This window comes from Ruegeria faecimaris (genome assembly GCF_900182615.1).
GTDB lineage: Bacteria > Pseudomonadota > Alphaproteobacteria > Rhodobacterales > Rhodobacteraceae > Ruegeria > Ruegeria faecimaris.
In genome coordinates, this window is sequence record NZ_FXTE01000001.1 from 284,335 (window position 1) to 338,763 (window position 54,429).

Sequence of the window (54,429 nt, forward strand, 5' to 3'; positions counted from 1 at the left end):
TGGGAAACCGCTCTGGACCGCAACGTGTCGTTCATCGTGAACCGCATGAACGAGCGTGTTCTGGCCGGTCAGTCTATCGAAACCCTTCTGGCGGTTTTGATGTTCGTGCTGATGGGCATCACGCTTGAACGGTCGAAGATCGCCAATGATCTGCTGACCACAATGGCGCGCGTCTTTGGACCGTTGCCGGGTGGTCTGGCCGTCTCGATTGTGGTCGTGGGGGCGTTTCTTGCGGCCTCAACCGGGATCGTGGGCGCGACCGTTGTAACCATGGGCTTGCTGGCGCTGCCAACCATGCTGCGCAACAACTATTCGCCTGAATTGGCGACGGGTGTCATTGCGGCTTCAGGTACGCTGGGGCAGATCATCCCGCCCTCGATCGTGATTGTTCTGCTGGGAACGCTGGCCGGTGACTTGTATTCGACGGCTCAAGAGACCCGCGCGGTTGACGCAGGATGCACGGACGCACTGACCTATCTGGGTGAGCCCGCGGTCGTATCGGTTGGTACTTTGTTCCAGGCCGCCTTGCTGCCAGGGATCATGCTGGCGCTGCTATATGCGCTTTATGCCTTTGGCTATGCGCTGCTCAACCCGCATAAGGCGCCTGCGGTGCCCATGACCGGCGGCAGCGGAGAGCCCATTACCCGTTCAGAAGGTTTCACCTGGTTGCTGGGTGCACCTGTCGCGTTGATCGTGGGTACGGTTCTGCTGGGCAATCTAGGGGTCATCGGCAGCCAGAACGTCTCGGTCTCGGCCTTCTCCGATATCGGGCAGGGCGCATCGCTGCGGACCAACGTTTCCGAAACCTGCAAAGCCTCGATGATCGAGCTGCATGGTCAATCCGCTTGGGATCAGGCCGTGGCCGAGCAAACGGCCATTGATGACGCAGGTGGTGCCGCAGAATCAACTCGTCTGACCGAGGAAGAGCTTGCCACCGCGCAGCAGGAGAAGATTGCCAACGCCGCTCCGATTGGAACGGGTGTTGCGGTGATGGTTCTGTTGCTGGGTCTGACCATTGTGATGGGTCGGGGCATCGCGCCGTCTCGGTCGCCACAGCCGCTGATCCTTGGGGCCATTGGTCTGATCCTGATGTTGCTTGTCGATATTCTGTTCGTGTCGCCAACAACCTCGTCAGGGTTGACCTTTGTGATGCTGGCGTTGCCCTTTGCCTTGGCCATCTATGGCTGCAAAGAGGCTGCGGCGCGCTGTGCCACCAATGATCTGATCCGGGTGGTCTTTCCACCGCTGGTTCTGATCATCGCGGTGCTGGGGTCGATCCTGGGCGGGGTGACCAACCCGACCCCGGCGGCGGCACTGGGCGCGGGTGGTGCGATCATGCTGGCGGCCTATCGAAAGCTGCAAGATCAGGAGCGGTCTGGCAAGGTCATCATCTGGGCCACCTTCGCCGTGGTCATTGCCCTGTTGATGGGGGTCAATTTTGATCTGCGCATCAATCAGAGCAGCGCCTCGGCCGAAACCTGGATTGCCTTCATCATAGCCTATGCGGCCTATCTGTATGCCCTGTTCGGTTTGCTGTTCGGCTGCTGGGTTCTGTATTCCAGCGGCGTGCTGACCCCGGTGGTGCGGGAGACCGCCAAGGTGACCTCAATGGTGTTTACCATCTTGATCGGGTCTCAGTTGCTGAACCTTGTGGTGATCTCGTTTGGCGGTGAGCACTATATCCAGCAGTTCCTCAAGAGCTTTGACAATGAATTCACAGTCTTCCTGATCGTGATGCTGGTGCTGTTCTTCCTTGGGTTCGTACTGGATTTCCTGGAAATCATCTACATCGTGATCCCGATTGTAGGCCCGGTAATCTACGGCGGGTCTTTTGATCCGAAATGGGTGACGATCATGGTGGCGGTGAACCTGCAGACCTCGTTCCTGACACCACCTTTTGGATTTGCGCTGTTCTATCTGCGCGGGGTCGCGCCGAAAGAAGTGACCACCGGCCACATCTATCGTGGGATTGTACCGTTTGTGCTGATCCAGGTGGTCGGTATCGGAATCCTTTGGTTCTTCCCTGCGATTGTGACCATCGTGCCGGATCTGATCCCGAATTGATCAAAGATCATGTGTTCAAATGAAAAGGGGGCCAGCTGGCCCCCTTTGCTTTGTTGGTAGGTAAAAGGGGCCAGCCCCTTCTTGGCCTGTGGCCAATTCAGCCCCGAGGTATTTTGGGCCAGATGAAGATGAGGATCAGGTGAATTGGATCAGATCCCAGCGGTTGCCGAATGGGTCCTGCCAGACCGCTACGGTCCCATAAGGTTCATGGCGCGGGGCTTCTTCGAAATGGACGCCTTTGGCCAGCATGGCCTTATAGTCGCGGTCGAAATTGTCTGTTTCCAGAAAGAAGCCGACCCGACCACCTGTCTGGTTGCCGATTGCGGTTCTTTGATCTGCATCGGCGGCCCTGGCGAGTAGAAGTGAGCCCCCGGTGGATCCGGGTGGGCTTACGCGGACCCATCTTTTTCCAGCGCCCAAGTCGATGTCCTGCGTCAGGGAAAAGCTGAGTGTATGCGTGAAAAAGGCGATGGCATCATCGTAATCCGGCACGACAAGCGTAACGGCGTGGAGGCTTTGTCGCATCAGGTTTCAGCCTTTGGTCGGGTGACGATCAGGCAGTTGGATGCTGGCAACCTGTTCGGCGATGGGGGCGGTGGACAGCGGGTGGTGGCCGTCATGTGCAATGTCACAGGGATCCTTGACCCGTTTCCATTCGCCCTGACTGTACACTTCCAGCCCTGCAAAGCGGGATTTGTATCCCATTTTCGGGCTGCCAGGCACCCAGTAGCCAAGATAAATATAGGGCAGACCCGCCTCGCGTGCGATGTCGATGTGATCCAAAATCATGTACGTGCCCAGTGAATTCTGAGGCTGTTCCGGGCTATAGAATGAATAGACCATGCTCAGCCCGTCATCCAAGACATCGGTCAAACTGACTGCGATCAGATTGCCGGATTCCGGGTCTGAATATTCGACCACTCGGCTGCGTATGGGGGTCTCTTCGATCATGGCTGCAAATTCGAAGACGTCCATATCCGCCATGCCGCCATCCGCATGTCGGGTATCAAGATAGGTGCGGAAAAGGTCATACTGTTCGTCGGTAGCCCATGGGGAATTCGCCCGGCGTCGCAGATATGAGTTCCGCCTGACCGCGCGTTTCTGGCTTTTGCTGGGTTGAAAGGCCGAAACGTCAATCCGCGCGGACAAACACGCGGCGCAATCGGTGCAGGAAGGGCGGTATAGGACGTTCTGAGACCGTCGAAACCCTTGCTGGGAAAGGGAGTCATTCAGTTGATTTGCGCCCTCGCCCTGCAGCGCTGTGAACAGCTTACGCTCCATCTTGCCCTCAAGATAAGGGCAAGGCTGAGGGGCCGTAACGTAGAATTGCGGCGCGATTGGCAGCGTGTGTCGCATGAATGTCCTATGGTTCCTGAAACGCGATGATAACAACCGTTCCCGGAGCCGCCAAGTGATTCACGCGACAGTCTTTTAAGCGCGACGGTTAATCATAACAGTTCCGAGAAGGGTGTCAGTCAGGCCCTGGCCGCGCGCGCCGGTCAGCATCATGATGACTGAAATGATTTGCAGCACCGGAAATGCCATGCTGACAAAATAACCGGCTGTGTGTGCGACCGCTTTACCTGTATCCATTCGTTCACCAAAAGCGTCGCGCAGTTCGACCCCCATGAAACGCATACCCAGAGTGGCCGAGCCGTTGGCGATTGTGACGACGCGATAGACAAAACTGACCACCGCATAAATCAGGGCGAGTATCAGTACGCCTAGCCCGAGGGTCAGGACGATGGCGACGGTACAAAGCAGCGAAATAAAGGCGATATCGAACAGCCAGGCCAGGAACCGTTTGGTCGTGACGGACTGGTAAAACTCGGGCTGTCGGTTCGGGTCTGGCAAGGAGTGCATACGGGTCATTCCGGTAGATGTTTCAAATACCCTGTCCCGATTGTCGGAACAGGGCAAGGTCGATCAGGCGTTATCGCCGGTTTCATCGCTTTCGCGGTTCTCGCGGACGCGTTCATCCATGAACTGGTCGAATTCGGCCTTGTCTTTCGCTTCGCGCAGGCGATGCAGGAACGCTTCGAATTCCTGTTGCTCACGCTCCAGCCGAGCCAGAGTGTCGGACTTGTAGGCGTCGAATGCGCTGTTGCCCGAGGGTTTCATTGCGCTCATGTGGCTGTGCCAGGATTTGCGACGGCTGCAGGATTTGTTGAACATACGTTTGCTCCAGATCATGTAGGCCAGAAGGGCCAGGCCGACGGGCCAGAAAAAGATAAAGCCAAGGACCATGGCAGCGATCCAGGCCCCTTTGCCTTTATCGTCAAGCCAGGCTTCTGCGCGGCTGAGCCATCCCGGGTTTTCAGGGACGGCGTGTTCGGTCAATGCGGTCATTGGTGCTCTCCGGGTTAGATGTAAATTGCTTTCACATTGAATAGATGGGGGCACCAAACCCAGTTACAAGAGGTCAATGTGAAAATGATTTACATTTCTGAATTTCGGATGGTTGACCTGAAATCTGAACAAGCGCAATTTCAGTCTAACGCACCACGGTTTCTTTCAAACATTGACTGGGTTGTCTGCTGCGGCGCTGTTTTGAGTTATGCGCCAGATTGTTGCAATGTCGGGTTAGAAATTTGGCCACAGAAATACTAAAACCACGTCTTCGGAGATGAAATGACAGGACTTCTTGCCGTCAACCGTGTACCGCGCGCCTTTGATCCTTCACTTGGTTCCGAAGCGCGCGAAGCAGTGGGTGGCATTACACCTGAGCAGGGGGAACTGATCGCAGGGGCTGCGGGCTCCAGCCCCTATCTCAAAGGCCTGATTGATCTGGAAGCCGACTGGCTACCGCAAGCTTTGGCACAACCGGACGCGATACTTGCATCCATTATGGAAACCGCAAGGACCTTGCCTTCGGATCAACTCAGGCCGGGGCTGAGGCAGGCCAAGAGGCGTTTGGCGCTGTTGACCGCCCTGGCGGATCTGGCAGGGGCGTGGCCGTTGGAAAAAGTTACAGGGGCACTAACCGATTTCGGGGCCATGGTAGCTGATGTTGCCGCCAAGGCCGAGATTGCAACCTTGATCCGGCGAGGTAAATTGCCGGGGATGACCGAAGATGATGTCGCCTCTGCCGCGGGAATGATCATATTGGCCATGGGCAAGATGGGTGCGCATGAGTTGAACTACAGCTCTGATATCGACCTGATCGTTTTGTTTGACGAAACGCGCTATGATCCGGACGATTTCTATGAAGCGCGGCAAGGGATGGTCCGGGCGACACGGAATTTCTGCGCCACACTCAGTGACAAGACAGCGGATGGATATGTATTTCGCACTGATCTAAGGCTGCGGCCTGACCCTGCGGTGACGCCAGTTTGTCTGGCTGCGGAAGCTGCCGAACGGTACTATGAAAGTCTGGGCCGCACTTGGGAGCGCGCCGCATATATCAAAGCGCGCCCCTGCGCTGGCGATATCGCTGCGGGGCAGCGTTTCCTGGATACGCTCCGCCCCTTCATCTGGCGAAGGCATCTGGACTTCGCCGCTATTCAGGATGCCCATGACATGCGCTTGCGTATCCGCGAAAACAAAGGGACAGGCGGTGCGCTCACCATTCCGGGTCATGATATGAAACTAGGGCAAGGCGGGATACGCGAGATTGAATTCTTCACTCAGACCCGACAGTTGATTGCCGGAGGTCGCGATACGGACCTGCGCGTGCGTGGCACTGTACCGGGTTTGGCGGCTTTGGCCGGCAAAGGGTGGGTGCCCGAGGACGTGGCTGAAAAGCTTACCGATCACTACCGCGCGCATCGCGAAGTCGAACACCGCATTCAGATGATCCATGATGCGCAGACCCATAAGATTCCGCAATCCTCGGACGGGATTGAGCGGATTGCATGCCTGATGGGGATTGATAGCGCCGATCTGACTGCGGATCTGAAACGGCGACTGACCGAGGTTCATGAGTTGACCGAAGGTTTTTTCGCCCCCGGCCCGACAGCCCGTGCACCTTTGCCAGAAGTTGAATTTGACGAAAGCATATTGGCGCGCTGGACGACCTACCCATCACTGCGTTCTCAGCGCGGGGCGCGGATTTTCGAACGGCTGAAACCCGAGCTGCTGACGCGTCTTGCCAAAACCGCCCAACCGGATGAGGCGCTGCTGGCACTGGACGGGTTCCTTCGCGGGTTGCCTGCGGGCGTGCAGCTGTTTTCTCTGTTCGAGGCCAACCCGCAGCTTATCGACCTGCTTGTCGATATAGTAGGCACGTCGCATGCATTGGCCGCGCATTTGTCGCACAACGCCTCGGTCTTTGATGCGGTGATTGGCGGCAGCTTCTTTGACGACTGGCCGGGCCAAGCCGTGCTCCAGGACGAACTGGAACAAGAGCTGTCGCAGGAACAAGACTACGAAAGCCAACTGGATCTGGCGCGGCGCTGGTGCAAGGAATGGCATTTCCGGATCGGCGTTCACCATCTGCGCGGGTTGATCGACGGCGTGCAGGCGGGGCAGCAATATGCCGAACTTGCAAGCGCGGTGATCGCTGCGATCCTGCCATGTGTTGTGGACCAGTTCACCAGCAAACACGGGCCCGCACCTGGTCGCGGTGCCGCTGTGTTGGGCATGGGATCCCTGGGGGCAGGGCGGATCAACTCGCAATCTGACCTTGATGTGATCGTGATCTACGACCCGCTGGATCAGGACATGTCCGAGGGCCCACGGCCTCTTGCCACGCGGACCTACTATGCCCGGTTCACGCAGGCACTGATCACGGCGCTGTCGGCCCCAATGTCGCAGGGGCGACTTTATGAGGTCGACATGCGGCTGCGCCCCTCGGGCAATCAGGGGCCGGTGGCAACCAGTTGGGCCAGCTTCACGAACTATCAGCAGAATGAGGCCTGGGTGTGGGAACACCTTGCTCTGACGCGCGCAAATCCCGTCGCCGGTGAGCCCTCACTGGCCGACGATATCGAGGGCTTTCGATCACAGCTTGTCTCGCGCCCCCGCGATCAGGCGCAGGTTTTGCGCGAAGTTGCCGAAATGCGCGCGCGTCTGGCAGCCGCGAAAACCCCCGCCGGTATTTGGGATGCCAAGAATGGGGCCGGACGCATGATGGACATAGAGCTGATGGCCGAAACAGGCGCTTTACTGTCCGGTGTTGCAAAGCGCGATGTACATGCCGGGTTGGACGGTGCAGTCGCAGCCGCGCTTTTGGATGTCGCTCAGGCGCAAACGTTGAAGGATTGCTACGATCTATGCTGGTCTGTGCAATGCGCAGCTCGACTGTTGTCAGGTAAGGTTATCGAGGCCGATAAAATCGGAGAGGGCGGTTCCGCCTTCCTGTGTCGGGCCACCGGGTATGAGCAGGTAGAACAGTTGCAGGCCGCGTTGCAGGAAAGCTACGATATCGCCGCCGAAATTATCGGCCGCGTGATTCAGGAGGATAAAGATGCCGCGCAATGACGATCCGAACGATCACAAAGGCCTGATCCGCGAGGCCTATCGCATCGATGGCATCACATTGCCCGAATGTCGCAGTATCTTTCTGGACTGGGCGTTAAGCCTTCCGGAGGGGCGTGATCAGAGGCAAGCCCTGTCTGACCTGCACGCCAGCTATGCCAAAGATGAGGTCGATCACCCAATGACACAGGTGCTGACCGAAGGGTTGCAATCAGCTCAGGCGCCGAAACGGCGCGGTGGTTGGCGGTCTCGCAACCGCTAGGGCTTTCCCCTCGGCGCGTTCGCGACTATGAGGTCGCCATGACCCAAACTGCAGACCGTCCCCGTATCCGCCTGAAACCCAAAGCCAATGCGCGCGGCCTGCGCCATGGCTTCCCGTGGGTCTATGCCAATGACATTGTCACCGACCGTCGCACGCGCAAAATCCCTGCTGGCGCGCTGGCCGTGCTCGAGGATGAAAATCGCGCGCCGATCGCGCTGGTGGCGGTCAATCCTGAATCGAAAATCATGTGCCGTGTGCTGGACCGCGATCCTGACGCCGAGCTGACGGCTGATTGGTTCGAAACCCGTCTGCGCCGCGCGCTTGATATGCGCGAACGCCTGTTTGACTCGCTCTTTTACCGCCTGATCCATGCCGAGGCCGATGGCTTTCCGGGTGTCATCATTGACCGGTTCGGTGAGGCGTGTGTGATCCAGCCCAACGCTGCCTGGGCCGAAGCGCATCTGGATATGTTGACCGATGCACTGACCGCCGTGACCGGCGTGACGACCGTGCTGAAAAACGCCTCGGGCCGGACACGCGGTCTGGAAGGGTTGGATGATGTCAACCTGACCTTGCGCGGCACTGTCCCAGATGCGCCTTTGCCCGTGTTGATGAACGGTGCAACCTATATGGCGGATTTGGCGGGCGGTCAGAAAACCGGCCTGTTCTATGACCAACGCCCCAATCACGCCTTTGCTGCGCAGCTGGTTCAACCCAAGGCACAGGTACTGGATGTCTTCAGCCATGTCGGAGGGTTCGGGTTGGCGATGCTGGCGGGTGGCGCCGGACAGGCGCTGTCGGTCGACGGGTCGGCCACGGCATTGGAGTTGGCCGCAAAAGGGGCCGAGGCTTCTGGCTTTGCCGATCAATTCGACACGCGCCAAGGCGATGCCTTTGATGTGTTGGCTCAGTTGAACGACGAAGGCGCTAAATTCGACGTCGTTATCTGTGATCCTCCCGCCTTTGCACCATCAAGGCAGGCGCTGGATGCAGGGCTGCGGGCCTATGAACGCATTGCGCGATTGGCCGCCACACTGGTCAAGCCGGGCGGATATCTGGGCTTATGCTCTTGCTCGCACGCTGCTGATCTGGGTCGCTTCCGCGACGCCTCATCCCGTGGCATCGGGCGCGCCGGGCGCTCAGCCCAACTGATCCATACGGGCTTTGCCGGGCCCGATCATCCGCAACTGCCGCAGCTGGCTGAAAGCGGTTACCTGAAGGCCGTGTTCTACCGGTTATGAAGGCTGTACTCGATACCTGCGTCATCTATCCAACGGTGATGCGTGAGATGCTGTTGGGCACCGCCCGACTAGGTCATTTCACCCCTATATGGTCGGCGCGCATCCTCGAGGAATGGGCCCGCGCTGCACGCAAGCTGGGCCCCGAGGGCGAGGCGCAGGCCCGTGCCGAGATTGCCCTGACGCAGGTCAAATGGCCCAAGGCAGAACGCCCAGCCAATGATGGCCTGCAGGCTCGGCTCTGGCTGCCGGACGCCGCTGATATCCACGTTTTGGCCACTGCAGTAGCCGCGTCAGCGGATACCATCGTCACGGTCAACGCCAAGGATTTCCCCAGAAATATTCTTGCAGAAGAAGGGCTTGAGCGGCGTGACCCTGACAGTCTGCTGTATGGTTTCTGGTATAACGACCCGCAAGGGCTGGACCAGCTTGCACAGCAGGTACTGGCCGAAGCAAACCGCCTGTCAGGCGATACATGGACTTTGCGTGGATTGATGAAAAAAGCCCGCCTGCCGCGTCTGGGCAAAGCGCTGACTACCTAGGCGCGATCCCTGTTTCATCTGGCCAAAAATACCTCGGAGAGCGCGAGAGGCTGGCCTCTCGCCGCCGAGCCTCAGCCACGCGCCCAACGCTGCTCAAGCACTTCCAGCGCCGCAATCCGCTCATCCGTTTTGGGATGGCTCATCAACCAGGCGGGTACAACGCCCGCGCGTTGCTGCGTCAAATCCTCAAGCTTGTGAAACAGAGACTTTTGCGGGCCGATGCCGATTCCGGCTTTGGTTAGCAGGGCGGCGGCATATTCATCTGCTTCATATTCATCCCCACGTGACAGGCGCGACGCCAAAAGCGCAGTCAGCGCGTTTGCAATCATCGCACCGATGAATGGGATGAACCGGCTCAGAAGCAGCATCAAGGCTGTCCGCAACGCATTCTGTCCAGAAAAATCAATCATCCGTCGCCGTGCATGACCCAAGGCCACATGCCCCAGTTCATGTGCGATGACGCTCGCCATCTCTTCGGCGGAAACCTCGCCATTGAGGAACTTGCGATAAAACCCGCGTGTGATGAATATTCGTCCATCCGGCGCCGCAAGCCCGTTCACCGGGTCGATTTCATATATATAGACCGGAACCCTCTCGATCCCCAGCGCCGCCGCCAGCCGGTCAGTCATACGCTTGAGGGCGGGATCGGCCAGTTCGGTCGATTTCAGGTCAAGCTCGCGATGGGTGCGCCAGACCGAGATCCGGTACATCACCACGGCATACAGAACCGCCAGAAGAATCGGAGTAATTCGGAGCATGGTTCTGATATGGGGATAAGCAGACACAAGGGCAAGGCATCAGCGTTTCCGTGGGCCTGAAAGGCTTCCTAGCTGCCATGACGCAGTGGAAACTGGGTTCTTTAGGATTCTAACTGTTGAAAAACGCCGCTTGCCGCCTTATCCGCACGGGAACTCGTCGGAGAACACACAATGTCCAACAATGACCACGAAGCCCGTCACCTGGAAACGCTTGACCGCGACCTTAGACGCTTTTCTCGGCTAGAAGTGGCAACCTCCCAGGTGGGTCGCCCATTTGTCGGGTCTGGCATCGCGCTTTCTTTTATCGTTGTCGCAGGTCTTGTGGCAGCCTTCCTGTTCGGACAAGGCAACAACACGCTGATCGTAGTACTTGCGGCAATGTTTGGGGCATATATGGCGCTGAATATCGGGGCCAATGATGTTGCCAACAATATGGGACCGGCGGTCGGGGCCAATGCGCTGACCATGGGGGGCGCCATCGCGATTGCTGCCATATTCGAAAGTGCAGGCGCGCTGATCGCTGGAGGTGACGTTGTTTCCACGATCGCGAAGGGCATTATCGCTCCTGAAAGCATGGGAACGCAGACTGTATTCATCTGGGCGATGATGGCGGCTTTGTTGTCTTCGGCGCTTTGGGTCAACCTGGCGACCTGGGTCGGAGCGCCCGTGTCCACGACCCACTCGGTTGTCGGAGGCGTCATGGGGGCGGGGATCGCCGCAGCCGGTTTTGGCGCAGTAAGCTGGGGGACGATGAGCAAGATCGCGGCCAGCTGGGTTATCTCGCCGATGCTTGGCGGTCTGGTGGCGGCTGGTTTTCTTTGGTTCATTAAGGCCAGGATCATCTATCAGGACGACAAGATCGCGGCGGCCCGGAAATGGGTTCCGATGCTGGTTGGTATCATGGCGGGGGCGTTTGCAAGCTACCTGGCGCTGAAGGGTATCAAGAAGATCGTCAAGATCGACCTGAGCACTGCTCTGCTGATCGGGGCAGTCTGCGGGGCGTTGGTCTGGGCCGTGATGATTCCGGTTATTCGGCGTCAATCCGAAGGGCTGGAGAACCGCAACAAGTCCCTCAAAATATTGTTTGGCATTCCGCTGATCGTGTCCGCTGCACTTCTCAGCTTTGCACATGGGGCCAATGATGTGGCCAATGCCGTTGGTCCTTTGGCGGCCATCGTGCAAGCCTCTGCCTCAGGTGATTTCACCCAGGCGATCAGTATTCCCTATTGGGTCATGATCATCGGCGCCTTTGGCATTTCGTTTGGCCTGTTCCTGTTTGGGCCAAAACTGATCCGAATGGTTGGCAGCCAAATAACCAAACTTAACCCGATGCGTGCCTATTGCGTTGCGCTGTCTGCAGCCATCACCGTTATCGTGGCCAGTTGGCTGGGTCTTCCCGTAAGCTCAACCCATATTGCAGTGGGTGCCGTCTTTGGCGTCGGCTTCTTCCGGGAATGGGATGCTGAAAGACGGCTGCGTAAAGCCCGCATTACAGTGCCTGAGCGGACGGTTCTGGCACCGGAAGAACGCCGCCGGCGCAAGCTGGTGCGCCGCTCGCACTTTATGACGATCATAGCAGCCTGGATTATTACCGTGCCCGCGGCGGCTGTGTTGTCGGGTGTTCTGTTTCTGGGCATTCAGGCCATCGCCGGGTAATCCCGGCCTCGGCAGAACCTGATCCGCGGGCTGGCGTTATCGCGTCAGCTCGCGCATTCCTTTTTCCAGCCCGGCCAGAGTCATCGGCACCATCCGATCCTGAAAAATCTCGCGGATCATTCCGATTGAGTGGGTATATTCCCAATACTTCTCAGACACTGGGTTGATCCACAGGTTCGATGCCCATTGGTCGCGTGCCCGCTGCAGCCAGATCTGGCCAGCCTCCTGGTTCCAATGTTCATTGGCACCGCCGGGATAGGCGACCTCGTAAGGGCTCATCGAGGCGTCGCCGACGAAGATGCATTTGTAATCTGGACCATAGGTGCGCAGCACCTCATGGGTCGGCGTCTGCTGGTCCCAGCGGCGGATGTTGTCACGCCAGACACCTTCGTACAGGCAGTTGTGGAAGTAGTAATATTCCAGATGCTTGAATTCGGTTCTTGCGGCCGAGAACAGCTCTTCAACCACTTTGATATGTGGGTCCATTGAGCCTCCGACGTCCAGAAACAACAGCACCTTGACGGCATTGTGCCGTTCGGGCCGGGTTTTGACGTCTAGATATCCATGCTCGGCTGTGGCGCGGATGGTGCCGTCCAGATCAAGCTCTTCCGCCGCACCCTCGCGGGCCCAGCGGCGCAGGCGCTTCAACGCGACCTTGATGTTGCGCGTGCCCAGCTCGATCGTGTCGTCCAGGTTCTTGAATTCGCGCTTGTCCCAAACCTTGACCGCACGCTGATGGCGGCTTTCCTTCTGGCCGATCCGCACACCTTCCGGGTTGTACCCGTAGGCTCCGAAGGGCGACGTTCCAGCCGTACCGATCCACTTGTTGCCACCTTGGTGGCGGCCTTGTTGATCCTTGAGCCGCTCTTTCAGCGTCTCCATCAGCTTGTCGAACCCGCCAAGGGCCTCGATCTCGGCTTTTTCCTCTTCGCTGAGGTGCTTTTCCGCCATCTTCGCCAGCCATTCGGCAGGGATGTCGACGGCTTCGAGGACCTGTTCGAACCCGATCTGTTCCAGCCCTTCAAAGCTGGCGGCAAAAGCGCGGTCGAACTTGTCGATATTGCGTTCATCCTTCACCATCGACACGCGGGCGAGGTAATAGAACGCCTCGACATCATAGGTTGCCAGTCCCTTTTTCATACCCTCCAGAAAGGTCAGATACTCCCGCAGAGATACGGGGATACCGGCTTTGCGAAGGTTTTCGAAAAAGGGAACAAACATGGGCTACACCACAAAGCGAACCAGAACCAAGGACAGAATGAGCCCGACCAGCGCAAAGGCGATTCCATATCCGGCTGCATATTGCGCGATATCGGCGCCGCTGCCGTTGCGTTTGCGCGCGGTCAGCGCCCCAAGGAGCGCACCCAGCACCGCCAGTCCCAGAACCACTATCATGCGTTAATCGCCCCCGTTAATTGACTGGTCCTTCTGCGACGTCCTGCATAAGCGACCGGGCCACTACATCCGAGCCAAAGCCGTATCGTGCCCATCTCAGACTGTCCAGTCTGACGGAACGTGCCTCTGCGGAACGGCCGACTTCATTCAGGACCTCGGCTTTCAGCAACAACAACGTTGCAAGCTGCGAGGCGTTCTCAGCCCGTGTCATCACGTTAATAGCGTCGTCGATTTTGGGCAGGAACTCTGGCCCATTGCCTTGCGAAAGCGCAAAGGCGCCCAGTTGGGTCGTGATGTAGGATCGATGCAATTCCGTGCCCGGTGTAGCGCGCAGAAACTGCAGGGCAATATCATATTGGCGCAACGCTTCATGCGGATCATCGAACTGTTCCATGCGGCCCATCAGGTAATGAGGGTAAGCGCGCCGGTGATCGGTCCAACCTTGTTCCTTGCCAATTCGGGCTGCCTTGCGGGCCTGCCTCATGCGCGATTGCTGGCTGCGACTGGATTGCAAGGATTTCTGAATTGCTGAAATCCAGGCTCGTGGAGTTTCCGACATGGGCTGTACCGGCACCGCATCACCGCGCGGATTCAGACGCGAGAGAATTTCGGGTATGGCCGTTTCGACCTGTTCACGTGTCATACCGCTGTGCAGTTGGGATGAATATGCGGCCTTCAGGATCAACATGTCGAACCCGGTCAGGACCGTGTGGATATTGTCATCGTTGAATACCGAGTCCGGAAGGCGATACAGGTCATTCAGCGGGCCAAGCGCCTGTGCGATCTCTTCGTGCAGGCAGTCACGTTTTTCCTGCGGACTTGCATCAGCGGGAATGAAGATGCCCAGTCGCTGACGGCTGCTCAGTTTGGTCCAGCTGCTTTTCTGTTTGAACCGGTCCCGGCGGTACTCCTCAAGGCTTGAGGCATTGGGCACCACGAAACATGCAGCCTGAGGCAGGATGGCCTGAATCTCTTTTTGACTGACCGCCGCGATCGTGATGTTGGCCTGACCGTCCCTGATCTGTTTGATTTCTATCCCGGCCTCGGTGCGCAGACGGGTCAGCAGGCGGCCCAGATCCTTTTGAAGCGAGGCCGTCGCAGCCCCGGTCAACCGCACCGTGATCGGGGTTTCGAACCGCGTAAAAACAGGCAGTTCCGTACCCCCTTCCAGTGCGAAATGCAGAGAGATGAAATCCGCTGCCATGTTTTCATTCGACCGCGCCGGAGGCGAGGGATATGCACGCGTAAAGGACTTGGCAGGGGGCAGGGGTGGTTCGATGTCCACAATCTCGGGTGGGCTTTCGGCAGGCTCAATCGTGGCACATGCGGTCAGGACAAAGCTGATCAAGATTGCGACCCATCGCGTCATGGGCGCTGATACTTGATGAAAGGTGTCTGTTTGCCAATCCTGTCATAGAGCTTTCGCGCGGTATGGTTGAAATCCTGCGTCAGCCAATAGACAGACGGTTCACCTTGCCGGTCCGCTTCTTCGTAAACGGCCTGAATCAAAGCGCGACCGACCCCCATGCCGCGCGCCTCGGGGCGGGCGAAAAGGTCCTGCAAGTAGCACACACTTTCTTCCTTCCAGGCATGGCGGTGGAACAGAAAGTGGGTCAAACCCACAAGCCCCCCGTCGGCCTGCGCGACGAAACAAGAAAAATCGTTCGGATCATCCCCCAGCAGTCGCGAGAATGTGCTGTCATAGACGGAATCCGGAACCGTCGTTTCATAATACGCCAGATAATCCCGCCACATATCCGCCCAGTCCTCGCGATCAGTCGGATGCAAGGCTCGAATTGTTACTGTTTCTGGCATTGCTGAGTCCCGTTGGGTCTGATGGTAAATTGCCCGGACAAGCCGGGCAACCTGAGACCAATGCTTGCATCCGAGACTTGCTAAGGCAAGCGGCGATCACCGAGGGTTTACCGGCTCAGCGTTTGTTGCGGGCCATGAATGCCAGGCGTTCGAACAGGTGCACGTCTTGTTCATTCTTAAGCAGCGCACCGTGCAGTTTGGGCAGGGCATTGGCGCCATCGCGCTTGAGGTCTTCGGCGGTCAGGTCCTCGGCCAGCAGCAGCTTGAGCCAGTCCAGCACCTCTGAGGTTGATGGCTTTTTCTTCAGGCCCTGAGTTTCGCGAATCTCATAGAACTGGGTCAGAGCCGTTGTCAAAAGTGCATCTTTGATGCCCGGATGATGGACCTCGACGATGCGGCGCATCGTGGCCTCATCAGGGAACCGGATATAGTGAAAGAAACACCGGCGCAGGAAGGCGTCGGGCAGTTCCTTTTCATTGTTCGATGTGATGATGACGATCGGACGGTTCTTGGCGCGGATCGTTTCGCTGGTCTCGTAGACGTGGAACTCCATCTTATCGAGCTCTTGCAGCAGATCGTTCGGAAACTCGATATCGGCCTTGTCGATCTCGTCGATCAACAACACAACCTTTTCATTGGTTTCAAAGGCCTGCCACAATTTACCCTTGCGGATATAGTTCGACACGTCGTGCACGCGCTCTTCACCCAACTGGCTGTCGCGCAGACGACTGACGGCATCGTATTCATACAGTCCCTGCTGCGCGCGGGTGGTGGATTTCACGTTCCACTCTATCATCCGCAGCCCCAACGCTCCGGCCACCTGCTTGGCCAACTCGGTCTTGCCAGTTCCCGGCTCACCTTTGACCAGCAAGGGACGTTCCAGCGTCACCGCGGCATTTACCGCAATGGTCAGATCGTCTGTGGCGACGTATTCGGCTGTTCCTTGGAAACGTGCGGTCATTGGCCCCTCATCAAGTGTCGCGCGAAATGCGCCCTTGGGGTTACCGCGCAGCAGAAATTTTGACAAGCCAGGTCGCTGCGTCGCATGAAGGGAAATTGCCGAGTAACTACAATGCTTTTGGTTGATTCGTGCGCTAACATCCGGTGCCGTCTTTTTGGCGTTGCCCTGAAATGGTCAGTTAATTTTCACAGAAAAACAAGGTTTTGTTGTTTGGTTGGACGTATTTAGATCACGCGCAATGGCGCGGCGCCGGGGCGACGTTTGCATAGTGACAATTACTGCGCTGTCAGATAAACGCTCCGCAGAAGGGGATTGCCGCATGTCAGGTAATGAGAGAGTGACCGGCGTTGCAGGCCACACCGAGGGAGCAAAAATGAAGCAGGAAGTTTTTCTGCCTGAAGATTACCGTCCAGCTGAAGACGAACCATTTATGAATGACAGGCAGCTAGAGTATTTTCGTCGCAAGCTGCTGGATTGGAAAAACGAACTAATGGCTGGCAGCCGCGATACGATCGAAGGGCTGCAGGACAACACCCGTAACATTCCGGATGTCGCTGACCGCGCAAGCGAAGAAACCGATCGCGCGCTGGAACTGCGCACCCGCGATCGTCAGCGCAAGCTGGTTGCCAAGATCGATTCTGCCATGCGCCGGATTGATGAAGGCGAGTACGGCTATTGCGAGATGACCGGTGATCCGATTTCGCTGAAACGTTTGGATGCGCGCCCAATCGCGACCATGACGCTTGAGGCGCAGGAACGGCATGAGCGTCGCGAAAAGGTCCACCGCGACGATTGATCGCTGGGAAAATCTGATAACATAGACGCCGGGGCCTTTTGCTCCGGCGTTTTTGCGTTAAGCCGGTGACATGAACATCAGCGGATCTAAATTCGGCATAGTCGGAGGTGGCATTGGCGGCCTCGCGGCTGCTTTGACCTTGCGACAGCGCGGCGCCGTGGTGACCGTGTTTGAGCAGGCACCAGAATTGACCGAGGTTGGCGCGGGCCTTCAGATCAGCGCCAACGGGATGGCTGTGCTGCGTGCGCTGAAGGTTGTTGCGGACACGCCCGAGGCTGGGCTTTTGTCCCATGGAACGGTCCTTCGTGATTACCGGGCAGGGCGGCTGGTCTGCAAAATCGTGCCACCCTCTGCCGGGCCTACCTATTATTACCATCGCGCTGACCTGCTTGATCTTCTCTACAAAGCGGCGGTTCAAAAAGGGGTAGAGTTTCACCTTGGTGCGCGTGTGGAACGGGTGCGAAAGCACCCGTCCGAGGCCGAAATTACCCTCGATACGGGGGCGAGATTTCGGGTTGATTGTGCAGTCGCCGCGGACGGCGGCCAAAGTGCAATTCGTGCTGACCTGACTGGCAGGGAAACACCGAAATTCACACATCAGGTTGCCTGGCGCGCGACGATTCCGTGGGACCGACGCAACAAGAACCCTTGCGCTGTGCTAACCATGGGGCCGGGACGGCATGTAGTGACGTATCCTTTGCGCGATCAGACCCTGATGAACATCGTGGCAATCGAAGAGAGGTCTGACTGGCAGGAAGAAGGCTGGCGTCTGCGCGGTGACCCCGAAGAGCTGAAGGCGCGATTTGCAGGTTTTGGCGGCTTGGTCAAAGAGATTTTGCAAGAGGTTAAGGACCCGAATATCTGGGCATTGTTCCTGCGCCCTGTTGCTGAATGCTGGCAGAATGGGCGTGTGGCGCTTTTGGGCGATGCAGCTCATCCAACGCTGCCTTTCATGGCCCAAGGTGCTTGCCTTGCACTAGAAGATGCCTGGACTCTGGGGCGGTCTTTCGAAGAACAATCCGGCGTTTCGCAAGCACTGGCCGCCTATGAAGCGACCCGTCGCCAGCGGGCAACTCGGGTGGTCGCTGCCGCTGGAGCCAACGCGCGCAACTTCCATCTACGTGGCCCTATGCGTGTCGGGGCGCAACTGGCGTTGATGGCAGTTGGATCGCGGTTGGGCCGAAAATATGATTGGATCTATGAGTTCGATGCCACGGCTTAGCCGATTACAGATCTAGATCTATCCAAACCGGAACATGATCTGAAGGTTTTTCGTGCCCCCGAATTTCGGAATCGATTTTGCAATCGCGCAAAAGGTCAGCGGCCTGAGGGGTCAGAAGGAAATGATCAATACGAATCCCGTCATTTCGGTTCCACGCACCCGCTTGATAATCCCAGAATGAATAATGTTCCGGACCTTGCGTGCCAGCGCGAAAGGCCTCGGTGAAGCCGAGATTCAGAATTTTCCGAAATGCGGCCCGGCTTTCAGGGCGAAACAATGCATCCTCGCGCCAGGCATCGGGACGCGCTGCGTCTTCGGCCTGGGGAATGATGTTGTAATCACCTGCCATCAGCGCGGGCTCTTCACCGTTCATCAGATCGCGGGCCCGATGATAGAGCCGTTCCATCCAGGCGAGTTTATACTCATATTTCGGCCCCGGGGTGGGGTTGCCGTTCGGCAGATAAAGCCCGCAGATACGCAGCGCCTGTTTGCCGACCACCGTTGCTTCGATCCAGCGGGCCTGTTCGTCCTCATTATCACCGGGCAACCCACGTGAGACATCCTCAAGCGGAAGCTTCGACAGAATGGCAACGCCGTTAAAACTTTTCTGCCCGTGGGTTTCCACGTTGTAACCGCGCGCCTCAAAGAGCTCTCTGGGGAAGTTTTCGTCGACTGACTTGATCTCTTGCAGTAGCACAACATCGGGCTGGGCATCATCCAGCCAACGCGGCAATGCTTCGGCCCGCGCCTTGATGCCGTTGATGTTGAATGTGGCGATTTTCATGCGCGACCCTCCGACAGTCCTTGGCAACCTATCGCCCAGAACGGGCCCAACGGCAAGGCGGAGAACAGGTTTGCGAGGCGCTGCCTCGCGCTCCGAGGTATTTTTGGCCAGATGAAGAAACGGACCGTTAACCAGAATCTCCGAAAATCAGCTGGCGGTACAGGCGGAGGCGCCGATGACCGCGCCAGGTGAAGCTCTCCGGTCTAGAAATCGGAGAGCGGATCCCTGCTTCATCTGGCTAGAAATAAATTGGAGGTGTGGGGGTGAAACCCCCACGGGTGATCACATTGAAAACGAAGTGCCGCAGCCGCAGGAGGAGGTGGCGTTTGGGTTTTCGATCACAAAGCGTGCGCCGATCAGTTCTTGCGTGAAATCAATCACCGCATTTTCAAGAAACGGCAGTGAGATTGCGTCGACAATGACTTTCTGCCCCTTACCCTCAAGAACCAAATCGTCGTCTTTGGGTTTGTCCAATGCAATTTCGTACTGAAAGCCCGAACACCCGCCGCCTTCGACAGCGACACGCAGGGCTTGACCCTGATCGGCCGCGCCGATCTCGGCAAGGCGGTCAAAGGCGCGTTCTGTAACTGTCGGGGGCAGATTCATGCCAAACTCCAAAGGTTTATTTCTTAACCACTCTACCATATAGAAAGCCCAAGGACAGGCGACAAGGACAAGACCGTTGGACAGAGCAGGTTTTGCCTCGGATCCCGACCGCGCAAGAGGGCGGTTGGTGCCAGAGGAAGAAAGCAGTTTCCGGTCATGCTTTCAGCGCGACCGGGACCGGATCATTCATGCCAGCGCCTTTCGGCGGCTCAAGCACAAGACCCAAGTTTTTGTTGAGCACGAAGGGGATAGCTATCGGACCCGGTTGACCCATTCGATTGAGGTCGCGCAGGTGGCGCGGACGATTGCCGGGGCCTTGGGTTTGAATCCAGAACTGACTGAAGCGGTTGCCCTGGCCCATGATCTTGGCCACACGCCGTTCGGACATACTGGCGAGGATGCCTTGCATGAGATCATGCAGCCGTATGGCGGGTTCGATCATAACGCGCAGGCCATTCGGATCGTCACCCGGCTCGAGCGTCATTATGCCGAGTTCGATGGGTGCAACCTTACGTGGGAAACCCTGGAAGGCATTGCAAAACACAATGGACCGGTAGAAGGGGCTTTGCCTTGGGCGCTGGCGGAATGCAATGCGGCTTTTGATCTGGAACTGTACACGCACGCAAGCGCAGAGGCGCAGGTGGCGGCCTTGTCTGACGACATCGCCTATAACAATCATGACCTGTTGGACGGGCTGAGGGCGGAGTTGTTCAGCGACGAGGACATTCAGCGACTGCCGATCGTGGGCGACTGTTATGCGGAGGTGGATCGCAAGTACCCGGGCCTCGACCCCTATCGCCGTCGGCATGAGGCATTGCGGCGGGTGTTTGGGGTTATGGTGTCGGACGTGATCGACACGTCTCGGGCTCTGATCGCAGGGTCCGGTGCCCAGAGCGTCGAAGAGATCCGGCATCTTGGCTATCCGGTCATTCAGTTCTCAACAGGCCTTTGGGCGCAACTGAAGGAAATTCGCGCTTTCCTGTTTTCGCGGATGTACAGGGCGCCGTCGGTGATGACGGTGCGCGCCGAGGTCAGCAAAGTGGTCGAGGATTTGTTTCCAATCTACCTTGGCGATCCGAAGCAAATGCCCGCGCGCTGGCACGCGGACATTGAAGAGGCTGAGGATGAGACTGCCTTAGCCCGGATCGTATCGGACTATATTGCTGGGATGACCGACAGGTTTGCGCTACAGGATCATGCCAGACTGACTGGCCGCCCGATACCGGCGGATCACTCGACCCCGATATAGGCCAAAGCCCAGACTTGTTGGCCCGTCTGATCCTGCGCCGCCTCAGCGTCGTCGGTGGGTGGGAAGACGATCATCGTTGGGCCATACCCTCCGATCCCCATGGGGGCGCCGTCGGCGTGGGTGGCGAGGATAGGCTGATAGGTCGAGATGCTTTGCCAGGGGATTTCAGCCTGATACCCGTCCATTGCCATCGGCTTGGCCGTCTTACCTTCGGCACCGGCTATGACCATCACATCCGACAAAAGCGGGCCGCTAAAGGTGATGTCGCGCTGGTTGTCCTCGGTGCCGTAGGGAATTGTGATCTCGACCTGATCCAAACTATCCAGCAATGTCGCGTCAAAGCCAGCTGCCCCGTCATGGGTGACCTCCAGATATCCCAGCAAGCCGCCGTCATTCTCGCCGCGCGCGGGCAGATTGGTTTCCTCAACCGCGCCGCCAAGGGTGACCAGCACATGGCCTTGCGGGGCGGGCATTTCTGCAAAAGCGGGCAGGGCGGTCGACAAGAGCAGGCACAGGGGCAGGGCAAGGCGCATAGGAATCTCCGTTTAGATAGATATGACCGACCTTAGCGGCGGCGGCTCTTATTCCAAGCGCATTCTGGCGCCGTCCATTGACCTTGCTGCACCGCGTGGTAAACCGCCGGGCAAGCAAAAGGACATTCGAAATGAACCTGTTTTCCGAGATCCGCAGCCTCGTGCTGGACGCGCTGGCACAGATGCAGTCCGAAGGCGCGCTGCCCGAAGGGCTGAGCTTTGACAACGTGGCCGTTGAACCGCCGCGCGATGCGGCGCATGGCGACATGGCGACGAATGCGGCTATGGTGCTGGCAAAGCCCACCAAGATGAAACCGCGCGACATTGCCGATGCGCTGGCCGGAAAGCTGGCCGAGGATAACCGGATCACCAGTGCCGAGGTTGCCGGGCCGGGGTTCTTGAACCTGCGGTTGGCGCCATCGGTCTGGCAGAGTGTACTGGCTGCGGTGCTGCAACAGGGCACGGACTATGGCCGCTCGACCATGGGGCATGGGCAGAAGGTCAACGTGGAATACGTCTCGGCCAACCCGACCGGCCCCTTGCATGTGGGTCATACGCGGGGCGCGGTGTTCGGAGATGCGCTGGCAAGCCTGTTGGCCTATTCCGGCCATAACGTGACCCGTGAATACTACATCAATGATGGCGGCGCGCAGGTGGATGTTCTGGCACGCTCGGCTTACGAACGGTATCGCGAGGCAAACGGGCTGAGCCCCGAGATTGCCGAAGGCCTGTATCCTGGCGACTATCTGATCCCGATTGGTGAGGCGCTGAAAGAGAAATACGGTGACAGCCTGATCGACAAACCGGAAAGCGACTGGCTGGAAGAACTGCGCGAGTTTTCGACAGACGCGATGATGGACCTGATCCGCGCCGACCTGAAGGCGCTGGGCGTTGAGATGGATGTGTTCTTCTCGGAAAAGTCGCTCTATGGCACGGGTCGGATTGAAGCTGCGTTGCAATCCCTGACCGACAAGGGCCTGATCTATGAGGGCGTGCTGGAGCCGCCCAAGGGCAAAAAGCCCGAAGATTGGGAACCACGTGAGCAGACCCTGTTCAAATCGACCGAGCATGGCGACGACGTGGATCGCCCGGTCAAGAAATCGGACGGGAGCTGGACCTATTTTGCCCCGGATATCGCCTATCACTATGACAAAGTGACCCGTGGGTTTGACGCGTTGATCGATGTGTTCGGCGCTGACCACGGTGGCTATGTCAAACGGATGAAGGCCGCAGTATCGGCTCTGTCCGATGGCAAGGTACCGCTGGATATCAAGCTAACCCAGTTGGTGAAACTGTGGAAGAACGGCGAGCCGTTCAAGATGTCCAAGCGGGCAGGGAACTTCGTCACATTGCGTGATGTGGTCGATCAGGTTGGCCCGGATGTGACCCGCTTCGTGATGCTGACCCGCAAGAATGACGCTGCCCTGGATTTTGACTTTGACAAGGTGTTGGAACAAAGCCGCGAGAACCCCGTTTTCTACGTCCAATATGCCCATGCCCGCGTGATGAGTGTTCTGCGCCGTGCAGCTGAGGCCGGGATCGACGCGCAGGACCCAACGCTGAAAAGCGCCGATCTAGGCAAGATCGACCATGCCTCTGAGCTGACTGTTGCCAAGAAGCTGGCCGAATGGCCGCGTCTGGTTGAGATCGCCGCGCGTACCAATGAACCCCACCGCGTTGCCTTCTATCTGTATGAACTTGCAGGGGATTTCCACGCGCTTTGGAACAAGGGCAACGATGAAACCCAGCTGCGGTTTATTCAAGATGGCGATGTTGCCACAAGCCAGTCAAAAATCGCACTGGCCCGGTCCGTTTCTGTTGTGATTTCAGCAGGCTTGGGTATTCTTGGCGTTACTCCGGCGCAGGAGATGCGGTGAACAACACCGTCCGAACCGCCGGTACGAGGTAGGCAAGAAATGACCCGCGCGCCTTATTTTCGGCGCTAAACGGGCGGTGAGGCGGACATGGCAAGTTACGATTACCCGGGGCAAATGCGCCCCGAGCAGATGCATTATACGAATCAAGCTCATCCTCAGGATGGGTATGACTTCCCTAATGACTTGCACGGATATGACGAAATGCCCCATCCCGCGGGTTTGGGTCGTATTGTTAGTGCTCTGGGTGCCGTTGCATCATTGGCGCTGGTCGCTGGCATCGGTGTTTGGGGTTACAATTTGGTAATGCGCGATGTGAGTGGCGTGCCGGTTGTTCGGGCCTTAGATGGACCAATGCGTATTCAGCCGGATAGCCCGGGTGGCACCCCTGCGGATCATCAGGGTTTGGCCGTGAACACGGTTGCGGCAGTGGGCACAGCAGCGCCGCCTGCTGATCGGCTGATCCTTGCACCGCGCCCGGTTTCCCTGACAGATGAAGATACTCCGGTGGCACCGTTGCAACCAATACCTGCCGTACATGTGATCCAGGAAAACGTCTCTGACCGGACGGCCACACAGATGCGCCAGGGCGCGGTTGATACACTGGTTGCTGAACTGGCGGGAGAGGCGGAAAATTCCGATCAGGTTGGCGAGCAAAGTTTTCAGTTGGCCTCTTTGACCATCCCCGAGGAAGAGCCTGCTATTGATCCGGCTGATCTGGCTGCATCGCAACCGGACCCAGAACTGGCGGCTTTGCCTGGTGTGCGCCGGTCGCTGCGCCCGGTCCTGCGTCCCGCTGGCGGTGTGCGCAGCGCAATTACGTCAAACAGCACTACCGAAGACGCGATCAACGCGGCGGTCAAAGCTGCGGTCGGCTTGGATGTGGATCCTGAAACTCTGACCAAGGGCACCCGTATGGCCCAGCTTGGCGCCTATGAAAATTCGGACGTCGCGCGCTCGGAATGGGATCGCATGAATGGACGATTCGGGGATTATATGGATGGAAAACAGCGTGTTATACAGAAAACCTCAAGCGGTGGGCGAACCTTCTATCGTCTTCGGGTTCTGGGGTTTGACGATCTGAGCGACTCGCGTCAATTCTGTGCCGCTTTGCAGGCCGAAGGCGCTGATTGCATACCGGTTGCCGCGCGGTGAATTTCGGCGCAGTCATTACGGACGCTGAAGGTCTGCGCCTGACGCCTGATGAGAAAAAACTGTTCCGAGAGATGAACCCATTCGGGTTCATTCTGTTTGCCCGTAATATCGAGTCTGCGGATCAGGTGCGCGCCCTATGCGACGATTTCCGCGAGGCTGTGGGGCGAAACTGCCCGATCACTGTTGATCAAGAGGGTGGACGCGTGCAACGACTGCGCACACCGCTGGCACGGGAATGGATGCCGCCGCTGGATCACGTGGCCCAGAGCGGAGAGCAGGCCGAACGTGCCATGTATCTGCGCTATCGTCTGATTGCGAATGAACTGTTCGAGCTTGGGATCGACAGCAACTGCGCCCCCATGGTGGATCTGGCCCGGAACGAGACGCATCCGTTCCTTAAAAACCGCTGCTATGGGTCTGATCCCAAAATGATTTCCCGGATCGGTCGTGCGGTTGCCGAGGGGCATTTGGATGGCGGTGTATTGCCGGTGCTCAAACACATGCCGGGTCATGGTTTGTCCACGCTGGACAGCCATCATGACCTGCCCCATGTCGATCTGACACAAGAGGAGCTGACCGAGGCAGATTTTGGCCCGTTTCGGGATTTGAACGATCTGCCAATGGGGATGACGGCGCATCTGGTCTATGACCGGATTGACCCTCAACCTGCTACGATTTCTCGGACCATGATCAGCCTGATCCGCAAAACGATCGGGTTTGGCGGGCTGATCATGACGGATGATATCTCGATGAAGGCCCTCAGCGGAAATCCAGAAGAGATTGCCAATCAGGCGCTAGCTGCAGGGTGCGATGTGGTTTTGTATTGCAACGGCTCTTTTGATGCCCGTGCTAAGGTGCTGAGCACCGCCGGAAAGATGTCCGAACAGGCACAGAAACGCGCTGAACGCGTGTTGGCGATGCGCAAAGCCCCGCAGGAACTTGACATCCAAGCCGCCGAAGCCGAACTTTCTCGCCTAATGGGCGGGCAGGTGTATGTCGGATAATCTTTTTAGCGAAGACCCCGTCTCGGTCGCGGATCGCCTTGCGGCAGAGGCATTGATCGTAGATGTCGACGGGTTCGAAGGCCCGCTCGATGTTCTGCTGATGCTGTCCCGCACGCAAAAGGTAGATCTGCGCAAAATATCGGTTCTGGCGCTGGCGCAGCAATACTTGTCCTTTGTTGAAAAGGCACGGGCGCTGCGGATCGAACTGGCCGCCGACTATCTGGTGATGGCGGCGTGGCTGGCCTTTCTGAAATCGCGCTTGCTGCTGCCTCCGGATCCGAATGACGAAGGCCCATCTGGCGAAGAACTGGCCGCGCATCTGGCATTTCAGCTCGAGCGGCTTCAGGCCATGCGTGATGCCGCCGCCCGTTTGATGGGGCGCGATCAGCTGGGGCGCGATTTCTTCAAACGCGGGCAGGGCGAGGATGTCACGCGCATCCGCACCGTGACCTATTCCGCCACTCTGCTGGACCTGATGCAGGGCTATGCCCGCATTCGTACCCGTGATGAATTCCGCCCCTTTGTCATGGACCGTGACGCCGTATTCACGATGGAACAGGCGCTGGAACGTATGCGCCCGCTGATCGGCTTTGCTGGGGCCTGGACGGATATGGAGACCTATCTGCCCGAGGGCTGGGATGCCGACCCGGTGCGCAGGCGGTCCGCGACGGCGGCTACTTTTGCGGCCTCACTTGAGTTGGTGAAAGAAGGACATATGGAAATACAGCAGAGCGAAACTTTTGCTCCGATACAGCTACGCAAGAGGACCCAATCCCGTGACTGATGCGCCTCAGGAAGAAGGTACCGGCACCCTGTTCGAAGCTCCGCCTATGGCCGAGCAGGAACGCATGGTTGAGGCCGTGTTATTCGCCAGCGCCGAGCCGGTGACGATCGCCGATCTAGAAGTGCGGATGCCCCATGGCAGCAACGCGTCACAGGCGGTGGATATGCTTAAGAAACGCTATGAAGGGCGTGGTGTTCGTGTGGTTCAGGTTGGTGAATCCTGGGCCATTCGCACTGCCCCAGACTTGGGTTTTCTGATGCAAAAAGAAACGGTTGAAACCCGCAAACTCAGCCGGGCCGCGATCGAAACGCTGGCGATCGTGGCATATCACCAACCCTGTACACGTGCCGAGATCGAAGAAATTCGCGGCGTATCGGTCTCGCGCGGGACCATCGACCAACTTTTGGAGATGGAGTGGATCAGACTGGGTCGTCGTCGCATGACGCCGGGCCGTCCGGTGACTTTCGTGGTGACTCCGCAGTTTCTGGATCACTTTGGGCTGGAGAACGCCAGGGATTTGCCGGGGTTGAAAGAATTGCGCGCTGCCGGTTTGCTGGAGAACAGACCGCCTCCGGGAACGATCCCACAGGGAGAGGGGCAGGAAGACGAAGATCAAACCGAACTGTTCGAGGAAGAGTGATCACGGGGCCCTTTTGTTGCCGCACAAATCGACTATTTAGAAGCCTGGAAATCGGAGTTGAGTAATGAATGCCAATCGTATCATTGACATGATTGTGCGACAGGTCATGCGGCGGCTTGTCACCAAAGGGGTGGACAAGGGGTTCGACATGGCCAGCCGCGTGGGCCAGAAGTCGGGGCAAGAGCAGCCGCCGCACGAGAGCTCAGGTGCCTCTGATCAGCTGCAGGCGGACGGAAACCGCCAGCGTCAAAACATGCGTCAAGCCCAGCGAGTGGCCAATCAGATGCGCCGGTTTATCCGGTTCTGATCAGGTTACCGCTTTGAAGTGCTTGGACAGTTTCAATCCTTGTCCCTGATAGTTCGAGGCGATGCCTGCACCATAAAGCTGCGTGGGCATTTCTGACATCCGCTCGTACACCAGCCGCCCGACGACTTGGCCGTGCTCCAACACAAATGGGGCCTCGTGACAGCGGACTTCCAACACTCCGCGTGATCCTTCGCCACCTGCGGCGGCATGGCCAAAACCGGGATCGAAGAAACCGGCATAATGCACCCGGAATTCCCCGACCATCGCCAGATAGGGGGCCATTTCAGCCGCATACATCGGCGGGATATGCACCGCCTCGCGGCTGACCAGAATGTAAAACGCACCGGGGTCGAGGATGATGCGCCCATCGGTGGTACGCACCTCTTCCCAATATTCCTGCGGGTCGTATTCGCCAATCCGGTCCAGATCAATGACACCGGTATGAGGTTTGGCGCGGTAGCCCACCAAATCGGTGTCGAGAAGCCGCAGGTCCACCGAGAACCCAAGCCCGTCCTGAATGACAGCGGGGCCATCGACCAGCGGGGATTCGGCGTGCAGGGCGCTTAGATCGGTATCGCTCAGCACGGCCTGTCCCTGCCGGAACCTGATTTGGTTCAGCCGCATTCCCGGACGCACCAGAACCGAGAATGAGCGGGGGCAGATCTCGGCATACAAGGGGCCGGTATAGCCTGCAGGCACCCGGTCAAACTCGGTCCCGCCATCGGTGATCGTGCGCGTCAGAAGGTCCAGCCGCCCAGTCGAGCTTTTTGCATTGGCGGCCGCGCTCAGCCCCTGGGGCAGGGCCAGCGATTCCATCAACGGCACTAGATAGACACAGCCCTTTTCCAGCACAGCACCTTCAGAGATATCGATGCGGTGCATCTCAAATTCCGACAAACGTTCGGCTACGGTGCGACCTTCGCCTGCCAGAAACGAGGCACGTACCCGGTAAGCAACTGTACCTAAACGCAAATCAAGGCTGGCGGGTTGAATCTGGGCGGGGATGACCTCTGGGCTTGCGGTAATCTCACCGCGCGCGATCATCGCCTCTATTTGCTGGTTCGGGCATACGCCGGTCATTCCGATCCCCCCTGATGCCAGAGCGGGATCTGGCCTGTGTGCCATAAACGTCGGTGTGATTTGGTCGGGCTAGCAGGACTCGAACCTGCGACCTTCCGTCCCCCAGACGGACGCGCTACCAGGCTGCGCCATAGCCCGACGTTGAGGTGTTCATAAAGACTTTCCCGGCGGGGGCAAGAGGAAATCATCGCCTTTTTTTCTTATCCCGCCGATCGGTTTTCTATTCGGTTCAACACGCTGCGCAGCTCTTGCGCGATGGGCGCTATCTGGCTGAGCAACTGGTCATCGAATGCGTCTCGGGTCCAGGCCAATGTCGCGATCCCACCCAACAAGGGCGAGGCGTCGGGATAAGACGGCTGGGCTTGGGCCGCAGGCTCAGCTTTTGGCGGAGCGGGGGCAGGGGTCGGTTCGGGTTTTTGCGCGTCGCCAAGATCTAGATGTATCTGCTCATGCGGGGGGGCTGGCTTGGCCGTGAATGGCACAACGACATTTGCATCGGGTGCGGGTTCTAGATTCGCCATTTCATCCAGGCCCTGGGACACTGAAGAAACATGCGCCACGCCCTGTTCACGCAAGATGCGCTGTACGCCTTTGATGGTAATCCCATCCTCATGCAAAAGCTTCTTGATGCCGCCCAGCAGGCGCATATCATTGGGGCGATAATATCGGCGCCCACCGGCCCGTTTTACCGGTTTCACCTGATTGAAGCGGCTTTCCCAGAATCGCAGAACATGCGGCTGCACACCCAACCAGTCCGCAACTTCACTGATGGTGCGAAAGGCGTCTGGGGACTTGCTCATATTCGTGCCGTCCTGATCTTATTTGCGGTTCCCTGCGGCGACGCGATCTTTCATCAGATGCGACGGGCGGAAGGTGAGAACACGGCGAGGCTGAATTGGAACTTCTTCGCCTGTCTTGGGATTGCGGCCGATACGAGCTGTCTTGTCCCGAACACTGAACGTTCCAAAAGACGAGATCTTCACCTGTTCACCGCGCACCAATGCGTCGGACATATGGTTCAGAACGCTCTCGACCAGTTGCGCGCTTTCATTGCGTGAAAGGCCAACTTCACGAAATACGGCCTCGCTCAGATCCATTCGGGTCAGTGTTTTGTCGCTCATGCCAATTCCCCTGTTGCTATCAGAGCATAGGGTCAGGGCAAATTCGCTGTCAATATCAATGAATTGCGGGCGAGTGTGTAAGCTGAATTGCGCTTGTTACCACCGCAAGAGGACTGAGCCCCAGGCCAATCCACCTCCGATTGCCTCCGTGACCAGCAGATCACCCTGTTTGAACTGCCCACGCTGTTTCGCAACAGACATTGCCAGGGGAATAGATGCGGCCGAGGTATTTCCGTGGTCCTGCAGGGTAACGACAACGTGTTCCATAGGAACGCCCAATTTCTTGGCTGTGCCCTGAATGATTCTAATGTTTGCCTGATGCGGTACGATCCAATCCACATCTTCATGGCTTAGCCCTGCCTTCTCTAGACAGGTTTCTGCGGTAGAGGTCAGACGTTCAACTGCCTGCCGAAACAGCTGGTTTCCTTTCATCCGCAGATAGCCTGTGGACTGGGTCGAGACGCCTCCATCGACATAGAGCAGGTCCTTATAGCGCCCGTCCGAGTTCAGGTCGGTTGCCAGAATGCCCCGATCGTCCGAGGTTCCCGCGCCCTCATGCTGTTCAAGGATTATCGCTCCGGCGCCGTCGCCGAACAACACGCAGGTCGACCGGTCGGTCCAGTCCATGATACGAGAGAACGTCTCGGCGCCGATGACCAGCACGCGTTTAGCTTGGCCTGACACGATCAGCGCATTGGCATTGGTCATGGCATAGACGAATCCGGCGCAAACCGCCTGTACGTCAAAGGCGAAGCCTTTGGTCATGCCAAGCTGCGATTGAACCATTGTTGCGGCAGAGGGAAACGTCAGGTCAGCGGTCGATGTTGCAAGAATAATCGCATCAATATCATCTGCCTCCAGACCCGCATCGACCAGTGCGGCACTGGCTGCTTTTGTAGCCATATTCGAAGTGGTTTCGTCTTCCGCTGCAAAATGCCGGCGTTCGATCCCGGAACGTGTCCGTATCCACTCATCAGACGTATCGAGCGTTTCTTCGAACTCGGAATTCGGGACGATGCGCTCTGGCAAATAGTGCCCGACACCAACTATAATTGAACGGCCTGCCATGCTGGGGTACTGCCTTTTTTGTTATTCACCGGCCTTCGACGGCGTGTCTGCGGCATCTTGTGCAAGCTCGGCTGTCGATGCAACCCGTGCTGCCAATTTTTCGGCGAAGCCGGACTCGGCCAGGGTAAAGGCCAGCTTTACAGCGGCTGACACGCCGGTCGAGTCTGCACCACCATGTGATTTGACGACGGTTCCGTTCAGGCCAAGGAAAACCCCACCATTCACGCGCCGAGGATCAATTCGTTTCTTCAACCGCTGCAAAGATGTGATTGCAAGGATCGAGGCCAGTCGTGAGAGCGGAGAATATTTGAACGCCTCGCGCAGAAGATCTCCGATCAGGCTGGCTGTGCCTTCTCCGGTCTTGATGGCGACGTTGCCTGTAAACCCGTCTGTTATAATGACATCGGCTTTGTCTCCCGGGATGTCGCTGCCTTCGACAAAACCCACAAAGTCAAAGCTGGCCTGATCCGCAAAATCCGAGATCATGCCATGCGCTTCTTTTAGCTCGGCGCGCCCTTTATGTTCCTCGGTGCCCACATTCAAAAGGCCGATCCGTGGACGTTCCAACGCCATGCCGTTTCGGGCATAAGAGGCACCCATCAAAGCATATTGCAGCAGGTCCTTGGCGTCCGCGCGCACATCGGCGCCTACGTCCAGCATTACATTGAAGCCCTGCGGATTGCGCGAGGGCCACAAAATAGCGATTGCCGGGCGGTTTACTCCCGGCAGCTTACGTAGACGCATCATCGACAGGGCCATCAATGCGCCGGTATTACCACAGGAGACCGCGCCATGGGCTTCACCCTGACGTACCGACTCGAGTGTGGACCACATCGAAGTTTGCTTGCCGTGCCGGACGACCTGGCTGGGCTTGTCCTCCATCGTGACCACATCGGGACAATCACGAAAAACGACGCGCCCGTTCAGGACACGCCGTTTTGCGACAAGTTTGCGCAACATGGCCTCAGGCCCGTGCAAGATGAACGCGATATCGGGATTCTTATCCGCCGATTTGGCGATCCCCGCCACAACAGCAGCGGGCCCCGAATCTCCGCCCATTGCGTCAACCGAGATGGTAATCCGTCCGGCGTGCGTGGGCTGTTCTGTCATGCTTGGCCTGCGCTTTTAGGGCTTAGGCCGCGTCTTCGTCCAGGTCGATTTCGTCGGCCTGAGCGACGACTTCGCGGTCATCATAGTGGCCGCAGGACGCGCAGACGTGGTGCGGGCGCTTCAGCTCACCACAGTTGGCGCATTCGTTCGGGTTTGCAGCAACCAGAGCGTCGTGCGCGCGGCGGTTGTTGCGACGCGACTTGGAAACTTTGTTCTGTTGGACAGCCATGGTCTCAACCTTTGTCTACTAAGGGCCGGCAGATTCGCTGCGGGCCAGGTTTCATTCTTCGTTTTTCTCGTGGTTTGACGCGCGTTTAGGGGACGGGCCCCGCGATGTCCAACCCAAATTCCGATGAGCGCGCGAAAATACTGCGATTCTCAGCATGTTCAAGCGATTTTTCTGAGCGCCTGCTATGACAGGATTTCAGGCCCGTGTCACTCGTCTTTTTTCAGTGCATCGCGCAGCCCGGCCAAGCCCGCAAAGGGTTTGACATCTTCATCCGTTATTGCCTGTTTGCCGGGTTCGGTAAAGCCCGCCTGTTCCAATTCGGCACCTTCTTTCCGGGGATACTGGGGCAGGGCAAGCGCCAGCGCTTCGGACATGACCTCGGTCAGAACGATTTCGGTCCCTAGCGGTTCAGATTCGTCACCCTCCGGGATTTCGAACTCTTCCTCGTCAGGGTTTGTCCAATCTGACAGAAACATCCGGGTCACCGGAATGTCGATCCGCGTGGTAACCGGTGTCAGCGTCACGACACAGGGTTGAATCACGGTTGCCCCCAGTTTTCCTGAAAGCGCCCAATCACGCTTTCCATGCGCACGCACCTCGCCGACAAAACTCAGCTTACGCAGCCCAAGCAGGCTCAACTCGTTCTTTAAGAGATCCAACTCCTGCGCGTCAGGGCGAATTTCAAAGGGCGTCGGTGCGTTCTGAGGCAGGTCGGCGACCCGTAAAGATGTCTGGTTGCTCATACGTGGCCCTTTCGTGTGTTGAACCGGGGTGGCGGTTTGATGTAATCGGATAGGGGCCGCACGGTCCCAAGGCAAGAGGGTGTGAATGTTGAAAGTTATGAGCAGGTTGAAACCAGCGTCCAGAACGCTCGTATTTGCGGCCTGTCTGACCGCTGCTGGTGCGTGTGCTCCGGTCTTCAAGAAACACGGATATGTCCCCACAGCCGAGGACCTGGCCGAAATTCAGGTGGGTGTCGATACACGTGAAAGCGTACTCGAATCCGTTGGCGCGCCCAGTACTTCAGGCGTTGTTCGCGATTCCGGCTTTTATTATGTGACATCACGCGTTCGTCATTATGGTCCGAAACGACCGAAAATCGTCTCGCGCGAGCTTGTGGCGATCAGCTTCGATGACCGGGGTGTCGTGCGCAATATTGAACGCTTTGGCCTTGAGGATGGAAACGTTGTGACGCTGGATCGTCGTATTACCGAATCCTCAGTTCAGAACCGTGGGTTCTTGCGGCAGCTGCTTGGCAATATCGGCAACTTCAACCCGGCAAACATTCCTGGCGCGACCAACTAATTCATAGTCACGTCTTGTCAACTTCACAGGGCGGTCACAAATCCTGTGTTATTGACCCTGCAAGACGAAACAGGTCAGCAACCCAGGAGGATGCGACCATGGCACTATTGCTCGGCAAGGGCCGGTACCGTGCGCGTCAGGCGCAAACACCGCAGGATGTTGCGGCGGCACAGTGTCTTCGAACACTGGCTTTCGGGACTGATCAGGTGGATCAGGATGAGTTCGACAGCCGTTGTACGCATATTCTGGTCGAGGATATGCGTGCCAACGGTAAACTCGTGTGCTGCTTTCGCATGTTGATGATGGAGCGCGGGGCCGAGATTGGCCAAAGCTATTCCGCCCAGTTCTATGACCTCTCGGCACTTGAAGGGTTTAAGGGGCGTATGGTCGAGATGGGGCGCTTTTGCGTGCATCCTGGTCGAAACGACCCAGACATTCTGCGTGTTGCCTGGGGGGCGATGACTGTATTTGTCGATCAGAATAATGTTGAGATGCTGTTTGGCTGCTCATCGTTTGCGGGTACAGAAACGGCGGAATATCTTGATGCTTTTGCGATGTTGAAACATCGCCATCTGGCCCCGAAACGCTGGTTGCCACGGGTCAAGGCCCCAGATGTTTTCCGGTTCGCCGCGAGATTGCGTCGGCGCCCGGATGCCAAAAAAGCCATGATGCGCATGCCCCCTTTGCTGCGTACTTACCTGATGATGGGCGGCTGGGTCAGTGACCACGCAGTCGTTGACCGTCACATGAACACTTTGCATGTCTTTACCGGCCTCGAAATCTGCGCGATTCCGCCCGCACGTAAACGTTTGCTGCGGACCGTTGCCGGGTAATCGCCGTTGACGGCTCGACGCTGCGGGGTTAGCTGGCGGGCATGGCAAGAATTCCTTTATTGCAGATGTCCGGCATTTCCCTGACTTTCGGGGGCGATCCGGTTTTTTCAGACCTTGATCTGGTGGTTCAACCAGGCGACCGCGTCGCTCTGGTTGGGCGGAACGGATCCGGCAAGTCAACCTTGATGAAGGTGATGGCCGGTTTGGTAGAACCGGACAAGGGCGAGATTGTAATTCCCCCGGGTAAGTCAGTCGGTTACATGGAGCAAGACCCCGGAATGGAAGGGTTTGCTACGCTCGGCGACTATGCCTCCAGCGGGTTAGAGCCGGGTGAGCTTTACAAAGTCGAACGCGCAGGCGAAGGGCTGAAATTCGACCCGGCACGCGCTGTTGAGACGGCCTCGGGCGGTGAACGCCGCCGTGCCGCGCTGGCCAAGCTGATGGGCGAAGCCCCGGATTTGATGCTGCTGGACGAGCCGACCAACCATCTTGACATCGAAGCCATCGCCTGGCTCGAGCGTGAGCTAGGATCGACACGGACGGCCTATGTGCTGATCTCACACGACCGTGCCTTTCTGCGCGCCTTGACCCGCGCGACGCTGTGGATCGATCGTGGGGCGGTCCGACGGCAGGAGCAGGGGTTTACGGCATTCGAGGCTTGGCGCGACAAGATCTGGGAGGAAGAGGACCAGCAACGCCATAAGCTGAACCGCCTCATCAAGTCCGAGGCGAGATGGGCCGTCGAAGGCATCAGCGCCCGTCGCAAGCGCAACCAGGGTCGGGTCCGCGCCTTGCAGGACCTTCGATCTGAAAAAGCCGCACAGATAAAACGTCAGGGTTCGGCCGCGATGACCCTTGAGGCTGGACCAAAATCAGGGCGAAAAGTGTTTGAAGCCAAAGGCCTATCCAAGTCTTTTGGTGATCATCAGATCGTGCGCAACTTTGACCTGTTGGTACAGCGGGGCGACCGCGTGGCCTTTGTTGGCCCAAACGGCGTCGGCAAGACAACATTGCTGAAAATGCTGTTGGGACAAGAGAACCCGGATGAGGGTTCGGTCACGCAGGGCACCAATCTTGAGATTGCGGTTTTCGACCAGACCCGCGCGCAGCTGGACCCCGAAATGAGCCTTTGGGACAGCCTGACCGGCGACCCCGAGATGCGTGTTTCCGGCAAGGCGGATCAGGTGATGGTCGGCGGCCAACCCAAGCATGTGGTCGGCTACCTCAAGGAGTTTCTTTTTGACGAGGGGCAGGCCAGAGCAGCCGTTAAATCACTGTCCGGTGGGGAAAAGGCCCGTTTGCTGCTGGCAAAGCTGATGGCCAAACAGTCGAACCTGCTGGTATTGGACGAACCGACCAACGATCTGGATGTGGAAACACTGGATCTGTTGCAGGAACTGCTGGACGATTATGACGGTACCGTTTTGCTGGTCAGCCACGACCGGGATTTCTTAGACCGTGTGGCCGCAACGACCATCGCGATGGAGGGTAACGGCCGTGCAACCGTCTATGCCGGGGGGTGGTCGGACTATCTCGCTCAGCGCGGCGAGGTGTCTGATAAGAAAGAAGTAAAAACAAAAGCTTCCAAGTCAAAGGTAAAGCAAGAGGCGCAGCCGAAACTGGGGCTATCATTTTCAGAGAAACACCGTCTTGAGAAATTGCCTGCCGAGATTGAGCGGCTTGAGGCGGAAATCGGAAAGCTTGAAGAGCTGATGTCCGATCCTGAGCTTTTCAGCCGTGAACCTGTTAAATTTCAGAAAGCGACCGAGGCTTTGGTCGAGCGGCAGGAAAAGCTGGCCGCAGCCGAGGAAGAGTGGCTGATCCTCGAGGAAAAGGCCGAGGGCGCCTAGATCAGCTTTCGCGCTGTGGCCGGCTATCCGACCACATTTCCTTTGAGCGAGCCGTTTTCATCGGTAGGTGATCAGTCACGCTCAGCGCATTCGCAGCGCGCCGTCGATACGGATGACCTCGCCGTTCAGATAACCCATTTCGACGATGAACCCGGCCAGTCGTCCGTATTCGCGGGGGTCGCCAAGGCGCACAGGGTTGGGAACGTCAGAGGCCAGTTGTTGCTGCACCTCTTCGGGCAGACCGGCCAGCATCGGAGTCATAAAGATTCCGGGTGCGATGGTCATCACGCGGATTCCGGACGAGGCCAGATCCCGTGCCATGGGCAGTGTCATACCCACCACACCGCCTTTCGAAGCGGCATAGGCAGCCTGACCCTTTTGCCCATCAAAGGCGGCAATTGAAGCCGTGTTGATGATAACCCCACGCGCGCCATCCGGTTCTGGGTCGTTCTTTGCCATTTCCGCGGCTGTAAGGCGTGAAACGTTGAATGTACCCACAAGGTTGATGTCGATCGTGCGCTGAAATGCATCAAGCGGGTGCGGGCCATCCCTGCCTACGGTTTTCATGCCAACCGCAATCCCGGCGCAATTCACTGCCGCGTTGATCGCTCCCATCTTCTTGCGGGCATGGGCGATGGCCGCGGCCACGGATGTTTCATCGGTTACATCCGTCTGGGCGAAATGCCCGCCAATTTCTGTTGCGACCTGGCTGCCTCGGTCCGAATCCCGGTCCAGAATGGTTACCTGTGCATTGTTTTCTGCAAAAAAGCGGGCCGTTGCCTCACCCAGCCCCGAGGCGCCTCCGGTGACAATGGCTGCGGTGGTCGACAGGTGCATCTGGATCTCCTTCCAAAAGATATGAACATACGTTCATTTAATATCAGCCAAGGGACAGTGTCCATAGGGGGCGTCGGGCAGGCGACCCTTCCTCAAGGCTTTCTCAGGTCAGCTTCAGGCGTTCTTAATGTTGAAATCTCAAATCGACACTGAACGCAATCGAGCGTCTGGGTGGCGCATTTGAGGAGGACAAACTATGCGAATTGGAACCAAATCAGGGCTTTCCGCTTTGGTTGCCGCTCCGTTTCTGGGGATTATGGCGGCTGGAAGTGCGGCCGCTGCACCAGAGGTCTGCAACTGGAAAACGGCGCGGGATGCTGCAAACAGCGGCGATTATGCGACCATGTGTGAGTGCACGCAGGTAACCCCCAGCTTTCTGGAGCGCTTGCAGAAACGTGCGGATTTCGAATCCACATTGCGAAACACATCAGCGCAATGCCCGGGGTTGGCCGCCTTGTTAACCGACTTTCCGACAGCATCAATCGTAAGCGCGGCAAATGCGGGCGAAGACCGCAGTTCGGACTCAAGCCGTCCGGTCACGCCGGTTGGCGGCGGTGGAACTGGGTCCGGCGGGTCGGGCGGTAACGGTCCCGGCAACGGCGGCGGCGATGATCCGGGTGGCGATAACCCGGGCGATGATCCGGGTAACGGTGGTGGGGATGATCCCGGTGACGACAACCCAGGTGATGATCCCGGCAATGGTGGTGGCGATGGCCCCGGCAAACCCGGAAATGGCAATGGTCCCGGCAAAGGGGGCAATGGTCCGGGTAAAGGCGGTAACGGCCCCGGAAATGGCAATGGAAACGCTGGGAACCCCGGCAATGGCGGGGGCAATAATGGCGGCTCTGGCCCCGGCACCGGAAACGGTGGAGGTAACAACGGCCACGGCGGAGGCCACGGCAATGGCGGCGGCGGCCATGGAAATGGCGGAGGCAAAGGGGGGAAGCGATAAGCCTACAAGTGACGGATTTGCTCATGCAAAACAGAAACGGCCACCCAATTAGGTGGCCGTTTTTCTTTCAGAGGTCTTAGTTATCCCAACTGAACCAGCGCGTGCCTCTTCTTGCCGGCGCTTAGTTTGATGGGCGAGGACAAGGCGCCTGCGTCGATCATCAGTCCCGCGTCTGTTAATGAAGCGTCGTCCAGTTTGGCGCCGTTTTCTGCAATCAGGCGCTTGGCCTCTTTGCCAGATTTCGCCAGGCCAGACTGTACGATCAGTTGCACGATGGATATCGGCAAGTCTGCTTCGCCGACCGTTAGGGTCGGCAGATCGTCCCCGACGCCACCTTTTTCGAACACTTCGCGAGCGGTGGCCTCGGCGTTTGCCGCAGCCTCGGCCCCGTGCAGCAAGGAGGTGACCTCGTTTGCCAGGCGGATCTTGGCCTCGTTGATCTCGGACCCCTGCAATGCGCCAAGGCGGTCACACTCATCCACAGGCAGTTCGGTGTACAGCTTAAGGAACCGCCCAACATCCGCGTCGGTGGTGTTGCGCCAAAACTGCCAGAACTCATAGGGTGAGCGCATCTCGGCATTCAGCCAGACCGCACCGTCTTGCGATTTGCCCATCTTCTTGCCATCGCTGGTGGTCAGCAGGGGTGAGGTCAGGCCATAAATCTCGTTATCCAACACGCGACGGGTCAGGTCGATACCGTTGACGATATTGCCCCACTGATCGCTACCGCCAAGCTGTAGGACACAGCCATAGCGACGGTTCAGTTCAAGGAAGTCATAGGCCTGCAGGATCATGTAATTGAATTCGAGGAAGGACAGCGATTGCTCGCGGTCCAGCCGGGATTTCACCGATTCAAAGGCCAACATCCGGTTGACCGAGAAATGCCGGCCGATGTCGCGCAGGAAGTCGAGGTAATTTAGGTCGTCCAGCCACTCTTCGTTGTTCAGCATCAGTGCTGCGTTTTCTGCGCCGCTATCATAGTCGATATAGGCGGCAAACACCTTTCTGATGCCTGCGATATTGGCGTTGATCTGGTCCGGGCCTAGCAGGGGGCGCTCATCTGACCGGAAGGACGGATCGCCCACCTTCGTGGTGCCGCCGCCCATCAGGGTGATCGGCTTATGACCTGTTTTCTGGAACCAGCGAAGCATCATGATCTGGATCAGGCTGCCCACATGTAGGGACTTTGCCGTTGCATCAAACCCGATATACGCCGACTGACACCCGCTGATCAGCGCCTCGTCAAGGCCCTGATAATCGGTGCAGTCAGCCAGAAAGCCGCGCTCGATCATCGTGGCGATGAAATCCGATTTGGGGTGGTAGGTCATATCGTGCCCTTTGGGTTAATGTTGCGGGGCAGTGTATAGGCGGTGGGGATGACAAGGAAAAGGCACCTTGTCCAAGAAAAACACGCGGCTTATGTGATCTGGCTTGCCTTGGGTTTGCGTTAACGTGCAGGTTGTGGGCAACGCGACGACAGAACGGGCGCGAACAGGCGAAAGAGGGCTGGCGTGGGTCGGGCAATTAGCAAATCAGGCGTATTGACTGCATTGGGTGCAATGTCGGGGACCTCGCTGGATGGCGTGGACGCGGCGGTGATCAAAACGGACGGTTACAGAATTCTTGGCTTTGGGCCCACCGGATACCGTGCCTATTCAGATGCAGAGCGGAAAACGCTTCGCGCAGCACTGGGGCAGTGGCACGGCCCCGAGGTGGATGCCGCGGCGGAATTGGTCACGCTTGCCCATGCCGAAATACTGGCCGACTTCGACAAGATTGACCTGATAGGGTTTCACGGTCAGACCCTAGCACATGAACCAAGCGGGCGCGGCACGTTGCAGGTGGGTGACGGCGATGGCCTGACGCAGGCCTTGGGTGTCCCCGTCGTTTGGGATTTCCGCAGCGATGATGTGGCGATGGGGGGCGAGGGCGCTCCGCTTGCGCCCTTTTTCCACTTTGCCTGCGCCAAGTGGATTGGCGCCACCCAGCCGTTGTGTTTTCTGAACCTGGGCGGGGTCGGAAACCTGACCTATGTAGATCCCAGGTTTGACAGCCCAGAAGTGCTCGGCGCGCTGTTGGCGTTTGACACAGGTCCGGCCAATGCACCGGTTGATGATCTGATGCAGGAACGTCTGGGTCTGCCCATGGATCGCGACGGCGCTGTCGCGCGTGGCGGCAGGGTCGAGACCGGAGCGCTTGAGTTGTTTCTGGCAGAGCCTTTCTTTAACAGGATGCCGCCGAAATCGCTGGACCGGAACGACTTTGCCGAGATGATCCGCCTGGTTCAGGAATTAACAGATGCTGATGCAGTTGCCACGCTTACCGGTATGTGCGCCGCCGGAGTTGCGCAAGGGATCGAGCATTGCCCGGAACCGCCGTCGCGTGTGTTGGTGACAGGAGGGGGACGGCATAACCCGGTCCTGATGGAGATGCTGCGCGTTTCGCTGGATTGTCCGGTGGAGCCGGTCGAAGCGGTTGGTCTGGATGGGGATATGCTGGAAGCACAGGCCTTTGCCTATCTTGCTGTCCGTGTCGCGCGCGGGCTGCCGACCTCTTGTCCCGGCACCACAGGGGTTAAGGCACTGGTCGGGGGCGGGATGGTCAGCGTTCCATCGAGCGAACGTAGTCTGACGTAAATTCTGAATACCCGTCAGAGGTCGATTTCAAATGTGCTTTGGTCCAGTCATGCAGCGTTGGCAGCTGGTGAAACGGCACGTTTGGAAAGGCGTGGTGTTCGGCGTGATAGGGCATGTTCCAGGCCAGAAATCGGACCAATCGGTTGGTGAACGTAGTGCGCGAGTTTTCAAGCATATTCGCCACCGGCGGGCAGAGGCCATGTTCCGCAAGCAGGTACAGCCGAAGAACGGGCTGTGCCACCAAGACCGGCAACAGCCATAAGCTGACCACCAAAGGTGACACCAGCAGGCTTGCCCCTGCAAGCGCGTAAATGGCCAGCAGGACACGGGCCTCAATCCGCATGGCCTTATGTTGGCGATACGGCAAATAGGGCGCCTCGATCCGGCCCATTGCGTTACTGATCACAACGCGCGCCATTCCAGACCAATAGGGCCAACCGCTCAGATAGATCATCAGGCTCGGCCAGCTGTCGGGCCGCGGTTTGCCCCCCAGTTCGGGGTCTTTGTCCGGGTGGTTGGTCCATTTGTGATGCGCGAGGTGAAAGTATCGAAACCAGGTAAAGGGCAGGGCGATTGGGATTGAGACAAGATGCCCAACCGCATCATTCATCCAGCCAGTCCGAAACGGCGTTTTGTGGGTGCATTCATGGCTGAGGGTGAACAGAAACACCAGCAGCACGCCTTGCGGCAGGATCAGCAGCGGCCAGAGCGGGATTTGCACGGCGATGCCTGTACTCGTTGCGCTCAGCACCAATAGATACAGCACCAAGTGCCTCAGACCCGCCGCGTCAGACCGCATCTGCAGCCGGTCTTTGGCCTCGGCCGGGAGTGATGCGATGAGGGCGCGGTGATCCATCGGTCAGCCTCGGGGGATGTCGAACCCTGGGGCGGCGAGTTCGAACCCGTCGAATTCAAACCCCGGGGACACGGTGCAAGAGACCAGCGTATAGGCCCCGCTGCTGCGCGCGGCCTGCCAGTGATCCTTGGGCACGATCAGTTGCGGCGCACCCTGTGACAGATCCGGGGTCAGCAAGTGATCAACCGCCGGACCAGTGTCGGTTGCGCTGAGCGACAGCACCAAGGGTGCCCCTGCGTGATACAGCCAGATCTCGGTCGCATCGACGCGGTGCCAATGGCTGGCCTCGCCCTCGGGCAGCAGGAAATAGATGCAGGTTCCGGTCGCACGGCTCTTGTTCTTGGCGCGCCAGGTTTCGCGGAACCAACCGCCCTCGGGGTGGCGTTGCAGGTTCAGGTGTTGGATGATCTCTTGTGCGGTCATGGGGCCTCGGGTGTTTCTGAGAGATTATGCACGGGTTTGAACGATCCGCTATGGTATTCGTCCCGATCAGGAATATGTTTGGGCAATGACCTTGATGATCCCCTTCGACAACAGTTACGCCCGTTTGCCAAACAGCTTTTATGCGCGGCAAGCGCCGGTGCCGGTCCGTGCGCCTCGCTTGATTGCTTTCAACTCCGATCTTGCGCAGATTCTGAGAATCACGCCCGGCGAGGTGCATGAAATGGCCGAGGCCTTTTCCGGCAACGCCCTGCCAGAGGGGGCAGAACCGATTGCACAGCTCTATTCAGGGCATCAGTTCGGAAATTATAACCCCCAGCTTGGGGACGGGCGCGCGGTTTTGCTGGGCGAGACAGTTGGGACGGATGGCGTTCGACGGGATATCCAGTTGAAGGGATCAGGCCCGACGCCGTTTTCCCGACAGGGTGACGGACGTGCATGGCTGGGTCCGGTGCTGCGCGAGTATGTGGTGTCCGAGGCGATGCACGCGCTGGGCATCCCGACCACAAGGGCGCTGGCCGCCGTAAAGACTGGCGAGGCCATTTTTCGAGAAGGTCCAATGCCTGGTGCGATCCTGACCCGTGTCGCACAAAGCCACCTGCGCGTAGGTAGCTTTCAGATCTTCGCCGCGCGTGGACAGTTGGACAGTCTGCGTCGACTGACAGATTATGCCATCCAGCGCCATTACCCGCAGGCCGACGGCCCGATGGGTCTTTTGCGCGCTGTTGTCGACGCACAATCGCAGTTGATTGCCGCATGGATGAGTGTGGGATTCATCCATGGGGTGATGAATACTGACAACTGCTCGATCTCAGGCGAAACCATTGATTACGGCCCTTGCGCCTTCATGGATAACTATCATCCCAATACCGTCTACAGCTCGATCGACCGCATGGGTCGCTATGCCTATTCCAACCAGCCCGAAATCGCCGTCTGGAATGCGGCGCAACTGGCGACCGCGCTGATCCAGCAGTTCGACGATAAAGAGGCCGCCGTCGCTGAGGCCACCGAAATCGTCCACGGGATGCCGGATCTTATGCAGCAAAATTGGCTTGCAAGGTTCCGGGCAAAGATCGGTCTTGTGACGCAGGAAGACGGCGATCTTGAGATGATCTCGGACTTGCTGAATTGCATGGCGCAGAACCAGGCGGATTTCACCAATACCTTCCGGGCGCTGGGCGGCGATCAGGCGCGGGATCAATTCACCGATCCGCAGGCCTTTGACCAATGGGCTAGGGGTTGGCGGTCGCGGCTGTCTCGTGAAAAAAAACCTGCTGAGGTGATTAACAAGGCCAATCCGACCTTTATCCCGCGCAACCACCGGGTCGAACAGATGATCCAGGCGGCGGTGCAGGGGGATTTTGCCCCATTCCACCGGCTGAACAATGTGCTGTCCCGGCCCTATGGGGATCAACCCGGCGCTTTGGATCTGACACGGCCACCGGCACAGGATGAGGTTGTTCAGGCGACCTTCTGCGGTACATGAGTTCCTCACACCTGTTTTCGCAGTCAGCTACGTCGGTGTTTCGCCATGCGCTTGCTTTGGTGAAGCCGGCTTGCAATCAACGATGAGCAGCGCAATCCTGCGATCTCAAACGGACTTTCAGGAACCCATGTCTCAGACCGCAATCCTGCGCATCGCCAGCTATAATATTCAGAAATGTGTCGGACTGGATCTACGTCGACAGCCCCAGAGGATTCTTCAGGTCATCGAAAGCCTGCAGGCCGATATTGTCGTCTTGCAAGAGGCCGACAAACGATTGCCTCCGCGCCCTGCGGCCCTGCCGCATTTCATGCTGGACGAAGCGGGATGGCAGATCGTTGATTTGGGTGGGGCTGGCAGCTTGGGGTGGCATGGGAATGCAGTGATCTGGCGGGGTGATGCGATCCGTGTCCGGCAGACCGGGCATCACGAATTACCGGGGCTGGAACCGCGTGGGGCTGTCAGGGTCGAGTTTGACACACCAATCGGTCCGCTTCGGGTGATGGGCATGCATCTGGGGCTCTTGCCCGCCTCACGCCGTCAGCAAATCACCCACCTCAGACGGTGCGATGCGAATCTAGAGGATTTGCCAACTGTCTGGGCGGGGGATTTCAATGAATGGTCCCGACAGCCGGTTCTGGATCACCTGGCCCCGGATATGCACTTTCTTCCACCATTCCCCAGCTTTCCAGCGGCACAGCCGCTGGGCGCGCTGGATCGGATCGCGCTCGGCGCGGGGCTTGAGGCTGTTTTGCATGGCGTGCATTCGGTACGACCCGCGCATATCGCCTCGGATCACTTGCCAATCTGGGCCGATCTACGCCTTGTAGCTTAGCCGGTAAATCCCCTGTAGCGCCGATCACGCATACGGTTTAATACAGAGAACCGAATATATGCCGAGGGTCCCTATGTCCGACACGATCATCGCCCGTTGCGAAGCCAAAGGCCTGCGTATGACAGGACAGCGCCGCACGATTGCACAGGTGCTGCAACAAAGCGATGATCATCCCGATGTCGAAGAGCTCTATTCGCGCGCCTCGCAGGTTGATTCTGGTATTTCTATCGCCACCGTCTATCGGACCGTCAAACTGTTCGAAGAGGCCGGGATTCTAGAGCGTCTAGAATTCGGTGATGGTCGCGCGCGGTACGAGGATGCCGAACGGGACCATCATGATCACTTGATCGACATGCAGTCAGGTGAAGTCATCGAATTTGTAGACCCTGAGATCGAAGCGCTACAGGAAAAGATTGCAGCTAAGCTGGGCTACAAGCTGAAAGGGCACCGGCTGGAACTGTATGGCGTTCCGCTAGACCACGACTGATCCATCACAAAAAACGAACGGCCTGCGCACGGGAATTCATGATTCCCGGGCGGATATTGCTTGCCTGACCGCCCGGCATCGGCTTTTGCTTGGATATGACCGGCTGAACGCGCCGCAATATTCTACGGACAAAACTATGAACAATGTGAACGGCATTTTGCTGGTCGTCGGCGCAATGGCGGCCTTTGCACTTGAAGATATGTTCATCAAACACCTGTCGGTCACAGTGCCAACAGGACAGATCATGGTTCTTTTGGGCCTTTCCTGTGGTCTGGTCTTTGTTGGTATGGCGGTGTTCACCCGCAAACGCATCTTTGATGCTGCCGCGTGGCAGACTTTGCCCCTGATACGTGCGCTCTGCGAGGGGTTCGGGGCCGTGGCTTTTGTGACCGCGCTGTCTCTGGTCGATTTGTCAACGGTTGCCGCGGTGTTTCAGGCAATGCCTTTGGTCGTTACAATGGGGGCGGCGTTGTTCCTGGGCGAGCAGGTTGGATGGCGGCGATGGAGCGCAATCGGCGTTGGTTTCATCGGTGTTCTCTTGATCATCCGACCGGGGTTGGACGGGTTCCAGCCAGAAACCCTTTTCGTCGTGGCCAGCGTTGTGGCTATTGCCGCCCGCGATCTGATCACACGCAGGCTGGATGTGCGTGTGGCCTCGGCAGTAGTTGCGATGCAGGCCTATGGGGCGGTTACCATTGCCGGTTTTGTGCTGATCTCAATGGCCGGCCAGCCGGTCGTTGCACTGAACCAGGCGCAATTCGGGCCGTTCCTGGGCGCGATTGGATTTGGTGTTCTGGGGTATTACGGGATTGTCAGCGCAATGCGGATTGGCGATGCTTCGGCCCTGACCCCGTTCCGATACACCCGGCTGGTGTTTTCTATTGCGGCCGGAATGCTGATGTTCGGGGAACGCCCGGATATGATGACGGTTGCCGGTGCATCGCTGATCCTGGGGTCGGGGCTCTATACCTTCCTGCGCGAACGAAGCCTGGCGCGGTCACTGGCTGTCGCGGCCTGACGGATCGTCGCAGGTTTGCGCAAACAGGCTCTCAGATCTGTGTTAGCGATAACATGAGTGGTTTACTTTTTGCCCTATACTGATATGAGGCTGGCAACTGATTGCAGCCACAGGGACGGGCCTCATGAGCACCATCATCGACATCCATGCACGCGAAATTCTGGACAGCCGGGGCAACCCGACCGTCGAAGTGGACGTGATCCTGGAAGACGGCACCATGGGCCGTGCCGCCGTCCCGTCAGGTGCCTCGACCGGCGCCTATGAGGCGGTCGAAAAGCGTGATGGTGACAAATCGCGCTATATGGGCAAGGGCGTGCTCGAAGCGGTTGCCGCCGTAAATGGTGAGATCGCCGAAGAACTGGTTGGGTTCGACGCGACCGAGCAGGTGGCGATCGACCAGACTATGATCGAACTGGACGCCACCGAGAACAAAGGACGTCTGGGCGCAAACGCCATTCTGGGCGTTTCGCTGGCAACGGCCAAGGCGGCAGCGGATTTCACCACACAGCCGCTGTTTCGCTATGTCGGCGGCACCTCGGCCCGTATCCTGCCCGTGCCGATGATGAACATCATCAACGGTGGCGAACATGCCGACAACCCGATCGACATTCAGGAATTTATGATCATGCCGACCTCGGCGGCGAATATCCGCGACGCGGTGCGCATGGGGTCCGAGGTGTTCCACACTTTGAAGAAAGAGCTGTCGTCGGCAGGTCTTGCCACAGGTGTCGGCGACGAGGGCGGCTTTGCCCCCAACATCGCCAGCACGCGCGAGGCACTGGATTTCATTCTGAAATCCATCGAAAAGGCGGGCTACAAGCCGGGTGAGGAAATCCATCTGGCTTTGGACTGCGCCGCGACCGAGTATTACAAAGACGGCAAATACGTCCTGTCCGGTGAGGGCAAGAGCCTGACCTCGGAAGAAAATGCCGACTATCTGGCCGCTCTGGTCAAAGACTATCCGATCATCTCAATCGAAGACGGCATGTCTGAGGATGATTGGGACGGCTGGAAAGCCCTGACCGACGCCATCGGCGACAAGGTGCAACTGGTGGGCGACGATCTGTTCGTCACCAACCCCACGCGACTGGCGGAAGGGATTGAACGCGGCTGTGCCAACTCGATGCTGGTCAAGGTGAACCAGATCGGATCGCTGACCGAGACGCTGCGCGCCGTCGATATGGCCCATCGCGCACGCTATACCAATGTGATGTCGCACCGCTCGGGCGAGACCGAAGATGCCACGATTGCCGATCTGGCAGTGGCCACGAATTGCGGTCAGATCAAAACCGGATCACTGGCGCGGTCAGATCGGTTAGCCAAGTATAATCAACTGATCCGTATCGAAGAATCTCTGGGTGAGATTGCCGAATACGCAGGGGCCTCAATCCTCAAGCGCTGAAACCTGTAAGCCTGAATTTTGATTGCCTGGCCTGTGGAAATGGGCCGGGTTTTTTTGTGTTGGATTGTAGGTTTTGCCCATGTCTAAATCTCAAACCGGCACTTTAGCATGATTGGGTCAGAAGAAACTTGGGAGGTTATGAATAGTATTATCTAGATATATTAATGACTTATATAGGGGTCCTGCGCTAGCGATCCTTATGTGTGAACTTTTTCCTTTTTGTTCTGTAGTGCGCATTCGTATCATATTGAAATAACAGATAAGGGGAACACTATGAATGGTTCGAAACTTCTTCTGGTAGCGTCTGCACTCAGCACTGTATTTCTGGTTGCTTGCTCAGAGCCTGGAACATATCCGATCACCGGTACGGCAGTGTCCCCTGACGATCCGGTGGCAAACCTTGAAGCACCGGTTTACATCCGTCGCGGTGAGGCCCGGTAGGGCCTTCAATCTTTCGCGGGTGGCCTTGTTGTTCAGCCACACAGAAATGGATCAAAGGGTTTTGCTCATCAGCATATAGCGGTCACGAGGCTTGAAACCTGTGCGTAGATACAGTTTCTGTGCCGTCTCGTTTGTACGATCGACTTCAAGATGCAAGGCTGTGAGCCCCGCGCTCGCCAACGCCTTGGGCAAATCCAGCAAGACTTCAGACGCAATTCCGCGCCCTCGCACGGCAGGACGAATATAGATCTCATCCACGAATCCATCCATGCCGCCGAATTCAACCGACCACCCAAAGGTCAGGATGACATAGCCCAAGGGTGCGCGACCGGGGCCAATCAGGTAGATGCACCCAAAAGGTATTCCCTCGAGAAGAGGGGCAAGCGCATTGCGCGTCTGATCGGCATCCTGGGTAATGCCTTCTTCGGCGTGAAAGGCGGCGACCAGACCAACCAGACGTTCCAGATCCTCGGGGCGGGCAAGGCGAAGTGCGGCGCTCATAGTCGGGCCAGCCGATCCGTGAGCAGATCAAAGAACCCGCCAGCGTCAATTTCTCCGATGAACAGGGCGTTGGGTTTTCTGTCGGTAACACCCCACCAATCGGCAACAGTCATGCCCAGGGTCAGCTCTGATTGGGTCTCGACCTCGACATTCACCAGCCGCCCGGTAAACAGTTCGGGCTTGATAAGATAGGCTGTCACGCAAGGGTCGTGTAGCGGAGCACCTTCCGAGCCGTATTTGTTCTTGTCGAACCGTTCAAAGAAATCGGTCATCTCGGCCACCGCGACACCGGCCTTGTTTCCAATTCTACGGAAGGCATCGTTGCGCGTCTTGGTCACCAGAGCTTTATGCGTGACATCAAGCGACATCACCACAATGGGACGTCCAGATTTGAACACAATATCAGCGGCTTCTGGATCGACGTAAATGTTAAATTCGGCGGTTGGGGTGATGTTTCCAACTTCGAAATATGCCCCTCCCATCAAAACGATCTCTTGAACTCGATCCACGATGTCAGGCGCTTTGCGGAACGCTGTGGCGATGTTGGTCAATGGCCCAAGGGGACAGAGCGTAACGGAGCCTGGTTCATGCGCGCGCAACGTGTCGATGATGAAATCGACGGCATGTCCTTCGGACAGCGGCATCTGCGGATCCGGCAGAACCGGCCCATCCAAGCCAGTTTTGCCATGCACATGCTCTGCTGTGATCAGGGGGCGCTCTAACGGGCGGTCGCATCCGGCATAGACGGGGGTCTGGGTATGGCCAGCCAGTTCGCAGACAATACGCGCGTTTTTAGCTGTCAGCTCTAAGGGTACGTTGCCAGCGACTGCGGTAATGCCCAAAACCTTAATTTCGTCGGGGCTGGCAAGCGCCAGCAGAATGGCGACGGCATCGTCCTGTCCCGGATCGGTGTCTATAATGATTTTGCGAGCGGGCATGATCGTCTCCGGAGGTCGTGAAGGTGGGACACTCGCAAGTGTCCGAGAGCTTGTCTAGCGGTTTTACGTTCCGGCCTCGGCCTTTGCCGGCGGGAGTTTGCCATTGGCCCGATGTTCCTCGATCTTCACCTCGTCCCAAAGCGCGTCCATCTCTTCCAGCGTGCTTTCCGTTGGGGTTTTCCCCCGTGCAGCCAGGCGCGACTCGACCTGTTCGAACCGGCGGGTGAACTTGGCGTTGGTCCGACGCAGGGCGGTCTCGGGCTCGACCCCAAGATGGCGGCCCAGATTGACCATAACGAATAGCAGATCGCCGAACTCATCCTCTAACGCATCCGCATCCATGCGGTCGCGTGCCTCTTCCAGTTCGGCAGCCTCTTCGGTAATCTTGGCCAGCACATGGCTGGCATCGGGCCAGTCGAATCCAACACGGGCGGCACGTTTCTGCAATTTGAGAGCACGCAGCAGGGCGGGCAGGTTGGCGGCGACACCGTCCAACGCGCCTTGTTGTTCTTTACCAGCACGTTCGGCTGCTTTGATGGCTTCCCAGTCCAGTGTTTGCTGCTCTGCCGATTTGTCGCGGGATTCGTCGCCAAAGACATGCGGGTGCCGGGCGACCATCTTGTCCGACATGGTGCGCACCACGTCCTGAAAGGTGAAATGCCCGGCTTCTTCGGCCATTTGTGCATGAAAGACAGACTGGAACAGCAGATCCCCGAGTTCGCCCTTCAGCTCATCATAAGCCTCACGTTCGATGGCATCAGCGACCTCATAAGCCTCTTCGATCGTATAAGGAGCGACCGTGCCGAAATCCTGCTCGATATCCCATGGGCAGCCGGTTTGAGGGTCGCGCAGTCGGCGCATGATCTCTAACAAGCGTTCGATGCCAGCATCGCTGTCATGGATCAGAGGATTTTCGGCCATTGCGAACCCTTTCGTTCCGGTGTCAGATGCATCCATTCCGCAGTCACGATCAGGAGTCCACCCCAGATGCCCGTCGTCAACCGAATTGCCGATTTCTCTGCCGATATGGCCGCATGGCGCCAGCATCTGCATACGATCCCCGAGCTTGCATTCGAATGCCACGAAACCGCGGCCTTTGTCGCGGATCGACTCCGTGAGTTCGATGTGGATGAGGTGCACCAAGGGATCGCCACCACTGGGATCGTTGCGATCATCAATGGCCAGGGTGAGGGGCCGACGATCGGTCTGCGCGCTGATATGGACGCTCTGCCTATCCCCGAGGAAACAGGAGTCGCGTACCAATCAACCAAGCCCGGAAACATGCATGCCTGCGGTCATGACGGGCACACCACGATGTTGTTGGGCGCAGCGCGCTATCTGGCGGAAACCCGAAATTTCCGTGGACGCGTGGCGCTGATCTTTCAACCGGCCGAAGAAGAGGGTGGTGGCGCGGGCGTCATGGTCGAAGAGGGGATTATGGACCGGTTCGACATTTCCCAAATCTATGCATTGCACAATGCGCCTGGAATTCCCGAAGGATCCTTTCAGACAACCCCCGGGCCGATCATGGCTGCTGTTGATACGTTCGAAGTTCACATTCAGGGCCTTGGTGGCCATGGTGCCATGCCGCATGAAACTCGGGATCCGGTGATGGCGGCCTGCGGTATCGCCCAGGCGATTCAGACCATCGTCAGTCGTAACAACTATGCTTTGGACAGTCTGGTGATCTCGGTCACGCAAATCCATACCGGCACCGTGAACAACGTGATCCCCGATACCGCCTTTATCAACGGCACTGTGCGCACTTTTGATCCGACTGTGCAGAAAATGGTGATGGAGCGGATGGAACAGATCGTACAAGGACAGGCCCAATCCTATGGTGTCGAAGCGCGGCTGGACTATGAGGTCAACTATCCTGCAACAATCAATGACGCCGACAAGACTGGTTTTGCCGCAGAAATCGCGCGTGATGTTGCTGGTGCAGATCGCGTGATGACCAATGTCGACGCGATGATGGGGGCCGAGGATTTTTCATACATGCTGCAATCGCGCCCCGGCGCTTACCTGTTTCTGGGGCAAGGCGAGGGGGCCGGACTGCATCATCCGAAATACAACTTCAACGACGACATCGCGCCGGTTGGGGCGTCTTTCTTTGCGCGGATCGTCGAAAAGGCCCAGCCTTTGGGCTGACAGGAGAAAGACATGGCACTGGAAGATTCAAAGAATTTCGTCGACGAGGCGTTTACCAATCCTGAACTGAAAGGCGTCTCGTACGAGAATACTTTCGGGGGGGCGATGTCATTTTTGCGCCGCTTGTATACCAAGGATCTGACCGGGATTGATATCGCCGTAACCGGCGTGCCATTTGATCAGGCGGTGACGAACCGTCCCGGTACGCGTCTTGGGCCACGCGCCATCCGCGAGGCCAGCACGTTGCAATCTCCGGATGAGCCTTATGGCTGGCCGTTTGATGCGCTAAGCGAATTGGCAATCGTGGATTATGGGGACATGGCTTATGACTACGCCAATATACCTGCCTTTCCGGACACATTGACGGACCACATTCGCACAATTCTCAACGCTGACGTGGCCTCGGTGACGCTTGGTGGGGACCACTATATCAGCTTTCCGATCCTGAAGGCCTATGCCGAGAAATACGGGCCGATGTCCTTGCTGCAATTTGATGCGCATACGGATACGTGGGCTGACGACGACATGTCCCGCGTGGATCATGGGACCATGTTCTACAAGGCGGTCAAATCAGGGATTGTGGACCCTAAGCGTTCCGTTCAGGTGGGTATTCGTACGACGAACGAAGATACTTTGGGGGTCAACATCATCGACGCTCGGGAGGTGTACGAGTCCGGTCCCGCCGCCGTGGCGCAAAAGATCAAAGGCATTCTTGGTGACAACCCGGTTTACCTGAGCTTCGATATCGACGGTCTGGACCCGGCCTTTGCGCCTGGCACGGGAACGCCGGTCTGGGGTGGACTGAGTTCGATTCAGGCCCAGATCATCCTGCGCGACATTGCTGGGATTAACATCAAAGGCGGGGACGTGGTCGAGGTTTCACCGCCCTATGACACCTCAGGTGCGACAGCGATTGCAGGCGCACATGTGGCGACCCAAATCATTTGCCTGCTGGGATGGAACAAGCTGAAGCCTTAACCTTTGGTTAGCCATCTTTCCGGTATCAGGTTAGCAGCAGGGCAGGACGGAAGACATAACGGCATGACACAATTCAACCAACCAATCAGCGGTAACGATCTGGCGCGTTTTTCCGGCCCAAACACGTTTATGCGCCTGCCGCAGGCGGATACGTTGGCCGGATTGGATGTGGCCGTAATAGGCATCCCGATGGACATTGGCACCTCTTGGCGGTCGGGGACACGGTTCGGACCGAAACAGATCCGCAGCGAAAGTGCGATGCTGCGGCCTTACAATATGGCCACCTTTGCGGCCCCCTTCGACAGCCTGCAAATCGCCGACATCGGCGATCTGGCGATCAACACCTTTTCGCTGTCCGACAGCCTGAGGATCATCAAGGAAAGCTATGACGCGATTCTGGCGCAGGGTGTGACACCTGTGGCGATGGGGGGCGATCACTCGATCACCTTGCCGATCCTGCGGGCCATAGCCGCGAAACACGGGCCTGTGGCGCTGGTGCATGTGGATGCTCATGCGGATGTGAATGATGAGATGTTTGGGGAAAAGGAAACCCACGGCACCGTTTTCCGGCGCGCCTATGAAGAAGGGCTGATCGTGCCGGACAAAACCTTTCAGATCGGCATCCGAGGCTCTGGCTATGCGGCATCGGACTTTACCGAGGCCAAAGGGTGGGGCTTTCGCCAATACCCCGCATGGGAGCTTTGGCAGCAGAACCTGACGGTCATGGGCGCGCAGATACGCAATGAGATCGGGGATCATCCGGTCTATATCACCTATGACATTGACAGTCTGGACCCGTCCTTCGCCCCCGGAACCGGCACGCCCGAGATCGCCGGGTTAACCACACCGCAAGCGTTGCAACTGATCCATGCCCTGGGCGGGGCTAATGTGGTTGGGTGTGATCTGGTCGAGGTTTCTCCGCCGTACGATCCCTCTGGCAATACGGCGCTGACCGCTGCCAATCTGCTGTTTGAACTGCTGTGCATATTGCCAGGCGTGACGTCACGGTAGGGATCGCGGCAATCTCTTGTTTGCCATGCGGAACTGCATATGGTTCCGCAATCTAACAGAGTGGAAAAGATGAAAATGGCGCTGTGGCTGATTGCGGGTCTGATTGTCCTTGTGGGGGCGTATATACGGCTTGCGCCGTCTGATCCCGCCATCTGGCACAATACCCCCGTCGGCGACGCGAACAGAGACCTCCGTGGTGGCGTCGTGCGAGTACTTGAAACGGGGCCGGACGGGTTGGCGCAGTTGAACGAAATCGCAATGGCCTCACCACGTACAAAGGTTCTGGCCGGGTCAGTTGATGACGGGATGGTCACCTATATCACCCGTACCAAAGTGATAGGTTTTCCAGATTACACAACCGCCCAGCAGAACGGTGATACACTGCGCATCTATGGCAGATTGCGCTTTGGACGCTCAGATTTTGGGGTAAACCGAAACCGCGTTGATGGCTGGCTCGCGCGGATGCAGCCCTGAGGACAGGCATCCTTCCTGTACCTCGCGCCACATCGGAACGTTCAGTGACATCTGACATTGTGCAGTGAAAATGCGACCGTCGACCTGCAGGCAGATCATCTCACCCAATTCAACGCGTGACCCGGATTTGTCAGTGCAATAGCAGTCCTGTACCTTGCCGCCGGGACCGACGACATCGGCCATCACGGGCGTCGCAAAAAGCGATAGAACCAGAACCAACCGTCTCATGCGGGGCAGCTTAGCATACGGACAGCCCTTGACCATAGCCCCGGATTAAGAGACACCGCCCGGATGATCCCCGAAGAACGCCTTGAACAGATAACTCAGCGATTCCAATACCTCGAAGCAGCCATGGCAGATGGTGCTTTGGGCGGCGATATTGCTGTGCTGGCCAAGGAATATTCGGACCTCAAGCCCGTGGTCGATCAGATCATGGCATGGCGCCAGCTGGTCACTGACCTTGCCGAGGCCGAGGCGATGCTGGCCGATCCCGATATGAGGGAGCTGGCCGAAGAGGAAATCCCCGACCTGCAGGCCCAAATTCCCGGTGCCGAACACGCCCTGCAACTGGCCTTGTTGCCTAGGGATGCAGCCGATGCGCGCCCGGCCATGCTGGAAATCCGTCCTGGAACCGGTGGTGATGAGGCCGCGCTTTTTGCGGGCGACCTGCTGCGCATGTATCAGCGGTATTCCGAATCGCGCGGTTGGAAATTCGAGATTATCGGGGAGCAGGCGTCGGATCTAGGCGGCATCAAAGAGGTGGTTGCCCATATCAAAGGCGACAACGTCTTTGCCCGTTTGAAATACGAATCTGGCGTTCACCGGGTGCAGCGGGTGCCGGAGACCGAAAGTGGCGGGCGCATTCATACCTCGGCGGCGACGGTGGCGGTTCTGCCCGAGGCCGAGGATGTCGATATTCAGATCGACGCCAATGATATCCGTATCGACACGATGCGCAGCTCGGGTGCGGGTGGGCAGCACGTGAACACCACCGATTCGGCCGTGCGGATTACACACTTGCCCACCGGGCTTGTGGTGACCAGCTCCGAGAAATCTCAACACCGCAATCGCGAGATCGCGATGCAGGTTCTGAAGACCCGACTCTATGATCAGGAGCGTCAGCGGATTGACAGCGAACGCTCGGCAGATCGGGCGAACCAGGTCGGGTCTGGCGACCGGTCGGAACGGATCAGGACCTATAATTTCCCGCAAGGCCGCATGACGGACCACAGGATCAATCTGACGCTGTACAAGTTGGATCAGGTGATGCAGGGCGATCTGGATGAGGTAATCGACGCATTGACCGCGGATGATCAGGCGCGTCTCCTG

General features: G+C 57.8%; 59 protein-coding genes and 1 tRNA gene (2 of these 60 cut by a window edge). 31 read left to right on the forward strand and 29 right to left on the reverse strand.

Annotated elements, in window-relative coordinates:
• A protein-coding gene (locus tag FN806_RS01415) for a TRAP transporter large permease (RefSeq protein WP_142633299.1) crosses the window boundary here: on the forward strand, positions 1–2,064 show its 3' portion. 291 nt of this gene lie to the left of the window's left edge; the window shows 2,064 of its 2,355 coding nt (coding positions 292–2,355); its start codon lies beyond the left edge, outside the window; the stop codon is at positions 2,062–2,064.
• Between the two features lie 135 nt (positions 2,065–2,199).
• Here FN806_RS01415 and FN806_RS01420 read toward each other — a convergent pair whose 3' ends face one another.
• From FN806_RS01420 to FN806_RS01435, 4 genes are all read right to left on the reverse strand, one after another.
• Complete coding sequence (locus FN806_RS01420; protein ID WP_142633301.1) at positions 2,200–2,589, reverse strand: VOC family protein; 390 nt, start codon at positions 2,587–2,589, stop codon at positions 2,200–2,202.
• 6 nt (positions 2,590–2,595) lie between these two features.
• Positions 2,596–3,420: an arginyltransferase gene (locus tag FN806_RS01425; RefSeq protein ID WP_142633303.1), complete on the reverse strand. Its 825-nt coding sequence runs from the start codon at positions 3,418–3,420 to the stop codon at positions 2,596–2,598.
• Between the two features lie 75 nt (positions 3,421–3,495).
• Entirely contained in the window at positions 3,496–3,927 is a 432-nt protein-coding gene (locus FN806_RS01430) for an RDD family protein (protein WP_142635100.1), read from the reverse strand.
• A 63-nt stretch (positions 3,928–3,990) separates the two neighbouring features.
• Positions 3,991–4,413 carry a DUF2852 domain-containing protein gene (locus FN806_RS01435; protein ID WP_142633305.1) on the reverse strand — a complete coding sequence of 141 codons (423 nt, stop codon included), beginning with the start codon at positions 4,411–4,413 and terminating at the stop codon, positions 3,991–3,993.
• 282 nt (positions 4,414–4,695) lie between these two features.
• On the opposite strand from FN806_RS01435, the gene FN806_RS01440 reads away from it, so the two are divergent.
• Genes FN806_RS01440 through FN806_RS01455 form a run of 4 tightly spaced genes read left to right on the forward strand, consistent with a single transcriptional unit; the run spans position 4,696 to position 9,524 of the window.
• Positions 4,696–7,485, forward strand: a complete 2,790-nt coding sequence (locus tag FN806_RS01440) for a [protein-PII] uridylyltransferase family protein (protein WP_142633307.1) — start codon at positions 4,696–4,698, stop codon at positions 7,483–7,485.
• Positions 7,472–7,744, forward strand: coding sequence for a hypothetical protein (locus tag FN806_RS01445; RefSeq protein WP_142633309.1), 273 nt, complete (start codon positions 7,472–7,474; stop codon positions 7,742–7,744). Before FN806_RS01440 ends, FN806_RS01445 begins: the two co-directional genes overlap by 14 nt.
• 38 nt (positions 7,745–7,782) lie before the next feature.
• Entirely contained in the window at positions 7,783–8,985 is a 1,203-nt protein-coding gene (locus tag FN806_RS01450; RefSeq protein WP_142633311.1) for an RSP_2647 family RNA methyltransferase, read from the forward strand.
• Positions 8,982–9,524 (forward strand): RSP_2648 family PIN domain-containing protein, encoded by a 543-nt coding sequence (locus FN806_RS01455; protein ID WP_142633313.1) that lies wholly within the window; start codon positions 8,982–8,984, stop codon positions 9,522–9,524. Before FN806_RS01450 ends, FN806_RS01455 begins: the two co-directional genes overlap by 4 nt.
• Before the next feature lie 71 nt (positions 9,525–9,595).
• Here FN806_RS01455 and FN806_RS01460 read toward each other — a convergent pair whose 3' ends face one another.
• Positions 9,596–10,282 carry a M48 family metallopeptidase gene (locus tag FN806_RS01460; RefSeq protein WP_142633315.1) on the reverse strand — a complete coding sequence of 229 codons (687 nt, stop codon included), beginning with the start codon at positions 10,280–10,282 and terminating at the stop codon, positions 9,596–9,598.
• Positions 10,283–10,453: 171 nt separating this feature from the next.
• On the opposite strand from FN806_RS01460, the gene FN806_RS01465 reads away from it, so the two are divergent.
• Positions 10,454–11,938: an inorganic phosphate transporter gene (locus FN806_RS01465; protein ID WP_142633316.1), complete on the forward strand. Its 1,485-nt coding sequence runs from the start codon at positions 10,454–10,456 to the stop codon at positions 11,936–11,938.
• Positions 11,939–11,974: 36 nt separating this feature from the next.
• On the opposite strand, the gene FN806_RS01470 is transcribed toward FN806_RS01465, so the two are convergent.
• The 5 genes from FN806_RS01470 to FN806_RS01485 all read right to left on the reverse strand — a co-directional run bounded on the left by FN806_RS01470 (position 11,975) and on the right by FN806_RS01485 (position 16,109).
• The gene (locus FN806_RS01470) at positions 11,975–13,159 is read right to left on the reverse strand and encodes a vWA domain-containing protein (RefSeq protein ID WP_142633318.1); all 1,185 of its coding nucleotides are present in this window, start codon (positions 13,157–13,159) and stop codon (positions 11,975–11,977) included.
• A gap of 3 nt (positions 13,160–13,162) precedes the next feature.
• Positions 13,163–13,333, reverse strand: a complete 171-nt coding sequence (locus tag FN806_RS20365; protein WP_185956603.1) for a hypothetical protein — start codon at positions 13,331–13,333, stop codon at positions 13,163–13,165.
• Positions 13,334–13,349: 16 nt separating this feature from the next.
• Positions 13,350–14,702 (reverse strand): DUF2927 domain-containing protein, encoded by a 1,353-nt coding sequence (locus FN806_RS01475; RefSeq protein WP_142633320.1) that lies wholly within the window; start codon positions 14,700–14,702, stop codon positions 13,350–13,352.
• Positions 14,699–15,148 carry a GNAT family N-acetyltransferase gene (locus tag FN806_RS01480; protein WP_142633322.1) on the reverse strand — a complete coding sequence of 150 codons (450 nt, stop codon included), beginning with the start codon at positions 15,146–15,148 and terminating at the stop codon, positions 14,699–14,701. Before FN806_RS01480 ends, FN806_RS01475 begins: the two co-directional genes overlap by 4 nt.
• 115 nt (positions 15,149–15,263) lie before the next feature.
• Positions 15,264–16,109, reverse strand: coding sequence for an AAA family ATPase (locus FN806_RS01485; RefSeq protein WP_142633324.1), 846 nt, complete (start codon positions 16,107–16,109; stop codon positions 15,264–15,266).
• Positions 16,110–16,482: 373 nt separating this feature from the next.
• Between FN806_RS01485 and dksA the strand changes: the two genes are divergently transcribed.
• Positions 16,483–16,905, forward strand: a complete 423-nt coding sequence (gene dksA / locus FN806_RS01490) for an RNA polymerase-binding protein DksA (RefSeq protein WP_142633326.1) — start codon at positions 16,483–16,485, stop codon at positions 16,903–16,905.
• Between the two features lie 70 nt (positions 16,906–16,975).
• The gene (locus FN806_RS01495; protein WP_142633327.1) at positions 16,976–18,127 is read left to right on the forward strand and encodes an FAD-dependent monooxygenase; all 1,152 of its coding nucleotides are present in this window, start codon (positions 16,976–16,978) and stop codon (positions 18,125–18,127) included.
• 4 nt (positions 18,128–18,131) lie between these two features.
• On the opposite strand, the gene xth is transcribed toward FN806_RS01495, so the two are convergent.
• Both xth and FN806_RS01505 read right to left on the reverse strand, forming a co-directional pair.
• Positions 18,132–18,911 carry an exodeoxyribonuclease III gene (gene xth, locus FN806_RS01500; RefSeq protein ID WP_142633329.1) on the reverse strand — a complete coding sequence of 260 codons (780 nt, stop codon included), beginning with the start codon at positions 18,909–18,911 and terminating at the stop codon, positions 18,132–18,134.
• A gap of 282 nt (positions 18,912–19,193) precedes the next feature.
• Entirely contained in the window at positions 19,194–19,517 is a 324-nt protein-coding gene (locus FN806_RS01505; RefSeq protein WP_142633331.1) for a HesB/IscA family protein, read from the reverse strand.
• Between the two features lie 76 nt (positions 19,518–19,593).
• Here FN806_RS01505 and FN806_RS01510 point away from each other — a divergent pair, with 76 nt between their 5' ends.
• Positions 19,594–20,766, forward strand: coding sequence for a deoxyguanosinetriphosphate triphosphohydrolase (locus FN806_RS01510; protein ID WP_142633333.1), 1,173 nt, complete (start codon positions 19,594–19,596; stop codon positions 20,764–20,766).
• Here FN806_RS01510 and FN806_RS01515 read toward each other — a convergent pair.
• Positions 20,748–21,299 carry a putative pterin-binding protein gene (locus tag FN806_RS01515; protein WP_142633335.1) on the reverse strand — a complete coding sequence of 184 codons (552 nt, stop codon included), beginning with the start codon at positions 21,297–21,299 and terminating at the stop codon, positions 20,748–20,750. The two genes, FN806_RS01510 and FN806_RS01515, sit on opposite strands and share 19 nt — an antisense overlap.
• Before the next feature lie 131 nt (positions 21,300–21,430).
• Here FN806_RS01515 and argS point away from each other — a divergent pair, with 131 nt between their 5' ends.
• The 6 genes from argS (at position 21,431) to FN806_RS01545 (ending at position 27,063) form a co-directional block, all read left to right on the forward strand.
• Positions 21,431–23,176, forward strand: coding sequence for an arginine--tRNA ligase (argS, locus tag FN806_RS01520; RefSeq protein ID WP_142633337.1), 1,746 nt, complete (start codon positions 21,431–21,433; stop codon positions 23,174–23,176).
• Between the two features lie 87 nt (positions 23,177–23,263).
• Positions 23,264–24,328: an SPOR domain-containing protein gene (locus tag FN806_RS01525; RefSeq protein ID WP_142633339.1), complete on the forward strand. Its 1,065-nt coding sequence runs from the start codon at positions 23,264–23,266 to the stop codon at positions 24,326–24,328.
• Positions 24,325–25,332 (forward strand): beta-N-acetylhexosaminidase, encoded by a 1,008-nt coding sequence (gene nagZ / locus FN806_RS01530; protein ID WP_142633341.1) that lies wholly within the window; start codon positions 24,325–24,327, stop codon positions 25,330–25,332. The genes FN806_RS01525 and nagZ overlap by 4 nt, the downstream gene beginning before the upstream one ends.
• Positions 25,322–26,116, forward strand: coding sequence for a segregation and condensation protein A (locus FN806_RS01535; protein WP_142633343.1), 795 nt, complete (start codon positions 25,322–25,324; stop codon positions 26,114–26,116). Before nagZ ends, FN806_RS01535 begins: the two co-directional genes overlap by 11 nt.
• Positions 26,109–26,756, forward strand: a complete 648-nt coding sequence (gene scpB, locus FN806_RS01540) for an SMC-Scp complex subunit ScpB (RefSeq protein ID WP_142633346.1) — start codon at positions 26,109–26,111, stop codon at positions 26,754–26,756. The genes FN806_RS01535 and scpB overlap by 8 nt, the downstream gene beginning before the upstream one ends.
• 64 nt (positions 26,757–26,820) lie before the next feature.
• The gene (locus FN806_RS01545; RefSeq protein WP_142633348.1) at positions 26,821–27,063 is read left to right on the forward strand and encodes a hypothetical protein; all 243 of its coding nucleotides are present in this window, start codon (positions 26,821–26,823) and stop codon (positions 27,061–27,063) included.
• Here FN806_RS01545 and FN806_RS01550 read toward each other — a convergent pair whose 3' ends face one another.
• The 8 genes from FN806_RS01550 to FN806_RS01585 all read right to left on the reverse strand — a co-directional run bounded on the left by FN806_RS01550 (position 27,064) and on the right by FN806_RS01585 (position 32,414).
• Positions 27,064–28,143 (reverse strand): 2'-deoxycytidine 5'-triphosphate deaminase, encoded by a 1,080-nt coding sequence (locus tag FN806_RS01550; RefSeq protein WP_142633350.1) that lies wholly within the window; start codon positions 28,141–28,143, stop codon positions 27,064–27,066. It lies immediately after the preceding gene.
• A 61-nt stretch (positions 28,144–28,204) separates the two neighbouring features.
• Positions 28,205–28,281 (reverse strand) — tRNA-Pro (locus FN806_RS01555).
• A 62-nt stretch (positions 28,282–28,343) separates the two neighbouring features.
• Entirely contained in the window at positions 28,344–28,943 is a 600-nt protein-coding gene (locus FN806_RS01560; protein WP_142633352.1) for a MerR family transcriptional regulator, read from the reverse strand.
• An 18-nt stretch (positions 28,944–28,961) separates the two neighbouring features.
• Positions 28,962–29,264, reverse strand: a complete 303-nt coding sequence (gene ihfA, locus FN806_RS01565) for an integration host factor subunit alpha (protein WP_037316145.1) — start codon at positions 29,262–29,264, stop codon at positions 28,962–28,964.
• 96 nt (positions 29,265–29,360) lie between these two features.
• Positions 29,361–30,332: a beta-ketoacyl-ACP synthase III gene (locus FN806_RS01570; protein ID WP_142633354.1), complete on the reverse strand. Its 972-nt coding sequence runs from the start codon at positions 30,330–30,332 to the stop codon at positions 29,361–29,363.
• Between the two features lie 21 nt (positions 30,333–30,353).
• On the reverse strand, positions 30,354–31,442 hold the full coding sequence (gene plsX, locus FN806_RS01575) for a phosphate acyltransferase PlsX (protein WP_142633356.1): 1,089 nt from the start codon (positions 31,440–31,442) through the stop codon (positions 30,354–30,356).
• 22 nt (positions 31,443–31,464) lie between these two features.
• Positions 31,465–31,671, reverse strand: a complete 207-nt coding sequence (rpmF, locus tag FN806_RS01580; RefSeq protein ID WP_037316137.1) for a 50S ribosomal protein L32 — start codon at positions 31,669–31,671, stop codon at positions 31,465–31,467.
• A gap of 206 nt (positions 31,672–31,877) precedes the next feature.
• Complete coding sequence (locus tag FN806_RS01585; protein WP_142633358.1) at positions 31,878–32,414, reverse strand: YceD family protein; 537 nt, start codon at positions 32,412–32,414, stop codon at positions 31,878–31,880.
• Between the two features lie 85 nt (positions 32,415–32,499).
• Here FN806_RS01585 and FN806_RS01590 point away from each other — a divergent pair, with 85 nt between their 5' ends.
• The 3 genes from FN806_RS01590 to FN806_RS01600 all read left to right on the forward strand — a co-directional run bounded on the left by FN806_RS01590 (position 32,500) and on the right by FN806_RS01600 (position 35,659).
• Complete coding sequence (locus FN806_RS01590) at positions 32,500–32,976, forward strand: outer membrane protein assembly factor BamE (protein ID WP_142633360.1); 477 nt, start codon at positions 32,500–32,502, stop codon at positions 32,974–32,976.
• Positions 32,977–33,074: 98 nt separating this feature from the next.
• The gene (locus tag FN806_RS01595) at positions 33,075–33,809 is read left to right on the forward strand and encodes a GNAT family N-acetyltransferase (protein ID WP_142633362.1); all 735 of its coding nucleotides are present in this window, start codon (positions 33,075–33,077) and stop codon (positions 33,807–33,809) included.
• 41 nt (positions 33,810–33,850) lie between these two features.
• Complete coding sequence (locus FN806_RS01600) at positions 33,851–35,659, forward strand: ABC-F family ATP-binding cassette domain-containing protein (RefSeq protein WP_142633364.1); 1,809 nt, start codon at positions 33,851–33,853, stop codon at positions 35,657–35,659.
• A gap of 81 nt (positions 35,660–35,740) precedes the next feature.
• Here the strand turns inward: FN806_RS01600 and FN806_RS01605 are convergent, their stop codons facing one another.
• Positions 35,741–36,496, reverse strand: coding sequence for a 3-hydroxyacyl-CoA dehydrogenase (locus FN806_RS01605; RefSeq protein ID WP_142633366.1), 756 nt, complete (start codon positions 36,494–36,496; stop codon positions 35,741–35,743).
• 196 nt (positions 36,497–36,692) lie between these two features.
• On the opposite strand from FN806_RS01605, the gene FN806_RS01610 reads away from it, so the two are divergent.
• Positions 36,693–37,448 (forward strand): hypothetical protein, encoded by a 756-nt coding sequence (locus tag FN806_RS01610; RefSeq protein WP_142633367.1) that lies wholly within the window; start codon positions 36,693–36,695, stop codon positions 37,446–37,448.
• Positions 37,449–37,528: 80 nt separating this feature from the next.
• On the opposite strand, the gene tyrS is transcribed toward FN806_RS01610, so the two are convergent.
• Positions 37,529–38,776, reverse strand: a complete 1,248-nt coding sequence (gene tyrS / locus FN806_RS01615) for a tyrosine--tRNA ligase (RefSeq protein WP_142633369.1) — start codon at positions 38,774–38,776, stop codon at positions 37,529–37,531.
• A 231-nt stretch (positions 38,777–39,007) separates the two neighbouring features.
• Here tyrS and FN806_RS01620 point away from each other — a divergent pair, with 231 nt between their 5' ends.
• Positions 39,008–40,084, forward strand: coding sequence for an anhydro-N-acetylmuramic acid kinase (locus FN806_RS01620; protein WP_246097126.1), 1,077 nt, complete (start codon positions 39,008–39,010; stop codon positions 40,082–40,084).
• Here the strand turns inward: FN806_RS01620 and FN806_RS01625 are convergent.
• Both FN806_RS01625 and FN806_RS01630 read right to left on the reverse strand, forming a co-directional pair.
• Positions 40,050–40,940, reverse strand: coding sequence for a fatty acid desaturase (locus tag FN806_RS01625; RefSeq protein ID WP_142633373.1), 891 nt, complete (start codon positions 40,938–40,940; stop codon positions 40,050–40,052). The two genes, FN806_RS01620 and FN806_RS01625, sit on opposite strands and share 35 nt — an antisense overlap.
• A gap of 3 nt (positions 40,941–40,943) precedes the next feature.
• Positions 40,944–41,363: a cupin domain-containing protein gene (locus FN806_RS01630; protein WP_142633375.1), complete on the reverse strand. Its 420-nt coding sequence runs from the start codon at positions 41,361–41,363 to the stop codon at positions 40,944–40,946.
• 85 nt (positions 41,364–41,448) lie between these two features.
• Here FN806_RS01630 and FN806_RS01635 point away from each other — a divergent pair, with 85 nt between their 5' ends.
• From FN806_RS01635 to FN806_RS20370, 6 genes are all read left to right on the forward strand, one after another.
• Positions 41,449–42,867 carry a protein adenylyltransferase SelO gene (locus FN806_RS01635; RefSeq protein WP_142633377.1) on the forward strand — a complete coding sequence of 473 codons (1,419 nt, stop codon included), beginning with the start codon at positions 41,449–41,451 and terminating at the stop codon, positions 42,865–42,867.
• Between the two features lie 127 nt (positions 42,868–42,994).
• Entirely contained in the window at positions 42,995–43,699 is a 705-nt protein-coding gene (locus tag FN806_RS01640) for an endonuclease/exonuclease/phosphatase family protein (RefSeq protein WP_142635102.1), read from the forward strand.
• 73 nt (positions 43,700–43,772) lie between these two features.
• On the forward strand, positions 43,773–44,186 hold the full coding sequence (locus tag FN806_RS01645; protein WP_142633379.1) for a Fur family transcriptional regulator: 414 nt from the start codon (positions 43,773–43,775) through the stop codon (positions 44,184–44,186).
• Between the two features lie 136 nt (positions 44,187–44,322).
• Positions 44,323–45,204, forward strand: a complete 882-nt coding sequence (locus tag FN806_RS01650; RefSeq protein ID WP_142633381.1) for a DMT family transporter — start codon at positions 44,323–44,325, stop codon at positions 45,202–45,204.
• Positions 45,205–45,328: 124 nt separating this feature from the next.
• A complete protein-coding gene (gene eno, locus FN806_RS01655) occupies positions 45,329–46,606 on the forward strand; it encodes a phosphopyruvate hydratase (protein WP_142633383.1) in 1,278 nt (425 codons plus the stop codon).
• Between the two features lie 273 nt (positions 46,607–46,879).
• A complete protein-coding gene (locus tag FN806_RS20370; protein WP_185956604.1) occupies positions 46,880–47,047 on the forward strand; it encodes a hypothetical protein in 168 nt (55 codons plus the stop codon).
• Positions 47,048–47,098: 51 nt separating this feature from the next.
• On the opposite strand, the gene FN806_RS01660 is transcribed toward FN806_RS20370, so the two are convergent.
• From FN806_RS01660 to mazG, 3 genes are all read right to left on the reverse strand, one after another.
• Positions 47,099–47,548, reverse strand: a complete 450-nt coding sequence (locus tag FN806_RS01660) for a GNAT family N-acetyltransferase (protein WP_142633385.1) — start codon at positions 47,546–47,548, stop codon at positions 47,099–47,101.
• Positions 47,545–48,486 (reverse strand): nucleoside hydrolase, encoded by a 942-nt coding sequence (locus FN806_RS01665; RefSeq protein WP_142633387.1) that lies wholly within the window; start codon positions 48,484–48,486, stop codon positions 47,545–47,547. The genes FN806_RS01660 and FN806_RS01665 overlap by 4 nt, the downstream gene beginning before the upstream one ends.
• A 63-nt stretch (positions 48,487–48,549) precedes the next feature.
• Positions 48,550–49,407 (reverse strand): nucleoside triphosphate pyrophosphohydrolase, encoded by an 858-nt coding sequence (gene mazG, locus FN806_RS01670; protein WP_142635104.1) that lies wholly within the window; start codon positions 49,405–49,407, stop codon positions 48,550–48,552.
• Between the two features lie 66 nt (positions 49,408–49,473).
• On the opposite strand from mazG, the gene FN806_RS01675 reads away from it, so the two are divergent.
• From FN806_RS01675 to FN806_RS01690, 4 genes are all read left to right on the forward strand, one after another.
• Positions 49,474–50,637, forward strand: coding sequence for a M20 aminoacylase family protein (locus tag FN806_RS01675; RefSeq protein WP_142633389.1), 1,164 nt, complete (start codon positions 49,474–49,476; stop codon positions 50,635–50,637).
• 12 nt (positions 50,638–50,649) lie between these two features.
• The gene (gene speB / locus FN806_RS01680) at positions 50,650–51,615 is read left to right on the forward strand and encodes an agmatinase (protein WP_142633391.1); all 966 of its coding nucleotides are present in this window, start codon (positions 50,650–50,652) and stop codon (positions 51,613–51,615) included.
• 63 nt (positions 51,616–51,678) lie between these two features.
• The gene (gene speB, locus FN806_RS01685) at positions 51,679–52,626 is read left to right on the forward strand and encodes an agmatinase (protein ID WP_142633393.1); all 948 of its coding nucleotides are present in this window, start codon (positions 51,679–51,681) and stop codon (positions 52,624–52,626) included.
• 69 nt (positions 52,627–52,695) lie between these two features.
• A complete protein-coding gene (locus tag FN806_RS01690; protein ID WP_185956634.1) occupies positions 52,696–53,100 on the forward strand; it encodes a DUF1499 domain-containing protein in 405 nt (134 codons plus the stop codon).
• On the opposite strand, the gene FN806_RS01695 is transcribed toward FN806_RS01690, so the two are convergent.
• Positions 53,041–53,328, reverse strand: coding sequence for a hypothetical protein (locus tag FN806_RS01695; RefSeq protein WP_142633397.1), 288 nt, complete (start codon positions 53,326–53,328; stop codon positions 53,041–53,043). The genes FN806_RS01690 and FN806_RS01695 overlap by 60 nt on opposite strands.
• Before the next feature lie 63 nt (positions 53,329–53,391).
• Between FN806_RS01695 and prfA the strand changes: the two genes are divergently transcribed.
• Positions 53,392–54,429: the 5' portion of a peptide chain release factor 1 gene (gene prfA / locus FN806_RS01700; protein ID WP_142633399.1), read on the forward strand. The gene runs 18 nt beyond the window's last position; 1,038 of the gene's 1,056 nt are visible here — the first part of the coding sequence; the start codon lies at positions 53,392–53,394; its stop codon lies off the right edge, out of view.

What these genes read in the sequence shown, in the direction of transcription:
- FN806_RS01420 (WP_142633301.1), bottom strand. Translation starts at nt 2,589, where the DNA reads ATGCGACAAAGCCTCCACGCCGTTACGCTTGTCGTGCCGGATTACGAT.
- FN806_RS01425 (WP_142633303.1), bottom strand. Translation starts at nt 3,420, where the DNA reads ATGCGACACACGCTGCCAATCGCGCCGCAATTCTACGTTACGGCCCCT.
- FN806_RS01430 (WP_142635100.1), bottom strand. Translation starts at nt 3,927, where the DNA reads ATGCACTCCTTGCCAGACCCGAACCGACAGCCCGAGTTTTACCAGTCC.
- FN806_RS01435 (WP_142633305.1), bottom strand. Translation starts at nt 4,413, where the DNA reads ATGACCGCATTGACCGAACACGCCGTCCCTGAAAACCCGGGATGGCTC.
- FN806_RS01440 (WP_142633307.1), top strand. Translation starts at nt 4,696, where the DNA reads ATGACAGGACTTCTTGCCGTCAACCGTGTACCGCGCGCCTTTGATCCT.
- FN806_RS01445 (WP_142633309.1), top strand. Translation starts at nt 7,472, where the DNA reads ATGCCGCGCAATGACGATCCGAACGATCACAAAGGCCTGATCCGCGAG.
- FN806_RS01450 (WP_142633311.1), top strand. Translation starts at nt 7,783, where the DNA reads ATGACCCAAACTGCAGACCGTCCCCGTATCCGCCTGAAACCCAAAGCC.
- FN806_RS01455 (WP_142633313.1), top strand. Translation starts at nt 8,982, where the DNA reads ATGAAGGCTGTACTCGATACCTGCGTCATCTATCCAACGGTGATGCGT.
- FN806_RS01460 (WP_142633315.1), bottom strand. Translation starts at nt 10,282, where the DNA reads ATGCTCCGAATTACTCCGATTCTTCTGGCGGTTCTGTATGCCGTGGTG.
- FN806_RS01465 (WP_142633316.1), top strand. Translation starts at nt 10,454, where the DNA reads ATGTCCAACAATGACCACGAAGCCCGTCACCTGGAAACGCTTGACCGC.
- FN806_RS01470 (WP_142633318.1), bottom strand. Translation starts at nt 13,159, where the DNA reads ATGTTTGTTCCCTTTTTCGAAAACCTTCGCAAAGCCGGTATCCCCGTA.
- FN806_RS20365 (WP_185956603.1), bottom strand. Translation starts at nt 13,333, where the DNA reads ATGATAGTGGTTCTGGGACTGGCGGTGCTGGGTGCGCTCCTTGGGGCG.
- FN806_RS01475 (WP_142633320.1), bottom strand. Translation starts at nt 14,702, where the DNA reads ATGACGCGATGGGTCGCAATCTTGATCAGCTTTGTCCTGACCGCATGT.
- FN806_RS01480 (WP_142633322.1), bottom strand. Translation starts at nt 15,148, where the DNA reads ATGCCAGAAACAGTAACAATTCGAGCCTTGCATCCGACTGATCGCGAG.
- FN806_RS01485 (WP_142633324.1), bottom strand. Translation starts at nt 16,109, where the DNA reads ATGACCGCACGTTTCCAAGGAACAGCCGAATACGTCGCCACAGACGAT.
- dksA (WP_142633326.1), top strand. Translation starts at nt 16,483, where the DNA reads ATGAAGCAGGAAGTTTTTCTGCCTGAAGATTACCGTCCAGCTGAAGAC.
- FN806_RS01495 (WP_142633327.1), top strand. Translation starts at nt 16,976, where the DNA reads ATGAACATCAGCGGATCTAAATTCGGCATAGTCGGAGGTGGCATTGGC.
- xth (WP_142633329.1), bottom strand. Translation starts at nt 18,911, where the DNA reads ATGAAAATCGCCACATTCAACATCAACGGCATCAAGGCGCGGGCCGAA.
- FN806_RS01505 (WP_142633331.1), bottom strand. Translation starts at nt 19,517, where the DNA reads ATGAATCTGCCCCCGACAGTTACAGAACGCGCCTTTGACCGCCTTGCC.
- FN806_RS01515 (WP_142633335.1), bottom strand. Translation starts at nt 21,299, where the DNA reads ATGCGCCTTGCCCTGCCCCTGTGCCTGCTCTTGTCGACCGCCCTGCCC.
- argS (WP_142633337.1), top strand. Translation starts at nt 21,431, where the DNA reads ATGAACCTGTTTTCCGAGATCCGCAGCCTCGTGCTGGACGCGCTGGCA.
- FN806_RS01525 (WP_142633339.1), top strand. Translation starts at nt 23,264, where the DNA reads ATGGCAAGTTACGATTACCCGGGGCAAATGCGCCCCGAGCAGATGCAT.
- FN806_RS01535 (WP_142633343.1), top strand. Translation starts at nt 25,322, where the DNA reads ATGTCGGATAATCTTTTTAGCGAAGACCCCGTCTCGGTCGCGGATCGC.
- FN806_RS01545 (WP_142633348.1), top strand. Translation starts at nt 26,821, where the DNA reads ATGAATGCCAATCGTATCATTGACATGATTGTGCGACAGGTCATGCGG.
- FN806_RS01550 (WP_142633350.1), bottom strand. Translation starts at nt 28,143, where the DNA reads ATGACCGGCGTATGCCCGAACCAGCAAATAGAGGCGATGATCGCGCGC.
- FN806_RS01560 (WP_142633352.1), bottom strand. Translation starts at nt 28,943, where the DNA reads ATGAGCAAGTCCCCAGACGCCTTTCGCACCATCAGTGAAGTTGCGGAC.
- ihfA (WP_037316145.1), bottom strand. Translation starts at nt 29,264, where the DNA reads ATGAGCGACAAAACACTGACCCGAATGGATCTGAGCGAGGCCGTATTT.
- FN806_RS01570 (WP_142633354.1), bottom strand. Translation starts at nt 30,332, where the DNA reads ATGGCAGGCCGTTCAATTATAGTTGGTGTCGGGCACTATTTGCCAGAG.
- plsX (WP_142633356.1), bottom strand. Translation starts at nt 31,442, where the DNA reads ATGACAGAACAGCCCACGCACGCCGGACGGATTACCATCTCGGTTGAC.
- rpmF (WP_037316137.1), bottom strand. Translation starts at nt 31,671, where the DNA reads ATGGCTGTCCAACAGAACAAAGTTTCCAAGTCGCGTCGCAACAACCGC.
- FN806_RS01585 (WP_142633358.1), bottom strand. Translation starts at nt 32,414, where the DNA reads ATGAGCAACCAGACATCTTTACGGGTCGCCGACCTGCCTCAGAACGCA.
- FN806_RS01590 (WP_142633360.1), top strand. Translation starts at nt 32,500, where the DNA reads ATGTTGAAAGTTATGAGCAGGTTGAAACCAGCGTCCAGAACGCTCGTA.
- FN806_RS01595 (WP_142633362.1), top strand. Translation starts at nt 33,075, where the DNA reads ATGGCACTATTGCTCGGCAAGGGCCGGTACCGTGCGCGTCAGGCGCAA.
- FN806_RS01600 (WP_142633364.1), top strand. Translation starts at nt 33,851, where the DNA reads ATGGCAAGAATTCCTTTATTGCAGATGTCCGGCATTTCCCTGACTTTC.
- FN806_RS01605 (WP_142633366.1), bottom strand. Translation starts at nt 36,496, where the DNA reads ATGCACCTGTCGACCACCGCAGCCATTGTCACCGGAGGCGCCTCGGGG.
- FN806_RS01610 (WP_142633367.1), top strand. Translation starts at nt 36,693, where the DNA reads ATGCGAATTGGAACCAAATCAGGGCTTTCCGCTTTGGTTGCCGCTCCG.
- tyrS (WP_142633369.1), bottom strand. Translation starts at nt 38,776, where the DNA reads ATGACCTACCACCCCAAATCGGATTTCATCGCCACGATGATCGAGCGC.
- FN806_RS01620 (WP_246097126.1), top strand. Translation starts at nt 39,008, where the DNA reads ATGTCGGGGACCTCGCTGGATGGCGTGGACGCGGCGGTGATCAAAACG.
- FN806_RS01625 (WP_142633373.1), bottom strand. Translation starts at nt 40,940, where the DNA reads ATGGATCACCGCGCCCTCATCGCATCACTCCCGGCCGAGGCCAAAGAC.
- FN806_RS01630 (WP_142633375.1), bottom strand. Translation starts at nt 41,363, where the DNA reads ATGACCGCACAAGAGATCATCCAACACCTGAACCTGCAACGCCACCCC.
- FN806_RS01635 (WP_142633377.1), top strand. Translation starts at nt 41,449, where the DNA reads ATGACCTTGATGATCCCCTTCGACAACAGTTACGCCCGTTTGCCAAAC.
- FN806_RS01640 (WP_142635102.1), top strand. Translation starts at nt 42,995, where the DNA reads ATGTCTCAGACCGCAATCCTGCGCATCGCCAGCTATAATATTCAGAAA.
- FN806_RS01645 (WP_142633379.1), top strand. Translation starts at nt 43,773, where the DNA reads ATGTCCGACACGATCATCGCCCGTTGCGAAGCCAAAGGCCTGCGTATG.
- FN806_RS01650 (WP_142633381.1), top strand. Translation starts at nt 44,323, where the DNA reads ATGAACAATGTGAACGGCATTTTGCTGGTCGTCGGCGCAATGGCGGCC.
- eno (WP_142633383.1), top strand. Translation starts at nt 45,329, where the DNA reads ATGAGCACCATCATCGACATCCATGCACGCGAAATTCTGGACAGCCGG.
- FN806_RS20370 (WP_185956604.1), top strand. Translation starts at nt 46,880, where the DNA reads ATGAATGGTTCGAAACTTCTTCTGGTAGCGTCTGCACTCAGCACTGTA.
- FN806_RS01660 (WP_142633385.1), bottom strand. Translation starts at nt 47,548, where the DNA reads ATGAGCGCCGCACTTCGCCTTGCCCGCCCCGAGGATCTGGAACGTCTG.
- FN806_RS01665 (WP_142633387.1), bottom strand. Translation starts at nt 48,486, where the DNA reads ATGCCCGCTCGCAAAATCATTATAGACACCGATCCGGGACAGGACGAT.
- mazG (WP_142635104.1), bottom strand. Translation starts at nt 49,407, where the DNA reads ATGGCCGAAAATCCTCTGATCCATGACAGCGATGCTGGCATCGAACGC.
- FN806_RS01675 (WP_142633389.1), top strand. Translation starts at nt 49,474, where the DNA reads ATGCCCGTCGTCAACCGAATTGCCGATTTCTCTGCCGATATGGCCGCA.
- speB (WP_142633391.1), top strand. Translation starts at nt 50,650, where the DNA reads ATGGCACTGGAAGATTCAAAGAATTTCGTCGACGAGGCGTTTACCAAT.
- speB (WP_142633393.1), top strand. Translation starts at nt 51,679, where the DNA reads ATGACACAATTCAACCAACCAATCAGCGGTAACGATCTGGCGCGTTTT.
- FN806_RS01690 (WP_185956634.1), top strand. Translation starts at nt 52,696, where the DNA reads ATGAAAATGGCGCTGTGGCTGATTGCGGGTCTGATTGTCCTTGTGGGG.
- FN806_RS01695 (WP_142633397.1), bottom strand. Translation starts at nt 53,328, where the DNA reads ATGAGACGGTTGGTTCTGGTTCTATCGCTTTTTGCGACGCCCGTGATG.